Annotated in this window: 48 protein-coding genes and 1 other RNA gene (1 of these 49 only partly in view); 42 read left to right on the forward strand and 7 right to left on the reverse strand. The window is 39.0% G+C overall.

Annotated features, from left to right (window positions below; genetic code table 11):
• The 13 genes from IV87_RS04195 to IV87_RS04255 all read left to right on the forward strand — a co-directional run.
• Positions 1–327, forward strand: the 3' portion of a protein-coding gene (locus IV87_RS04195) for a MerR family transcriptional regulator (RefSeq protein WP_057805767.1). 69 nt of this gene lie to the left of the window's left edge; 327 of the gene's 396 nt are visible here — the last part of the coding sequence; its start codon lies beyond the left edge, outside the window; it ends in the stop codon at positions 325–327.
• 99 nt (positions 328–426) lie between these two features.
• The gene (locus tag IV87_RS11290) at positions 427–1071 is read left to right on the forward strand and encodes a low temperature requirement protein A (protein ID WP_057805768.1); all 645 of its coding nucleotides are present in this window, start codon (positions 427–429) and stop codon (positions 1069–1071) included.
• A complete protein-coding gene (locus tag IV87_RS11295; protein WP_057805769.1) occupies positions 1068–1568 on the forward strand; it encodes a hypothetical protein in 501 nt (166 codons plus the stop codon). Before IV87_RS11290 ends, IV87_RS11295 begins: the two co-directional genes overlap by 4 nt.
• A gap of 152 nt (positions 1569–1720) precedes the next feature.
• Entirely contained in the window at positions 1721–2533 is an 813-nt protein-coding gene (locus tag IV87_RS04210; RefSeq protein WP_057805770.1) for an oxidoreductase, read from the forward strand.
• A 14-nt stretch (positions 2534–2547) separates the two neighbouring features.
• A complete protein-coding gene (locus IV87_RS04215; protein ID WP_057805772.1) occupies positions 2548–3507 on the forward strand; it encodes a helix-turn-helix transcriptional regulator in 960 nt (319 codons plus the stop codon).
• Between the two features lie 99 nt (positions 3508–3606).
• On the forward strand, positions 3607–4422 hold the full coding sequence (locus tag IV87_RS04220) for an oxidoreductase (RefSeq protein ID WP_082623511.1): 816 nt from the start codon (positions 3607–3609) through the stop codon (positions 4420–4422).
• A gap of 224 nt (positions 4423–4646) precedes the next feature.
• Complete coding sequence (locus tag IV87_RS04225; protein ID WP_057805775.1) at positions 4647–5108, forward strand: MerR family transcriptional regulator; 462 nt, start codon at positions 4647–4649, stop codon at positions 5106–5108.
• A gap of 12 nt (positions 5109–5120) precedes the next feature.
• Positions 5121–5417: a YciI family protein gene (locus IV87_RS04230; protein WP_057805778.1), complete on the forward strand. Its 297-nt coding sequence runs from the start codon at positions 5121–5123 to the stop codon at positions 5415–5417.
• Positions 5418–5471: 54 nt separating this feature from the next.
• Positions 5472–6389 carry an aldo/keto reductase gene (locus IV87_RS04235; RefSeq protein WP_236698966.1) on the forward strand — a complete coding sequence of 306 codons (918 nt, stop codon included), beginning with the start codon at positions 5472–5474 and terminating at the stop codon, positions 6387–6389.
• A 12-nt stretch (positions 6390–6401) separates the two neighbouring features.
• Positions 6402–6788 (forward strand): DUF2255 family protein, encoded by a 387-nt coding sequence (locus tag IV87_RS04240; RefSeq protein WP_057805780.1) that lies wholly within the window; start codon positions 6402–6404, stop codon positions 6786–6788.
• A 59-nt stretch (positions 6789–6847) separates the two neighbouring features.
• The gene (locus tag IV87_RS04245; protein WP_057805782.1) at positions 6848–7864 is read left to right on the forward strand and encodes an alpha/beta hydrolase; all 1017 of its coding nucleotides are present in this window, start codon (positions 6848–6850) and stop codon (positions 7862–7864) included.
• Positions 7865–7882: 18 nt separating this feature from the next.
• Complete coding sequence (locus tag IV87_RS04250) at positions 7883–8524, forward strand: NAD(P)H-binding protein (RefSeq protein ID WP_057805784.1); 642 nt, start codon at positions 7883–7885, stop codon at positions 8522–8524.
• Between the two features lie 185 nt (positions 8525–8709).
• On the forward strand, positions 8710–9756 hold the full coding sequence (locus tag IV87_RS04255) for a zinc-binding dehydrogenase (protein WP_057805786.1): 1047 nt from the start codon (positions 8710–8712) through the stop codon (positions 9754–9756).
• A 231-nt stretch (positions 9757–9987) separates the two neighbouring features.
• Here IV87_RS04255 and IV87_RS04260 read toward each other — a convergent pair whose 3' ends face one another.
• The 4 genes from IV87_RS04260 to IV87_RS04275 all read right to left on the reverse strand — a co-directional run bounded on the left by IV87_RS04260 (position 9988) and on the right by IV87_RS04275 (position 14181).
• Complete coding sequence (locus tag IV87_RS04260; RefSeq protein ID WP_057805788.1) at positions 9988–10566, reverse strand: LOG family protein; 579 nt, start codon at positions 10564–10566, stop codon at positions 9988–9990.
• Positions 10567–10632: 66 nt separating this feature from the next.
• Positions 10633–11646 carry a class 1b ribonucleoside-diphosphate reductase subunit beta gene (gene nrdF, locus IV87_RS04265; protein ID WP_057805790.1) on the reverse strand — a complete coding sequence of 338 codons (1014 nt, stop codon included), beginning with the start codon at positions 11644–11646 and terminating at the stop codon, positions 10633–10635.
• A gap of 23 nt (positions 11647–11669) precedes the next feature.
• On the reverse strand, positions 11670–13835 hold the full coding sequence (gene nrdE / locus IV87_RS04270) for a class 1b ribonucleoside-diphosphate reductase subunit alpha (RefSeq protein ID WP_057805792.1): 2166 nt from the start codon (positions 13833–13835) through the stop codon (positions 11670–11672).
• Positions 13836–13950: 115 nt separating this feature from the next.
• Positions 13951–14181, reverse strand: a complete 231-nt coding sequence (locus tag IV87_RS04275) for a redoxin NrdH (RefSeq protein WP_046871054.1) — start codon at positions 14179–14181, stop codon at positions 13951–13953.
• 253 nt (positions 14182–14434) lie between these two features.
• Between IV87_RS04275 and IV87_RS04280 the strand changes: the two genes are divergently transcribed.
• The 17 genes from IV87_RS04280 to IV87_RS04355 all read left to right on the forward strand — a co-directional run bounded on the left by IV87_RS04280 (position 14435) and on the right by IV87_RS04355 (position 27203).
• Positions 14435–15043: a class I SAM-dependent methyltransferase gene (locus IV87_RS04280; protein WP_057805793.1), complete on the forward strand. Its 609-nt coding sequence runs from the start codon at positions 14435–14437 to the stop codon at positions 15041–15043.
• A complete protein-coding gene (gene tadA, locus IV87_RS04285) occupies positions 15044–15562 on the forward strand; it encodes a tRNA adenosine(34) deaminase TadA (protein WP_057805796.1) in 519 nt (172 codons plus the stop codon).
• A 28-nt stretch (positions 15563–15590) separates the two neighbouring features.
• Positions 15591–15677: signal recognition particle sRNA small type (gene ffs / locus IV87_RS10895), an RNA gene on the forward strand.
• Positions 15678–15757: 80 nt separating this feature from the next.
• Positions 15758–17554, forward strand: coding sequence for a DNA polymerase III subunit gamma/tau (dnaX, locus tag IV87_RS04290; RefSeq protein WP_057805797.1), 1797 nt, complete (start codon positions 15758–15760; stop codon positions 17552–17554).
• 20 nt (positions 17555–17574) lie between these two features.
• Positions 17575–17889: a YbaB/EbfC family nucleoid-associated protein gene (locus tag IV87_RS04295; protein ID WP_057805853.1), complete on the forward strand. Its 315-nt coding sequence runs from the start codon at positions 17575–17577 to the stop codon at positions 17887–17889.
• A 16-nt stretch (positions 17890–17905) separates the two neighbouring features.
• Positions 17906–18505 (forward strand): recombination mediator RecR, encoded by a 600-nt coding sequence (recR, locus tag IV87_RS04300; RefSeq protein WP_057805800.1) that lies wholly within the window; start codon positions 17906–17908, stop codon positions 18503–18505.
• Positions 18506–18534: 29 nt separating this feature from the next.
• Positions 18535–19176 carry a dTMP kinase gene (gene tmk / locus IV87_RS04305; protein ID WP_057805855.1) on the forward strand — a complete coding sequence of 214 codons (642 nt, stop codon included), beginning with the start codon at positions 18535–18537 and terminating at the stop codon, positions 19174–19176.
• 18 nt (positions 19177–19194) lie between these two features.
• A complete protein-coding gene (locus tag IV87_RS04310; RefSeq protein ID WP_057805803.1) occupies positions 19195–19524 on the forward strand; it encodes a cyclic-di-AMP receptor in 330 nt (109 codons plus the stop codon).
• A 24-nt stretch (positions 19525–19548) separates the two neighbouring features.
• Positions 19549–20553, forward strand: coding sequence for a DNA polymerase III subunit delta' (gene holB, locus IV87_RS04315; RefSeq protein WP_057805806.1), 1005 nt, complete (start codon positions 19549–19551; stop codon positions 20551–20553).
• A gap of 38 nt (positions 20554–20591) precedes the next feature.
• Positions 20592–20936, forward strand: a complete 345-nt coding sequence (locus IV87_RS04320) for a DNA replication initiation control protein YabA (RefSeq protein ID WP_057805808.1) — start codon at positions 20592–20594, stop codon at positions 20934–20936.
• A gap of 12 nt (positions 20937–20948) precedes the next feature.
• On the forward strand, positions 20949–21833 hold the full coding sequence (rsmI, locus tag IV87_RS04325; protein ID WP_057805810.1) for a 16S rRNA (cytidine(1402)-2'-O)-methyltransferase: 885 nt from the start codon (positions 20949–20951) through the stop codon (positions 21831–21833).
• Positions 21834–21865: 32 nt separating this feature from the next.
• Positions 21866–22624: an acyl-[acyl-carrier-protein] thioesterase gene (locus IV87_RS04330; RefSeq protein WP_057805811.1), complete on the forward strand. Its 759-nt coding sequence runs from the start codon at positions 21866–21868 to the stop codon at positions 22622–22624.
• A 60-nt stretch (positions 22625–22684) separates the two neighbouring features.
• Positions 22685–23680, forward strand: coding sequence for a UDP-glucose 4-epimerase GalE (gene galE, locus IV87_RS04335; RefSeq protein ID WP_057805813.1), 996 nt, complete (start codon positions 22685–22687; stop codon positions 23678–23680).
• Positions 23681–23857: 177 nt separating this feature from the next.
• A complete protein-coding gene (gene tsaB, locus IV87_RS04340; RefSeq protein ID WP_057805815.1) occupies positions 23858–24583 on the forward strand; it encodes a tRNA (adenosine(37)-N6)-threonylcarbamoyltransferase complex dimerization subunit type 1 TsaB in 726 nt (241 codons plus the stop codon).
• Complete coding sequence (rimI, locus tag IV87_RS04345) at positions 24567–25142, forward strand: ribosomal protein S18-alanine N-acetyltransferase (protein WP_057805817.1); 576 nt, start codon at positions 24567–24569, stop codon at positions 25140–25142. Before tsaB ends, rimI begins: the two co-directional genes overlap by 17 nt.
• 7 nt (positions 25143–25149) lie before the next feature.
• On the forward strand, positions 25150–26187 hold the full coding sequence (gene tsaD, locus IV87_RS04350; RefSeq protein WP_057805819.1) for a tRNA (adenosine(37)-N6)-threonylcarbamoyltransferase complex transferase subunit TsaD: 1038 nt from the start codon (positions 25150–25152) through the stop codon (positions 26185–26187).
• Positions 26188–26207: 20 nt separating this feature from the next.
• Entirely contained in the window at positions 26208–27203 is a 996-nt protein-coding gene (locus IV87_RS04355; RefSeq protein ID WP_057805821.1) for a serine hydrolase domain-containing protein, read from the forward strand.
• Between the two features lie 50 nt (positions 27204–27253).
• On the opposite strand, the gene IV87_RS04360 is transcribed toward IV87_RS04355, so the two are convergent.
• Entirely contained in the window at positions 27254–29191 is a 1938-nt protein-coding gene (locus tag IV87_RS04360; protein WP_057805824.1) for an ABC-F family ATP-binding cassette domain-containing protein, read from the reverse strand.
• Between the two features lie 112 nt (positions 29192–29303).
• Here IV87_RS04360 and IV87_RS04365 point away from each other — a divergent pair, with 112 nt between their 5' ends.
• Positions 29304–29927 carry a redox-sensing transcriptional repressor Rex gene (locus tag IV87_RS04365; RefSeq protein WP_057805828.1) on the forward strand — a complete coding sequence of 208 codons (624 nt, stop codon included), beginning with the start codon at positions 29304–29306 and terminating at the stop codon, positions 29925–29927.
• Between the two features lie 4 nt (positions 29928–29931).
• Here IV87_RS04365 and IV87_RS04370 read toward each other — a convergent pair whose 3' ends face one another.
• A complete protein-coding gene (locus IV87_RS04370) occupies positions 29932–30588 on the reverse strand; it encodes a CPBP family intramembrane glutamic endopeptidase (RefSeq protein WP_057805830.1) in 657 nt (218 codons plus the stop codon).
• Positions 30589–30771: 183 nt separating this feature from the next.
• On the opposite strand from IV87_RS04370, the gene groES reads away from it, so the two are divergent.
• The 4 genes from groES to IV87_RS04390 all read left to right on the forward strand — a co-directional run bounded on the left by groES (position 30772) and on the right by IV87_RS04390 (position 36215).
• Positions 30772–31056, forward strand: a complete 285-nt coding sequence (groES, locus tag IV87_RS04375) for a co-chaperone GroES (protein ID WP_057805831.1) — start codon at positions 30772–30774, stop codon at positions 31054–31056.
• Between the two features lie 31 nt (positions 31057–31087).
• The gene (groL, locus tag IV87_RS04380) at positions 31088–32719 is read left to right on the forward strand and encodes a chaperonin GroEL (protein ID WP_057805833.1); all 1632 of its coding nucleotides are present in this window, start codon (positions 31088–31090) and stop codon (positions 32717–32719) included.
• A gap of 296 nt (positions 32720–33015) precedes the next feature.
• The gene (locus IV87_RS04385) at positions 33016–34851 is read left to right on the forward strand and encodes an APC family permease (RefSeq protein ID WP_057805835.1); all 1836 of its coding nucleotides are present in this window, start codon (positions 33016–33018) and stop codon (positions 34849–34851) included.
• Positions 34852–35024: 173 nt separating this feature from the next.
• The gene (locus IV87_RS04390; protein ID WP_057805837.1) at positions 35025–36215 is read left to right on the forward strand and encodes a glycosyltransferase family 4 protein; all 1191 of its coding nucleotides are present in this window, start codon (positions 35025–35027) and stop codon (positions 36213–36215) included.
• 28 nt (positions 36216–36243) lie between these two features.
• On the opposite strand, the gene IV87_RS04395 is transcribed toward IV87_RS04390, so the two are convergent.
• Positions 36244–36882: a YigZ family protein gene (locus IV87_RS04395; protein ID WP_057805839.1), complete on the reverse strand. Its 639-nt coding sequence runs from the start codon at positions 36880–36882 to the stop codon at positions 36244–36246.
• 48 nt (positions 36883–36930) lie between these two features.
• On the opposite strand from IV87_RS04395, the gene IV87_RS04400 reads away from it, so the two are divergent.
• From IV87_RS04400 to IV87_RS04430, 7 genes are all read left to right on the forward strand, one after another.
• Entirely contained in the window at positions 36931–38280 is a 1350-nt protein-coding gene (locus tag IV87_RS04400) for an ATP-dependent helicase ComFA (protein WP_057805841.1), read from the forward strand.
• Positions 38246–38935, forward strand: a complete 690-nt coding sequence (locus IV87_RS04405) for a ComF family protein (protein ID WP_057805842.1) — start codon at positions 38246–38248, stop codon at positions 38933–38935. The genes IV87_RS04400 and IV87_RS04405 overlap by 35 nt, the downstream gene beginning before the upstream one ends.
• A gap of 138 nt (positions 38936–39073) precedes the next feature.
• On the forward strand, positions 39074–39640 hold the full coding sequence (hpf, locus tag IV87_RS04410; RefSeq protein WP_057805843.1) for a ribosome hibernation-promoting factor, HPF/YfiA family: 567 nt from the start codon (positions 39074–39076) through the stop codon (positions 39638–39640).
• Between the two features lie 232 nt (positions 39641–39872).
• A complete protein-coding gene (gene secA / locus IV87_RS04415) occupies positions 39873–42239 on the forward strand; it encodes a preprotein translocase subunit SecA (protein ID WP_057805845.1) in 2367 nt (788 codons plus the stop codon).
• A gap of 85 nt (positions 42240–42324) precedes the next feature.
• Positions 42325–43441, forward strand: a protein-coding gene (gene prfB, locus IV87_RS04420; protein ID WP_143053162.1) for a peptide chain release factor 2 whose coding sequence is annotated in 2 segments (ribosomal slippage) — positions 42325–42396 and positions 42398–43441 — 1116 coding nt in all. Because the reading frame shifts where the segments join, the coding sequence is not laid out codon by codon here.
• Between the two features lie 27 nt (positions 43442–43468).
• On the forward strand, positions 43469–44188 hold the full coding sequence (locus tag IV87_RS04425; protein WP_057805848.1) for a response regulator transcription factor: 720 nt from the start codon (positions 43469–43471) through the stop codon (positions 44186–44188).
• Positions 44157–45587, forward strand: coding sequence for a sensor histidine kinase (locus IV87_RS04430; protein WP_057805850.1), 1431 nt, complete (start codon positions 44157–44159; stop codon positions 45585–45587). The genes IV87_RS04425 and IV87_RS04430 overlap by 32 nt, the downstream gene beginning before the upstream one ends.
• Positions 45588–45878: the final 291 nt, after the last annotated feature.

Here is a 45878-nt window from a genome sequence, read left to right on the forward strand (position 1 = left end):
AAAGTGGGTATTTTACCGTTTGTCCGCCGTAATCGAGTGGGTAACCGCCAATTTGATGAGGTCGATGTGGATTGGCTGCGCCTAGTCTGTTGCTTGAAAAATACCGGAATGGCGCTGAAAGATATCAAAACCTACAGTGACTTAGCGCGCCAAGGTAGCGACACGGGAACGACTCGGCAAACAATGTTGCGCCAGCACAAGCAAGCTGTATTACAGCAGATCGCTGACTTACAAGCCAACTTAGAATTAATTGAGACTAAGATTGATTTTTATGCTGATCCGCAGAATAAGAAACTGATGGATCGTTTAAAGGAGTTAGAACAGTAGTATCAGGTGAAATGATTTTGCGATTATGCAGCAAATTAGTTTGACAAAATAACTCAAATCACATTAAATGAAAATCTATTGATAAGGAGTAACTTAATTATGAAAAATTCTTGGTGGGGTACCCCTCGAACGATTACCGATATCGTTCAGAATCGTAAAATATCTTGGTTGGAGCTTTTTTCGGATTTAGTTTATGTGGTCATTATCCACGGGTTTGTCGAAAATTTAAGTGCTCATTTTAGTCTGGATGGGTTTGTTTCATTTTGGATTCTGTTTCTCTTTATTTTTAACACTTGGACTAATATGGTACTTTTTTTTGATCTACATGGTGAAAACAATTTGCGCAATACTTTTTTTGCGTTATTACAGATCGTTGCGATCAGTTTTACCGCGACCTTTACGCCAGCTTATTTTGAGGGGCACTATACCGGTTTTATTATCGCTTATAGCTTTAATCAACTAATTTATATGTATTTATTCTTTTCGACAATGATTGCCGATCCCGCACATGGCATCACAACCAAACCGTTTTTGCTTGCTTACACTATTGGTGAATTTATTTTTGTTGGTAGTATTTTTGTGCCAAATCTTTTCTGGCAACGACTGTTAATTTTTATTGCTTTATTGATCTTCATCAGTACTGTAATGGGCGAGCGGCAAAATTTCACACTGAATTTAAGCAGCGTGGAATCCCATTTACGATTTCGCCAGCGATTATGGAGCGTTATGGTTTATTTACCATGATCGTACTCGGAGAATCGTTGGCCGGCTTGATCGAGCATGGTGAGCAGATCCACCATTTAGCTGACTACGGGTTGTTGTTGCTATTATTACTCAGCGTGATCGGTATGTGGTCCGTTTATTACACGTTTATGGAACAGCTACGAATCGAAGCTAAATCATATGGACCATTGTCTTTTTTTCGCGGGCTACATCGTTTTTTTATCGCTTGTTTGACCTTGCAATCGTTTTTTATTGCCCAATTATTTGAAGAACCAAACCGGATTTTCTACAGTGGCTATTTAATTGTGACGGTATTGTTGCTTAGCATCTTATTAGTGATGCTTCGGCTACGCTTGTTTAATCCACAGCCATTACCATGGCACAGTGCACGATTGCTGCTAATAGGTTCATTAGTGTTGTTATTTATGCTAGTATTGCCGCTAATGCTTGGTTTGGTAATAGCTGATCTAGTACTGTTTACGATTGGAATTACTGGTTGGCGCCGTAATGTGGTTTAGCCAAACGTAGCAGTGCACGTGAGAACAAACGTATCTCGTTTTTTGTTAGGTTTTGGCAGGAATTGTATATTATTTGGCATTCAGTGTCATGTAAAAAGATAGTTTTTTTCAGTATTATGATCATAACGAAAAAACGAAAGAAGGACATTATGATGAAAACTATTTTGATTACCGGTGCCAGCAGTGGGATTGGCTACCAAACCGCTCAAAAATTAGCTGAACAAGGCCACAAGGTTTATGGGGCAGCACGACGCGTTGAAAAAATGGCTCCGTTGGAAAAATTTGGTGTGACACCACTTAAACTAGATGTGACCAATCAGTTTTCGATCGATGCGGCAATTAAGCAAGTGATCGCTGAAAGTGGGCGAATCGATGTGCTGATCAATAATGCTGGTTATGGTTCTTATGGGGCAATCGAAGATGTTTCGATCGCAGAAGCAAAGCAGCAGTTTGAGGTTAATTTATTTGGTTTAGCTAGTTTGACCAAAGCAGTCTTACCATATATGCAAAAGCAAAAAAGTGGACGAATCATTAATACGTCGTCAATGGGTGGTCGCTTAGTTTCCTATTTAGGTGCTTGGTATCATGCCACTAAGTATGCGGTGGAAGCTTTTAGTGATGCCTTGCGGATGGAAGTTAAACCGTTTGGCATCGATGTTGTCCTAATCGAACCAGGTGGCATCAAAACTAATTGGGGCTTTATTGCCGCAGATCACTTGGAAAAATCAGCTAAAGACGGTGCTTATGCCGCAGTTGCAAAGAAAACGGCTGAAGGCATGCGCAAACAGTATTCTGGTCGCATGATGTCTGACCCGAAAGTGATTTCCAATGCCATGAGTAAAGCTGTTAATCGGCGTCGCCCCCGAACTCGTTATGTTGTTGGTATGGGTGCAAAACCGTTAATTTTCTTGCATGCAATTTTACCGGCCAGGGCATTTGATTATATGATGACCCACGCCAGTTAAGGGGATGTTTTAAAATGAAGATCGCGGTGGCGCAGCAATTCCAGAATTTCCTGACCACGATCGGGATTTCTTTGACGGATATTTTGCAAAAGGCGCAGATACCTAATCGGATTCAACATGAAGAATTGAAATTGACGACGTTAGAATATTATCGTTTGTTGCAAGGCATTGATGCGGTTATTAGTGATGACCAGCTATTATCATTTAGTGATATTGATAATATTAATATGTTCATGCCCCCTTTTTTTGCGGCATTATGCTCCCATGATGGGTTAACTGCGATCCAGCGATTGGCGAAGTATAAGCAATTGGTCGGTCCGTTACGGTTGGAGTTCACCAAAAGCCAACAGACGTTTAGTATCCATTTTGCCTATGTTTATCCTAATTTGGAATTGCCACGGTTTGCCTTGTTAAATGAGCAATTATTGCTGATCAGTTTGGTGCGTAAAGGCACTGGCCAGACAATCAAGCCACTGTTAATGACGGGACCGTATCCGCTTGGCGTAACGCTACAAGATTATGTGGGGACCGCGGCGCAGTTGACCACCGACAATCAAATCGTGTTTCAATTAACCGATTTAGCCCAGCCATTTTTGACTGGCAATAATACGATGCTGACTTATTTGGAACCGCAAATGCAGCAGCGCATTACTGCAGTGGGGCAGGCGGTGTCGTTTACCAGTGTGGTCCAAAGTCGGTTATATACTGCAATTCCGGCTGGTGCGTTTACTTTAGAGGACATCGCCAGTGGTTTAGGCGTTAGTGTGCGGACTTTGCAACGTAATCTAAGTGCGGAGAATACGACCTTCAACCAGCAGATCAAGTACATTCAAAAAACGTTGGCTTTAGGCTATTTAAAGGACCCTAAACTAACGGTTGCTGAAATTGCCTATTTAGTTGGTTACGCTGATCCTAGTTCATTTTCACGGGCGTTTAAAGGCTGGACCGGGCAAACGATTTCTCAGTATCGTTAAAGCTTTGGCACAAATCGTTAATAAATCGGCACGGTACGCTATGCCATTTTGCGGGTATACTCCATATAATGGCATTATACAAGAATGTGGAGGTGCGCAATGAAAGTTATTCTGATCACGGGTGCCAGTAGTGGCATCGGTTATACCGCGGCCAAATTATTGGCCCAACAAGGCAATCAAGTTTATGGTGCTGCTCGGCGCGCCGAAAAGTTAGCGGCAATCAAAGAATTCGGCGCCATACCAGTATCGCTGGACGTCACCGATGAAGCGTCAGTCCAAGCCGCAGTCAAGCAGGTGATCGACCAAGCTGGCCGTATCGATGTGTTGATCAATAATGCCGGTTATGGTTCCTATGGGCCGGTAGAAGCGGTCCCATTGAATGAAGCTAAATACCAATTTGACGTCAATGTTTTTGGTGTGGCCAGTGTGACCAAAGCGGTGTTACCAACGATGCGGCAACAGCATTCCGGCTTGATCATCAACATTTCTTCCGTTGGCGGCCGCGTCACTAGCCATTTTGGTGATTGGTATCATGCCAGTAAATACGCCGTCGAAGCGCTAAGCGATGCCTTACGTTTGGAATTAAAGGAATTCGGCATCAATGTATCGATCATTGAACCAGGTGGTATCAAGTCTGAATGGGGCGGCATCGCGGCGGACCATTTGGAAAAAGCTGGCCAGGGCACGGCTTACGCGGCGCAAACTAAAAAATCAGCGACTGCTTTGCGCAAGCAGTTTAGCAATCCCATGATGGTCGCAGATCCTAGCACGATCGCCAAGACCGTCGCCAAAGCAGTCAAAAGTTCGCGACCAAAACCGCGCTACTTACCGGGGATGGTGGCTAAATCAATGGTTTGCTTGCACACCATATTGCCGACACGGTGGTTCGATCGCATTATGTTAATGGCAAATTAATAAGAGAATCGAGCAATGCCGTAAAATGGTATTGCCCGATTTTTTGCGTTTTACTGAATTGATCAATGCATAATAGTTATAGCTAATCATAAAACATAAGTATTGGTTATTTATTGCTTTTGGTTTTAAACTGAGTTTATTGAAATTGAAAAATTGAACAAAGGGCTTGACTTGTAGTTCACTCAAACCAATATACTGATGGAGCAATGTAAGGAGGTCAGCAATTGAGTCGTTTAACGATCACACAAGTGAGTGAAAAATATGGCATTAATGCCAATACGCTGCGTTACTATGAGCGCATTGGTTTATTGCCGCCAGTACCACGACAAAAAAATGGTAATCGGTACTATGATGATGGTATTCAAGGCTGGATCGAAATGATCGTTTGTTTACGGCATTCTGGCGTGCCGGTCGAGGCGCTATATGATTACGCGGAAATGGTCCGTGCCGGCGATAGTACCCTAGCGGCACGGCAAGTGCTGTTGGAAGAGCAAGAACAGGAATTAGTGGCCCAACAGGCCAGCTTACAACGGTCGATCGATCGCTTGCGGCATAAAATTTCCTTGTATAAAAGTGGGACGATCAAAGCCAATAAAAGTTATTTTGAAGAATATCAGATCGCAGCCGAAATTGCGGCGGATAATAAGAAGAAACAAGAACTACAGGATAAGGATGAATCATTTTAGGAGGGATCAGGGATGTATTTAATCAATGTGACGATCAAAGAAGCCGCAGCGGAACCAGAATCAGCAGCCCATTTGGCGCAACACCAAGCATGGTTCCAGCGTTATTTTGACCAAGGCAATTTCTTGTTGCTCGGGCCATCGCAAACGTATCAACGGGCAGGTGTGATCGTGGCGCAAGCAGCGGATCGGGCTGAATTGGATCGTATTTTGGCTGAAGATGCTTACTATCCAGATTTGGCCAATTATGCGGTCAACGAATTTACCGCGCTGAAAATTGCGGCGAATATAACTGATTATCAAGCTAAATAAGGAGTGATCATGATGACAACAATGCAAACTGAATTAAAAATGCCTAAAATCGCCATGGGTGCATGGGCCTGGGGCGACGCCACTGACGGTAATGGTTATTTTGGCAATGATTATACGGAAGCCGATTTTAAGCCGGTTTTTGAAAAAGCCTTGCAGGAAGGGCTAAATTTATGGGATACCGCAGCGGTTTACGGCATGGGTGCTTCGGAAAAGATCTTAGGTGATCTCGCTCGCGGCACTGAGCGGCGTGAGCTACTATTAGCGACGAAATTTACCCCCCAGATCGCTGATGGCACCGCTGAAGCAGCAACCCACATGTTTACAGCTAGTATGGAACGGTTGGGCACTGATTATGCGGATATTTATTGGATCCATAACCCTGCTGATGTGCAGCGTTGGACGCCACAGTTAGTACCGTTAGCTAAAAGTGGTCAAGTCAAATATATTGGCGTTTCCAATCATAATTTAGCTGAGATCAAACAGGCGCAAAGCATTCTAGAAGCGGCGGGCTTAAAATTAGCCGCGGTCCAGAACCATTTAAGTTTGTTAAATCGTTCTTCGGAAAATGCGGGGATCATCGATTATTGCCGTGAAAATGACATCACGTTCTTCTCATACATGGTGTTAGAACAAGGCGCGCTTTCCGGTAAATATGATGCCGCACATCCATTTCCAGCTGGTAGTGCCCGTGCACAGTCGTATAATGGTCAATTAGCTGAATTAGGTGATTTGATCGCTGAAATGCGGACTGTAGCGACAGCACATGGCGCAACAGTCGCCCAAATTGCTACGGCTTGGGCAATTAGTAAAGGCACCGTACCGATCGTGGGTGTGACTAAAGTTAAGCACGTTGAAGATGCGGCTAATGCAGCTAACATCGAGTTAACGGCGGCTGAAGTGACGACGCTAGAAACATTAGCTGCCAAAACTGGTGTTGCAACGATTCGCGAATGGGAAAAAGATATGCAGTAGGGAGGTCATTTGATGACAGGATGGACAGCACAGCAATTAGCCGCTTTTAAAACGGCCGATGATTTTCACGTTTCACCATATTATACGGATGGTAAAACCTATGGCACACCGACTTGGATCTGGTCAGTGGTGGTCGCCGATCAACTCTATATTCGCGCTTGGAATGGGCAACGCTCACGGTGGTATCAGGCCGCGATCAGGCAACAAGCCGGCAAAATTTCACTAGCCGGTCAGGATTACCAAGTTCAATTTGCCGCAGCCGCTGATGATGCGGCCTTGAATCAGCAGATCGATGCTGCGTACCAAGCTAAATACCAGGGCAGTCCGTATTTGCCGCCGATGTTAGCTGCCGGGCCAGTCAGTGCGACGGTGCGAGTGACCCCAGTTCAAGACAAATAAGTTGCGTTAATGCGATAGTCAGTTTTATGTTTTAGTAAAACGCTTTTTAGGAGGCAATTATGAAAATTAGTGATTTTAAAGACGATACCCGTATTTTTGAGATCTATCCGGAAATCGAAGTTAAAAAAGCGACCTTTAAAAATCGTTTTGGCATCGATATTGTTGGTGATCTCTATTTGCCCGTCGGTTACGCGACTAAAAAATCAGCGGCGATCGTGGTCAGCGGTCCTTTTGGTGCGGTCAAGGAACAGTCATCAGGTCTTTATGCGCAAGAATTTGCGCGCTGGGGCTTTGTTGCGATCGCGTTTGATCCATCTTACACCGGTGAAAGTGGCGGGGCAGTCAGAAATGTTGCTTCACCGGAAATGTTCACCGAAGACTATAGTGCCGCCGTCGATTTCCTTGGTTTATTGCCGTATGTTGACCGCGAGCGCATCGGAGCCCAGGCAATTTGTGGCTTAAGCGGCATGGCGCTAACGGCAGCGGCGACCGACACGCGGATCAAAGCGGTGGCGACAGCTTCGATGTACGATATGTCGCGCAGTATTAGTCAAGGCTATCGCGATAGTTATACGGATGCGGAAAAACTAAAGATTCGTAATTATCTTGGCGAACGGCGCTGGCAAGATGCGGCGGCTGGGCAGTATGAAACTGGCCCCCACGAAATCTTATTTGATGAAAATGATGAACCGTTGACTGATTCCCATGGGTTACCAGATGAATTACCGGAAAATCCTAATCCGATCTTGAAGGTTTTCTATGACTATTATAAAACCAAACGTGGCTACCATCCGCGCTCGATCAATTCAACTTCAGCGTGGACGGCAACGACACCGCAATCGTTCTTTAGTTTTCCGCTGATGACGAATATTAAAGCAATTTCACCGCGGCCAGTGCTTTTGATCGCCGGCGAAAAAGCGCACTCATTGTATTGGTCCGAAGATGTCTATCAAGCAGCGGCGGAACCTAAAGAGTTGATCGTAGTGCCTGGTGCGAATCACGTAGACTTGTATGATCGCAAAGACATGATTCCTTTTGATCGACTACGAGAATTCTTCAGTCAGAATTTAGCTTAAATTATAGGAGGTAATCAAGTGACTAAAATTATGATCGTTGGTGCTTATGGCGCCATGGCCCAATTAGTGACCGAAAAATTGTTAAAAGAAACGGATAACGAATTGATTCTCTTTTTACGGCAGGCAGAACGCTTAGCCCAATATCAGGATAATCCCCGAGTCCAATTAGTTGATGGTGATGTGTTGGCCACGGATCAACTAGCCACCGCGATGGCACCAGCTGATTTGGTTTATTCCAACCTAGGTGGCGTTGATTTAGCGGAACAAATCGCAAGTGTGATCAAGGCAATGCAACAAACGGGTAAAACGCGGCTAGTTTATATCAGTTCGTTAGGCGCTCATCATGAAGTTCCTGGAAAATACGGCGAGTGGAACGAACAAGCGATCCACGATTATTTGCCTGGCTTCCGTGCCGCTGCCAAATTAGTGGCCGCTTCCGGTTTGACTTATACGGAAGTACGCCCAGCTTGGTTGACCAACAACGATGAAGTGGACTATGAAACTACACAGGTGGATGAACCCTTTAAGGGGACAGAAGTTTCCCGTAAAAGTGTCGCCGACTTTGTTTTCAACGTGTTGACACAGCCAGATACGCACCGTAACGAAAGTGTCGGCTTGAACAAACCTAATACTGACGGTGACAAACCAAGCTGGATGTAGATACGCACAGTAGAATTTATTTGTACTAAATTAATATAGTTGTGTTGATTTATATAATTATGAATAGATATATTATTGGCATTTTTTTGTGTTAGATTAGGTACTAGATGGATCTATCAATTTGAAAGGAAACGAACGCCGCATAATCAAATTCATGGTTATTCGACGTTCTGGGTATGGAAATTATGAAATCTGCAATTTTTGAAAAGGCTGGTTTGGTGACCGTTCAAGATATTGACAAACCAAGTCTACAAGCTGATGATGATGTGATTATCAAAGTTGTACGCGCCTGTGTTTGTGGCTCTGATCTGTGGGCTTATGCGCATGGTGATAATAAGCAACCCCATTCTACAAACGATGGTCATGAAGCCATCGGGATCGTTGAAGAAATCGGTTCGGCTATTACAACAGTAAAGCCCGGTGACTTTGTAATTGCACCATTTACTCATGGTTGTGGCGAATGCGATGCCTGTCGTGCCGGATTTGACGGAACTTGCGATCGTCATCAAGGTGCAACTAACTGGTCTAATGGTTTCCAATCAGAATATATTCGCTTCCAGTATGCCAACTGGGCGTTGGTCAAGGTTCCTGGACAGCCTGGCGACTACACAGAAGGAATGATCAAATCATTAACGACTTTAGCCGATGTGATGCCAACCGGGTATCATGCGGCGCGTTGTGCCGATGTTCAAAAAGGTGATAAAGTTGTTGTCGTTGGTGATGGTGCTGTTGGTCAGTGTGCCGTTATTGCCGCAAAACTGCGTGGTGCCTCACAGATTGTACTGATGAGTCGTCATGAAGATCGTCAGCAGATGGCATTGCAGTCGGGTGTGACAGCTGTTGTTGCTGAACGTGGTAAGCAAGGAATTGCTAAAGTTCGTGAGATTCTTGGTGGTGGCGCTGATGCTGCACTTGAATGTGTGGGTACAGAATCTGCCATTGACCAGGCACTGGGCGTACTTCACAATGGTGGACGAATTGGTTATGTCGGTGTGCCACACTATAATAACCACGCCTTAGGATCAACCTTTGCACAAAATATTTCGGTAGCTGGGGGCTCTGCTTCAGTGACGACTTATGATAAGCAACTATTGCTTAAGGCCGTTCTGGATGGCGAAATTAACCCTGGCCGTGTTTTCACCGAAACATACAGCTTAGATAACATCAACCAAGCTTACCAAGATATGCAAGAACGTAAAACAATTAAATCAATGGTTGTTGTATCTGACTAATCTTAAATTTGCTATTACACGACATTTCGCTTGGGTGTCGTGTTTTTGTTTCCTAGTCATCAACGGAATTTGACAAAGAACTAACAAAAGTTAAAATTTTTTTGCCACAGAAGTGTGAGAATGGTCAAGTTTATCCAATTCTAAATAAAGTTGTTTCAAAAAAATACCGATAAAGCCCTAAACTAGTAGGCAAATATCGGTATTTTTGTTGTGCTATAAAAGTATGAGTTGCTAATTAGTCCATTTAGTAGGCTGCGTATGACGAAATGATCCCATCTTTTCGAATAATTCTGGAATGTGCTTTGCAGTCACAAATAGATCTAAGTTTTCCTTGGGTGCAAAACCTGCCTCTGCAGCCTGGTTGAGTAATTGAATTAATGGCTCGTAAAAACCATCTACATTTAAGAGCGCGAGTGGATTCTGGTGCAGATTGATTTGGCTCCAAGATAACATGGTGAAAAATTCTTCGAAGGTGCCAAAGCCACCAGGCAAGGCGATAAAAGCATCTGAGGCATCCAACATATATTGCTTACGTTCTGAAATATCGGCAGTGGTGATAATCTTATCATTCGGAATTCGAGCTAATTTTTCATTTACAAGTACTTTGGGGATGACACCTAAAACATCGCCACCCTTGTTTAGCATCTCGTTACCTAAAACGCCCATCAAACCCAGACGTCCACCACCATACACTAATCGATAGTGATGAACAGCTAAATAGTCGGCAAGTTCAATGGTTATTTTTTTATAATTTTCGTCATAACCAGTATTTGATCCGCAGAATACACAAATTGATCGAATTGATTTCATGTTTTTATCTCCTAATAAAAAAAGAATGTCCATAAGTTAGGAAACTTAGAGACATTCTTTTAAAACTTATTTGTGGTCTTTAGGTTCACCAATATCGTAGTCTTTATCAGACATTGTTTCGAGTTGACCTAAACGGTAACCATTGCCAACTTGTGAAAAGAAGTCATGGTTTGCAGTTCCTGTTGAAATACCGTTCATCACGATTGGGTTAACATCAGCTTCAGTATCAGGGAAGAGTGGATTTTGTCCCAGGTTCATTAGAGCCTTGTTAGCATTGTAACGAGTGAAAGTTAACACTTGATCCGTCCAGCCAACTTGGTCATACAAAACGTGAACATATTTTTCTTCGTTATCATACAGTTCATAAAGGAAATTAAACATCCAGTCTTTAAGTTCTTGTTGTTTAGTTTCAGACAACTCTTTGAGTGCTAACTGGAATTTGTAACCAATATAAGTACCATGAACTGATTCGTCACGTAAAATTAACTTAATAATTTCAGCAACGTTGGTTAATTTGTTGTGACCCAAGTAGTAAAGGGGTGTAAAGAAACCAGAGTAGAATAAGAAAGTTTCAAGGAAGACACTAGAGATTTTCTTCTTTAGTGGATCGCCGTCATCATGATATAACGTGTAAATTTTCTTAGTTTTGTTCTGCAAAAATTCTTCACTATCACTCCATGAGAAAATCTCACTAATTTCGTCTGGTGTATTTAAAGTTTCAAAAATTGATGAATAACTTTTTGAATGAACAGATTCCATGAATTGAATGTTATTTAGAACGGCGGTTTCGTGTGGTGTACGCACGTCTTTTCGCAAGGCTGCCATTCCATCTTGAGATTGTAAGGTATCAAGTAAAGTCAAGCCTCCGAAGACGTGACCTACAACCCATTTATGATCTTCGTCTAACGTACGCCAATCGTCAAGATCATTTGAAATAGGAATTCGTGTGTCTAACCAAAATTGTTCTGTTAGTTTTTCCCAGGTTGCCTTATCAATTTCATCGGAAACCTGATTCCAATTGATGGCTTTATAGTTGCCATCAGCACTCCATTTAATTGGATCTAGCTTTGAATCTGCCATTATTTTAATTCCTTTCTGAATAGTTAAATTGAACAGCTTTCACATTGATTGACGCCGACTTCGCCATCGTTATCGGTGAAAGTTCTAATATAATAAATAGATTTGATTCCCTTATTATACGCATAATTTCGTAAAATATTCAAATCGCGAGTAGTCATTTTATTAGTTCGTCCATCTTTCCACTCGTAAATACCTTCAGGAATGGTTGAGCGCATGAAGAAAGTCATACTCATGCCTTGATCGACGTGCTGTTGAGCAGCAGCGTAAATATCAACGACTTTGCGCATATCAATATCATAGGCTGATTGATAGTATTTTAAAGTGCTGTTGTCAAGGTATGGAGCTGGGAAGTAAATCTTTCCAATTTTCTTTTCTTGACGCTCTTCAACCCGGTTAACAATGGGCTGCAAACTAGCTGTGGCGTCATTAATATAGGAAATGGAACCTGTAGGAGCAACTGCCATGCGATTCTGGTGATACAGGCCATCTTTCATGACTGCTGCCTTTAATGCTTGCCAATCTTTTTTGGTAGGAATTGAGATTGATTTAAATAATTCTTTAGACTTTTCAGTCTTTGGACCCCAATCCTTATCAATGTATTTGTCAAAGTAACTACCATCGGCATATTTACTCTTTTCAAAATTATGAAAAGTCGTTTGACGTTCTCGAGCAATTTCATTCGAAGCTTTTAAGGTCCAGTAGTTTAAAAGCATAAAGTAAACACTTGTAAAATCTAAGGAATCTGAATCACCATAGTACATATGATTCTTAGCAAGAAAACCGTGCAAACCCATAGCACCTAAACCAATGGTGTGGGCTAGTGAATTGCCATTTTGAATGGAAGGAACCACATTAATGTTGGAATGATCAGTTACAAAAGTTAACGCACGAACCATTGTTTCAACAGAATGGCCGAAATTAGGCGTATTCATCATATTTACGATGTTAGTTGAACCTAAGTTACAACTAATATCCGTACCCAATTTTGTATATGCTTGTTTATCATCAATTTCAGATGGTGTTTGAACTTGCATAATTTCAGAACACAAATTACTCATTACTATCTTTCCATAGATCGGATTGTCACGGTTAGCCGTGTCGACGTTAACGACATATGGGTAACCAGATTCTTGTTGTAATTTGGAAAGCTCATTTTCTAAATCACGAGCTTTAAGTTTTGTTTTGGTAATTTCGGGATTAGCCACCATGTTGTCATATTCCTTAGTAATATCAACATACGAGAATGGTTTGCCGTAGTACTTTTCAACTGAATAGGGGCTAAAGAGATACATATCCTGATCTTCACGAGCAAGCTCGTAAAATTTATCCGGTACGACCACGCCAAGCGATAACGTTTTGACACGAATCTTTTCATCGGCATTTTCCTTTTTTGCAGAAAGAAAGGCGATAATGTCCGGATGGAAAATGTTTAAGTAGACAACTCCAGCACCCTGACGTTGACCGAGTTGATTAGCATAGGAAAAACTATCTTCTAGAAGCTTCATAACAGGGACTACGCCACTAGCTGCGCCTTCAATACCTTTAATTGGGGCACCAGCTTCTCGTAGGTTACTTAAGTTGATTCCCACGCCACCACCAAGTTTGGATAACTGAAGTGCTGAATTAATGGTTCGACCGATGGCGTTCATGTCATCAGTTGCTTGAATTAAGAAACACGAAACTAATTCGCCACGATGTTTACGACCGGCATTTAGGAAACTGGGAGTAGCAGGTTGGTAACGTTGATGAATAATTTCATCGGCAATTGCCATGGCCAAATCTTCGTCACCCTCGGCAAAATAGGTGGCATTCATGGCAACACGATCGGTAAAGTCTTCCAAGTAGTAGCTATTGTCGTTAGTTTTCAATGCATACTGAGCGTAAAACTTATAAGCCGCCATAAATGATTTAAAGTGAAAATGTTGGTCTTTCAAATAGGTATATAGTTTTTCAAGAAACTGTGGTGAGTACTTTTTTATCGAATCTTCATCAATATAATCATTTTTAATGAGGTAATCGAATCGATCCTGCAAAGAGTCAAATTTTTTGGTGTTGGGTTCCACATTTTGTGCTAAGAAGGCAGCCAATGCATCATGATCTTTGTTGAGCGGAATTTGGTTGTTGACCGGAATATTAATTTCATTGTTTAAGTCATAATAGGTGACATCTTTTAAGTTCTTGAGACTCATATTTTCCACGCCTTTCTGCGATAACAATTAAAATAGGGATAAATAAAAAACGCCTAGCTGTCATAATGTGCAGCATGTGCGTTTTAATCAGCCTGATACAGTGATATATGAATTGCTAAATAGCAAGTTGTTTTAAAACGTCAGGTCGAAATCCGGCAATTGGTTCATTACCGTTTGATTCCACAACAGGGACTGCTTGGAATCCACGTGACTTCAAATAATCGATATAATCAGGATTTGTATTAATATTACGTTCTTTAAATGGAATGTTATGTTCGCTTAAGAAACGTTTTGTCATCTTACATTGCATACAGTTGTTTTTAGTATAAATTGTTACTTCACTCATGTAATCACCTTCAATTCTCTGTTTCTTTTATGTTTTAACTGATAGATTTAGTATACAGCATAAAATGTAAAATTCAATGAAAAACCACCATATTTAGTGCGTTTTTTTGGATAAACACTAAATGTGGTGGTCTAATAAGGTTTTGAAGGAAACTTTTTTTAATTCAGTATAAAATGAAAAATCTAACGCTAAGTTAGTTATGTTTTAAACCTAATAATCCTTTATAATGGAAACTATAAAGAAGGAGAAAAATATGACTGACTATTATTATACACAAAATCCCAAAGTTTTACATGAAAAAAAGCAATGGCAGTTTACGTTATTGAAACAAAATTTAACGTTTAATTCTGATAATGGTGTTTTCTCAAAAAATACGATTGATTTTGGAACCCGTACATTATTAGAAGCGTTAGATTTAAATGAGATAACTGGCAATGTGTTGGATGTCGGATGTGGTTATGGTCCAATGGGCTTAGCAATTGCTAAAGCATTGCCTGCTGTCCATGTGGATTTAGTGGATGTCAATTTACGTGCGTTGGCTTTATGTAAAGAAAACGCTGAACAAAATAATATTACCAACGTGGCAATTTGGGAATCCGATACGTATGACAAAGTGGAAAAAACAGATTATCAAACCATTGTTTCTAATCCACCAGTTAGAGCGGGAAAAGCGATCGTCACCAAAATTCTTTTCGATGCCAAAAAATATTTACAAATTGATGGCATGTTAATAATTGTTTTGCAAAAAAAACAAGGAGCGCCTTCTGCAAAAAAGACAATGAAACAAGTTTTTGGTAATGCCGAAATAATACACAAACAAAAAGGTTACTATATTATTAAAAGTGTGAAGGAGTCTCAATAAATGACTAACGAGTTGTCAGCTAATCAAGAGCTGTATTTCATGAGTCTAGCCTATGAAGAAGCAAAAAAAGCCAAGAAAATTGGGGAAGTACCGATTGGCGCAGTTGTGGTTTATCAAAATCAGGTAATTGGCCAGGGACATAATCTGCGTGAGAAAGATCAAGACGCGACTGCACACGCAGAACTTATTGCAATCAAGGCTGCTTGTCATACTTTAAATAGTTGGCGACTTTGGGACTGTCAGTTGTTTGTGACAATTGAACCTTGTATGATGTGCAGTGGTGCGATTATTAATTCACAGCTTCCCGAAGTTTATTTTGGGGCTCGAGATCCTAAAGCTGGCATGGTGCAAAGTTTATATCAACTCTTAAATGATCAACGATTAAATCATCAAGTTCAAGTTCATGAAGGACTTTTTCAAAAAGAAGCAAGCCGAATTATGCAAACTTTTTTCCGTGAAATCCGGCTTCACAGAAAAAACATTAAAAAAAGTAAACAAATTAGTAGAAATTTTGAGTAAGATCGAGTATCATTAATAGTGCCGAGAGGCCTTAAGGCAAGGGTGGACTTACGAATTGTGTCAGATCCGGAAGGAAGCAGCACTAAGTCTGATCTGTCTTGTGCCTTAAGTTATTAGGAAATTGATAAACTCTTAGTCGCCATGGCTAGGAGCTTTTTATTTAGGTTTATAAAAATGATTGAAGGGAATTCAAAGATGAGTTATCAAGCTTTATATCGTGTTTGGCGGCCACAACGCTTTGATGAGATTGTTGGACAACAAGTAATTACACAGACATTAAAAAACGCGCTCATTACTGGACAGACTAGCCATGCCTATTTGTTTACGGGTCCTAGAGGAACTGGAAAAACATCGGCAGCTAAAATTTTTGCCAAAGCGGTTAACTGTCATCATTTGAAGGATGGCGAACCTTGTAATGAATGCGCCACATGCAAAGCGATTACGCAAGGACGTTTAAATGATGTTATCGAGATTGATGCGGCTTCTAATAATGGTGTTGAAGAAATTCGTGATATCCGGGATAAGGCAAAATATGCACCTACCGAAGCAGATTATAAAGTTTATATCATCGATGAAGTCCACATGTTGTCAACGGGGGCATTTAATGCACTTCTAAAGACCTTGGAAGAACCCCCAGCAAATGTTGTCTTTATTCTGGCAACAACGGAACCACAAAAAATTCCGCTTACCATTATTTCAAGAACACAACGCTTTGATTTTCGTCGAATCTCAACAAAAGATAGTTACGAACGCATGGTTTACATCCTAAATCAAAAAAAGATTACTTTTGATGAAAAAGCATTAATGGTGATTGCCAAGGCTGCTGAGGGTGGGATGCGAGATGCACTCAGTATTTTGGATCAAACGTTGTCTTTTGGTGATAATGAAATCACTTTAAAAAATGCTTTACAGGTTACGGGTAGTGTCAATCACGATTTATTAAACACATATGTAGCTGAGGTGTCCAAGCAACAGGTGAGTTCAGCATTGGCAACCTTAGAAAAGGTTCTGGCTGAAGGAAAAGATGCCAATCGTTTTATTGAAGACTTGATTAATTTTTGTCGTAATTTATTACTGTATCAACAAGATCCAGCCTTAATTGTTGATCAAGAACTAGGCGATGTTGATGAGCAATTTAAAACGTTTGCAACGTCTATTTCAGCCGAACACATTTATCAGATGATTGATCATTTGAATAATACACAACAACAAATGCGTTTTACGACTCATCCAGATGTTTATATGGAAGTTTTGACAATCAAATTAGCTGAACCTACCCTAAAAAAAGCTGTTCAAGCTCCAGTCGAATCAGCTGTTAACCAAAAATCATCAGCAAGTATAACAGTAGATGACACTGAAATTACGCGTTTACAAACGCAAGTTAAAAAACTTACCCATCAAGTTCAAGAGTTGGAAAATCAGGGCAATGAACCTGTTTCAAAAACAGTAAAACATGTAAACCGAACGAGTGGTCCTAAAAAGAATGGCCGCCGTGTCAAACCAAATCTCTCAAAAATTTATCCAGTTTTAGAGAACGCAACCAAAAAAAATTTGGTACAATTAAAAGAGATATGGCCGGACCTAATGTCAATGTTAAGTGTGACGCAACGGGCGTTAATGCATGTTGCACAACCAGTTGCGGCTAGTGAAAAGGGCGCCGTAATTGCGTTTAATTATGCGTTTTTATATGAACAAGCTGCAGATGATGGTGAGCTTCGTCAGTTACTCAGCGAAGACATTGATAAACTGGTTGGTCATGATTTAAAAATTGCTTATGTTGATGCTGAACAATGGCCAGAAATACGGCAAAGTTATATTCAACAACATAAAGATGATTTACAGACAAATGAAAGTGCACCTACTAATACAAGTGATCTTGCACCTGAAAGTGAGCAGTCTACAAACGATGGTTCACAAGACCAACCAGATCCAGTGATTACTAAGGCGGAAGCATTATTTGGATCTGAAACAGTGGAAATAAAAAATGATTGATTAAGAAAGGCGGAATTAAAATGCGTGGCGGAATGGGAAATATGCAAAATATGATGCGTCAAATGCAAAAGATGCAAAAAAAGGTAAGCGAAGAACAAAATAACTTGGATGCAACAGAATTTACAGGAGTTGCCCCAGATGATATGGTAAAAGTAACTTTTACGGGTGATAAGACAATGAAAGATATTGCTATCAAACCGGAAGCTGTTGATCCAGATGATGTGGATATGCTCCAGGATTTGGTTGTGGCAGCTGTTAATGATGCCATGAAAAAAATTACAGACGAAACGAATAAAACAATGGGTAAATATACAAAAGGTTTACCTAGAATGTAAGAATGAGGGTTTATAAATGCAATATCCAGAGCCGATTGCAAAATTGATTGATAGTTATATGAAATTACCCGGAATTGGCGAAAAAAGTGCCACAAGATTGGCGTTTTTTACCATTAATATGGATCAAGATGATGTCACTGAATTTGCAAAAGCCTTAGTCTCTGCCAAACGAGATTTACATTTTTGTAGTATTTGTGGCAATATCACGGAAGATGACCCCTGTGAAATCTGTCGAGATAAAACACGTGATCAGTCAACAGTGCTAGTTGTTGAAGATCCAAAAGATGTCATGTCGATGGAAGAAATGAAGGAATATCATGGCTTGTATCACGTTTTGCAGGGAGTTCTTTCTCCAATGGAAGGTAAAGGACCAGAAGATTTGAATATTTCGAGTCTTTTGAAACGCTTACAGACCAATCAGGCAATTAAAGAAGTTATCGTTGCCACTAATGCAACGCCTGAGGGTGAAGCGACGGCAATGTATTTATCTCGGTTGATTAAACCAGCTGGGATTAAGGTGACACGCTTAGCTCATGGTTTATCAGTTGGTAGTGATATTGAGTATGCGGATCAAATGACTTTGTTTAAGGCTGTAGAGGGCCGAACCGAAATGTAAAAGACTAATTTAAGAAGCGGGATGGCATGTTGATAGGAAAGTTTATTTCATTTGAAGGACCAGATGGCGCAGGAAAAACAACGGCTTTAAATTCAGTTGTGGCGGATTTGACACCACAATTAAAGAATATGTTAGTTGTCACTCGTGAACCGGGTGGAAATCGAATTTCTGAGGCTATTCGCAATATTATTTTAGATCGAAAAAATACGGAGATGGATGATCGAACTGAAGCTTTATTATATGCTGCAGCTCGCCGTCAACATATTGTCGAAACAATTCAACCAGCACTAAATAGTGGAAAATTAGTTCTGTGTGATCGTTATGTTGACAGTTCAGTAGCCTATCAAGGAGCAGGACGACAAATCGGTGTTGATGAAGTCTATCAAATGAATTTATTTGCAACGGCAGGTTTGTTACCCGATCTAACGATTTACTTTGATATTCCTTCTGAAATTGGTTTGCAACGCATTATGACGCATCGAACTGATGAAATAAATCGGTTGGATGTTGAGCAATTGTCGTTTCATAAACGGGTGCGGGCTTCATATTTAAAAATTGCCGAACAGAATCCACAACGAATTAAAGTGATTGATGCCACCCAAAGCAAAGCAGACGTTGTTTCTAACGTTGAAAAAATTATTTATCAAGAGAATAAAGAGTTTTTTAAATAGGTAAGGAGAGTGACGATAATGAAATTAGTTATTGCAATTGTACAAGACAAAGATGCTAGTCAATTAAGTGATCAATTTATCGATGCCAATATCCGAGCAACCAAGCTTTCAACAACTGGTGGTTTTCTAAAATCAGGTAATACCACTTATATGATTGGAATTGATGATCAGAGAGTTGATGAGGTTTTAGCGATGATTAAAGAAGCATCGCATAGTCGTGAAGAATTTATGACACCACCTGTTAATTTGGACGCTAGTATGGAAGGCACAACTGCGTATCCGGTTAAAGTTCAAGTTGGTGGCGCAACAGTGTTTGTCATGCCAATTGAAAAATTTCAACAGTTCTAAGGACAGCAGCGAAGGAGCAGCAAAATGACGGAAGACGGAATTCAAACGGCAGTTTTAAATAAACAACCAGAGTTGCTTAAACATTTTGCCCAAATCATTGCTGACCACAAATTGGCACATGCCTATTTGTTTGCTGGAGAATCAGGAATTGGAAAAGACGAATTGGCAACTTGGATTGCAATGCGTCTTTTTTGTTTAAATGTAAAAGATAATGAACCCTGTGGACAGTGTCAGGAATGTCGACGAATCAGCACGGGCCAGCATCCAGACGTCGTCATTGTAAAACCTGACGGGCAAAGTATCAAAGTTGATCAAGTGCGTTTTCTTAAATCTGAATTTACAAAAAGTGCCGTTGAAGGTAATCAAAAGATCTTTATTATCTCCGATGCGGATAAAATGACGGCAGGTGCGGCCAATAGTTTGCTGAAATTTATTGAGGAACCTAGTCCTAACGTGACGGCATTTTTGTTAACAACTAATAAAAACCTGATGTTACCTACAATTATTTCGCGAACAGAAGTTGTGGAATTAAAACCGTTGGTACCGGAGCAGTTTAAAGCACAATTACAAGATCAACAAATTACACCTAGTTTGATTGCGATGGCAATGAACTTGACTAATAGTGTTGTTGAGGTTGAAAATTGGGTTAAAGATGATTGGTTAGCACAGGTACAAGCTGCGATAAGTAGGTGGTTTTTACTAAGCTTCAACAAAGATATGCGTGCGTTTGTGGAGGTTCAGGCAAATATCGTTAGTTTGGCAAAAACAAAAGAAACCCAACAGTTGATTCTTGATATTGTCATGTTGTACTGTCGAGAGGCTTTGTTATTAAAGGTCAATCCTCAGAATCTAAGGTTAAGTTTTCCAAATCAAGACAAACAGATTGAAAAACAACTCGTCAATAAAACAACTTCGGCACTAATGCAAGCTACGGAAAAAGCTTTAGCAGCAAAAAGTTTACTAAATCGCAATGTTAGTTTTCAAAATGTACTTGAATCCTTGACGATCAGATTGTGCCAAACTTATTAAAAGATTCCAGAATTAATCATTGTGAATGAGGTGAGATTGTGAACAAACGGGAGATATACGAGAGTTTCAATGGCATTCAAGATCAAACACAAAAAATGTTAGATCAAATTAAAGAACTTCAAAGTGGAATGACCGAAATTCTTGAAGAAAATGCGGAATTGGTTATTGAAAATGATCATTTACGCGAACAACTTGAAAAATATGAACGGCCATCAAAAAAAGAAGCTCAAAAAAGCACTAAGCATGGTCTCTCCAAATCACGAAAAAATCTGGAGAAATTATATGGACGAGGCTATCATGTCTGCAATGAATGGTTTGGCAAGCATCGTGAAAATGATGAACCGTGTGCTTTTTGCCTCGATGTTATTTATGGAGATCGTTAAAGGAGACTAATTTTGCAATCACAAAAAAGCTTTGCTAAAGATCAAACTAGTGGGATTCTTTATCTTGTGCCTACCCCCATTGGTAATTTAGGAGATATGACTTTTCGAAGTGTGGAAACACTAAAAAAGGTTGATGTTATTGCTTCTGAAGACACAAGAAATACACAGAAGTTATTGAATCATTTTGATATTGAAACCAAACAAATTAGTTTTCATGAATATAATACAAGACAACGGGTTCCAGAGTTAGTTAAACGATTACTTGATGGTGAAAATATTGCGCAAGTTAGTGATGCGGGGATGCCTTCAATTAGTGATCCAGGACATGACTTAGTGGTGGCCTGTATAAAACAACACATTTCTGTTGTGCCATTACCGGGAGCAAATGCGGGGTTAACTGCGTTGATTGCTTCTGGTCTTTCGCCACAACCGTTTTACTTTTTTGGTTTTTTGAATCGTAAACAAACAGAGCAAAAGCAACAACTAGAAAAGTTGGTAAATAAAGAGGAAACGCTGATCATTTATGAAGCGCCGCATCGTTTAAAGAAGACTTTGACGAATATGAATACAATCTTTGGTGAAGAACGGCAAGCAGTTCTTTGTCGCGAACTTACCAAAAAATTTGAAGAATTTTTACGGGGAAGTTTACAAGAGCTTTTGACGTGGGCAACAGAAAATGAAATTCGTGGTGAGTTTGTGATAATCGTCGAAGGAAATCAGCATGCTTCACAAGCCTCAACCGAAGCTTTACCAGCAATGTCGCTAGAGGATCAAATTACAAATTTAATTAGTGCTGGTGAAAAACCGAATGATGCCATTAAACAAGTTGCTAAATTACGGGGATTGAGAAAACAAGATGTTTATGCAACATATCATCATCTGCGTGATTCGGAGTAATGGCAAAAGAGATGAAAAGAGGAGAATGACGCGTGGCTGGAAAGAGATTTAGTGAAAATCATCGCTTGGTATATTATGATGGGGATCGAACTTATCATGCTTCGATTCCAATGTTAGTAAACTTAATGGTTTTGGCTTCAGAAGATCAAAGTGAAGAGCTAGGAGTAGGATCACCAGAAGTCTTGAAATATGGAGTGGGCTGGGTAGTTACACAATATTTAATGAAAATTAATCAATTACCAGAAATTGGTTCAACCATCAAATTAGGAACCGAAGCAACAGCTCACAATAAGTTCTTTTGTGAACGCCATTTCTCCGTTGAAAATGAGCAAGGAGATAACTTACTAAGTGTAAATAGTAATTTTGTATTGATGAATCACAAAACACGACGGATGGGAAAGCTGATTCCTGAACTAATTGATCCTTATGGCAGTGATGAGGTCAAGCGACTTACCCGTTTGCCACGTGTTCAAAAAATTACGGATAATCAAACAACAACTGCTAAGCAATATCCAGTTCGTTATTTTGATCTTGATACAAATGGTCATGTAAATAACTCTCATTATTTTGAATGGTTATTAGATGTTTTGCCAGCTGAATTTTTGCAAACGCATGTGCCGACTCGTTTGAACATTCAGTATCATAAAGAAATTCAATATGGACATATTGTGACCAGTGAAGTGGTTAAAGAAACGGATGCGGTCAATAAATTGGTTACCTTACATAGAATGACAGTTAATGGTGAAGTTTATTGTGAGGCTGAATGTAGTTGGAAATCAATAAGTGATTAATTCGTTGTGTAAGTGCTATGGTATAATCAAGGCAAAATGAGAATATGCAGGAGGCAAAATATGTCAGTTTTAGTTCTTGGCGGAGCAGGATACATTGGTTCGCATATGGTGAAAAGATTAGTTGAACAAAATGAAGATGTTGTCGTTATTGATAACTTAGTGACCGGACATCGACAAGCCGTTGATAAACAGGCTCGTTTTTATAAAGGAGACGTTCGAGATCGGGCGTTTTTAGACCAAGTTTTTCAAAAAGAATCAATTGATACAGTTATTCATTTTGCGGCTTTTTCAATTGTTCCTGAATCAATGAAGGATCCATTGAAGTATTTTGATAATAATACGGGTGGTGTGATTACATTATTGGAAGCAATGCATGCTAATCATGTTTCACGAATTGTTTTTTCTTCAACAGCTGCCACATACGGAAACCCAGAACATGCCACAATTAAGGAAACCGATATACAGGCTCCAATTAATCCATATGGTGAAAGCAAACTAATGATGGAAAAGATCATGCATTGGGCTGACATTGCATATGGAATTAAATTTGTTGCACTACGATACTTTAATGTTGCCGGTGCAGCAGATGATGGGAGTATTGGTGAGGATCATCATCCAGAAACACATTTAATCCCGATTGTTTTACAAGTTGCAGCTGGAAAACGTGCCGAACTGCAGATTTATGGGGACGATTATGCTACGGCTGATGGAACAAATGTCCGTGATTATGTGCATGTTACTGACTTAGCTGATGCACATATTTTAGCAATGAAATATTTACAGGCTGGTAATAACAGTAATGCCTTTAATTTGGGATCGTCAACTGGTTTCTCTGTCAAACAAATTCTGGAAGCAGCTCGTCAGGCAACTGGTAAAAAAATTCCTGCCAAAATTGCGGCTCGTCGACCTGGTGATCCTGATACGCTGGTAGCTAAAAGTGATAAGGCTAGAGAAGTATTAAAATGGCAGCCAAAGTATGATGATATTCATGAAATCATCAAGACAGCCTGGAATTGGACACAAAAACATCCTAATGGGTTTGAAGAAGAAAACTAGAACTGGAGAACTCGCGAATCGTTGATGATTTCGAGTTCTTTTTTATGAATGGTCATTCAACTTAAAAATTGTGATAAGATATTTAGGGAAGAATACGAAAAAGGGCTAGTTTTTGAACAATAAAGATTGCTCTAAACTTAAAATGTACGAGATATTAATGATGAAAAGGAATGGCTTATGAAAGTATTGGCATTAGACACTTCAAATCGACCGTTAAGTGCAGCGGTCCTCAATGATAACCAGTTGTTAGCCATGACAACAACAAATATTCGTAAAAATCATAGTATTCAATTGCTTCCGATTGTGGAAGACCTTTTGAAACAAACAGGGTTATCACCAAATGATTTGGATCGAATAGTTGTGGCACAGGGCCCTGGCTCATATACGGGACTGCGGATTGCGACAACCACAGCAAAGACTTTGGCTTATACTTTAGATATTGATTTAGTGGGAATTTCCAGTTTGAAAGCTTTGGCAGCCAATGTAAATGATACAGGACGCATTATTGTACCTTTGTTTGATGCTCGCAGAGATAATGTTTTTACGGGAATTTATCAACGAACTACCACGGGTTGGGATACATTGATGGAAGATCGCCATATTTCTGTTAAACATTTGGTTGCAAACTTAGTGGAAATGAAAGCGCCAGTTTGGTTTGTGGGACAAGATGTGGCTATTTATGCTGAAACTTTAAAATTACAGTTAGCTGATAATTTTCATCAAGTGTCACATGCAGAAAATTTGCCTAATGCTTTTGTTTTGGGACAACTTGGATTGCAAGCAACACCCGTTGAACATCCATTCAACTTTGTACCTAAGTATTTGCGCCTGACAGAAGCCGAAGTTGAATGGAAGAAAAAACATCCACACGAGGATACGAAGCCGTATGTTGAAAGAAATTAAAGAATTTATCAAAAATCGCTTTTTTAATCGAACTAAACAATTGCGCGAGCAAGCTTTTGAAATTCACGATCATGTGATTCGAATTGAAGATGATACTTATTTCATTGCTAAAGCGATGATTCCAGATATCCCCGATATTTTGAATGTAGAACGTTCTGTTTATGAAGGGCAAACACCTTGGGATCGCGCAGCTTTTGCAAATGAATTACGGCGTAAATTTGATCGCCTTTATTTAGTCATTCGTTACCATGACCGAATGCTGGGTTTTATCGGGGCCTCCTTTGATGATCGAACGGCGACTGCACATATTACCAATGTAGCAGTGGTGGAAGATAAACAAAATCGAGGAATTGGTTCCTATTTACTTAAAGTAATGATTGATAAGGCTGAATACATTGGCTATAAAAAGATTACGCTAGAAGTGAGAAAAAGTAATATCAGTGCTCAGGCTTTATATTTGAAGCTTGGATTTGAAAAAACTGGCATAAAGGCACATTATTACTTTGGTGATCACGAAGATGCCATCGATATGACATTAAATCTGACACAAAAGGATTAGGAGAATTATGCGCAAAAAAAATTTAATTTTAGCGTTTGAATCAAGTTGTGATGAAACCAGCGTCGCAGTTATCGAAAACGGCGAGAAGATTTTATCTAACGTGATTGCAACACAAATTAATAGTCATAAACGTTTTGGTGGAGTTGTTCCAGAAGTGGCTAGTCGTCACCATATTGAACAGGTTACAATTTGTATTGATGAAGCTTTGGAAGAAGCTAATGTGAAACCATCTGATTTGACCGCGGTGGCGGTTACTTATGGGCCAGGATTAGTTGGTGCTTTGTTAGTTGGTGTTGCGGCGGCAAAAGCCTTTGCCTATGCTAATAATTTACCTTTAGTACCTGTAAACCATATGGCCGGTCATATTTACGCGGCTCGTTTTGTTAAACCAATTGTCTTTCCAGCAATGGCTTTGTTGGTATCAGGCGGTCACACGGAGTTAGTTTACATGCCATATGAAAATGAATTTCAAATTATTGGTGAAACACGCGATGATGCAGCTGGAGAGGCGTATGATAAGATTGGTCGTGTGCTGGGGATGACTTATCCAGCTGGTAAAGACATTGATGAATTAGCTCATAAAGGAAAGGATAGTTTTCATTTTCCGCGGGCAATGATGCATGAAGATAACTTTGATTTCAGTTTCAGTGGTTTGAAGAGTGCTTTTATCAATACAGTTCACCATGCGGACCAGATTAATGAAACGCTTGACCGTGCTGATCTAGCGGCTAGTTTTCAACAAAGTGTGGTTGATGTAATTGTTGAAAAAACATTGTGGGCTTGCGAACAGTTTTCAATTAAACAACTAATTTTGGCCGGTGGAGTGGCAGCTAACCATGGTTTAAGGGATACTTTGTCAGCAAAGCTGAACGAAAAATATCCAGATTTAGATTTTGTTAAGGCGCCGTTAGAATTATGTGGCGACAACGCTGCAATGATTGGTGCAGCTGGTTACGTTGCTATGAAACATCATGTATTTGCAGATGCAAGTTTAAATGCAGAACCAAGTTTGGAATTTGACTGGGTACCAGATGCTGTCAAATAAAACGAAGTGGAGACAAGGGCATGACAGATAAAAAATTTACTAAATTGAAAAATGAAATCGATATGATTATTGCTCGTGGTGATATCTATGGCGCTTCTTTTAGTTTTATTAATGAAAATCAAATTGATAGCTTTTACCATGGATTTCAAGGTAAGGATGCGTTTGCAGAACGATTAGATCCTTCAATGATTTATGATTTATCTTCCTTGACTAAGGTGGTCGCAACCACAACCAGAGTGTTTCAATTGTTAGCGGTTCATGAATTAGGATTAAAGGATTCGGTTACCGCCTATTTACCTGGCTTTTCTCATCCTGAAGTGACAATTGAAAATCTCTTATTGCATAACAGTGGGTTACCCGCGGATGTTGAAAATGAACATAATCTAACTGGTGTGGAACTTATCAAGAAACTGTATGAGGATCCTTTGGTCTACAAACCTGGCGAAAAAACCGTTTATTCTGATCTGGGCTTTATTTTATTGGGATTAATCATTCGTACTTTGAATGGTTCAATCGATAAGAGTGTTCAGGATCACATTTGGTATCCACTTGCGATGACGAATACAGGATATAATTTGAACCGACCGAAGTCTCGGTTTGTTCCAACTGAAGTTGATGCTCAGCGTGGTCAAATTCAAGGACAGGTGCATGATTACAAGGCTCTTTTACTGAATGGTGAAAGCGGGCACTCCGGTCTTTTCTCTACGTTAAGTGATTTAACCGTGTTTACCGAAATGATGATTAATCGGGGAAAATATCAGAAAAAAGAAGTTTTGGATCCTAATTTATTTGATTTGATGGCAAGCTACGATGAAAATGGCCGGACACTAGGTTGGCGTCGTATTAACCATAAAGAACAGTATGTTCAAACTGGATATACAGGCACAATCTTAGCATTTGATCCAGAAAATAAACGTGGATTTGTCTTTTTGACCAACCAAAATTACCCAACCCGAGAAGATAGTCGATGGAATGAAGATCGAGATCGGTTATTGGATTTATTCTTTGGTGAATAATTAAAGACCAAGTTTTGCAGCTGCAAAAGCTGTCAAAAACTTGGCCTTTTTTAGTTTAATTTTTCAAGTTGTTCGCTAAGCTGAGTCCATTTATTTTCAACTTCCGTGATTTGTGCTTGTGTTGCGTTTAAGGTGTTTTGCAGTTCTTCAAGCTTCAAATGGTCATTGAAGAATTGCGGATCCGCCATTTGAGTTTGAATTTTATTCTCAGTTGCAGCCAACTCGTCTAATTTATTTTCCTGTTTTTCCACTTCTCGTTGTAGTTTACGTTGAGCTTTTTGATCCTCTTTAGAAGCGAGATAATCTTGTTTTTTAGAATTATTGTCAGTGACCGCGGTTTCCTGGTTTGCAGCCGTTGATGAGGCCACTTTCTGATCTTCTTTTTTCATTAGGTAATAGTCGTAATCGCCTAAGAATAGCTGACTGCCTTGAGGTGAAATTTCAAGAATCTCAGTGGCCACACGGTTAATGAAATAACGATCATGTGAGACAAATAGGACAGTGCCATCGAACTCATTAAGCGCATTTTCAAGTACTTCACGACTATCAATATCTAAATGATTAGTAGGTTCATCCAAAATTAAAAAATTGTCAGCCTGCATCGTGAGTTTGGTTAGGAGCAGCCTTGCTCGTTCACCACCACTTAAGTTTTTAACGGGTTTTAAAACATTATCTCCAGAAAATAAAAAACTGCCAAGTAAAGAACGAATATCTTTTTCTGATACTAATGGGTGTTGATCCCATAATTCATTTAAAACGGTTTTTTTATCATCCAAATTGTGTTGTTCCTGGTCGTAGTAGCCAATTTCAACACCAGCTCCAAGTTTCACAGTGCCAGCAAGCAATGGAATTTGTCCAAGGATACTCTTTAATAAAGTTGATTTTCCAATTCCGTTTGGTCCCACAATACCTAGAACATGGTGTTTGTTTAACTCAATATTTATTGGTGATGATAAAACGTGTTGATCATAACCGATAGCAGCGTTTTGCACAGTTAACACAACGTTACCGCTAGAATATTTGGCAGCAAAATGAAAGTGCACTTCGGCGTTATTATCGGTAGGACGCTCTAAAACGGTCATTTTTTCTAATTGTTTTCGTCTGCTTTGTGCTCTTTTGGTAGTAGAAGCACGAACCAAGTTTTTGTTAACGAAATCTTCTAGTTTATCGATTTTAGTTTGCTGCTTTTCATAAGCTTTCCACTCACTCTTTAAACGTGCTGCTTTTTGATCTACATAGTCAGAATAATTTCCTGTATAAGTTGTCAACGTTTTTCGATCTAAATCAAGGGTACGCGTGACCACATGATCCAAAAAATAACGATCATGGGATACAATAAGTAGGGCACCGCTGTATGACTTAATGTATTTTTCCAGCCAGGCCAATGTATTCATATCAAGATGATTGGTTGGTTCATCCAAAACTAGCAGATCGTGTTGCTCTAACAATAATTTGGCCAACGCTAATTTAGTCTTTTGACCGCCTGACAGGGTATTTACGGATCGTTGATAAACTGATTCTTCAAAGCCAAAGCCATGTAAAACTCCTCGAATTTCAGCCTGATAGCCGAAACCATTTTGTGTTTTAAACGTTTGTTGTTTTTGATCATATACATTAGACAGTTTTTCAAATTTTTCAGAATTAGCAATAATAGTTGGATCACCAAGTTGTTTTTCTAATTCATGAATCTCTTTTTCGAGTTGAATTACTTTTTTGAAAACTGTCAGCATTTCATCCCAGATTAAGTTATCAGTATTTAAGCCTTGATTTTGTGCAAGGTACCCGATTGATAGCTCTTTTTTGGTTGTGATTTCACCACTATCTGGTTGTGTGTCGCCAATTAACATTTTGAGCAGGGTTGTTTTGCCGGCACCGTTTCTGCCAACTAGTCCGATTCTATCCTGTTCTTGAATATCAAAAGTTACATGAGAAAACAAGGGGTCGCCGCTAAACTCACGGCTAACATCTTGAGCCTGTAATAAGATCACAATCATTCATCCTTTCATGTTGCTATTTTATTATATCTTAAATTTTGTTTCTTGTTGTAAGTGGTAAAATAGAGTTTGTTAATTATTCACAAACTTCATTGGAGGTTTAAGGATGGAAACTAAAATTCCAGAAGCGACCGCAAAACGGTTACCACTTTATTATCGCTATTTAAATAACTTATTGTATGCAAATAAATTACGTGTTTCTTCAGCAGAATTAGCTGAATCTATTCAAGTTGATGCGGCGACGATTAGACGCGATTTTTCCTATTTTGGTCCGCTAGGTAAACGGGGCTACGGTTATGATGTTCACAAGCTCATTGATTTTTTTAAGAAAATTTTGGATCAAGACACATTGACTAATGTGGCGTTAATTGGCGTTGGAAATTTAGGGCATGCGTTGTTAAATTTTAATTTTCATAAAAATAGCAATGTACGCATTAGCGCAGCGTTTGATATTGATCCCCAGTTGATCGGGTCGGTTCAAAGTAATGTGCCAGTATACGGAATGGACCAATTGCAAGAACAGCTTAAAGATCAACGGATTGAAATTGCCATTATTACGATTCCCGCAACTATTGCACAAAAAGTTGTCGATAAATTAATGCAAGCTGGTATTAAAGGAATTATGAATTTCACGACGGTTCGAATTTCTGTTCCAGATGGCATTCGAATTCAAAATATTGATTTAACTAATGAACTTCAGACTTTAATTTACGCAATTAATCATGATTAATGGTTTAAAGAGTCAATAGGGGTAAAACAACTAAAGAGTTCATTAATATATGTGCAATCATGGAAGTTTGAATTTTGCCGGTATGATGATAAAGCCAACAAAACCATAAGCCAATAGCACCGTATAAAACTAAGTGACCGTCTGCATGTGCAAACGCAAATAAAGTGCTAGCCAACAGGGAGGTAAGAAGCTGGGCAATATTGGGGCCGAGAAAACCAAATAATGTCGCAAGATTGCCAAACAGTACTTTGCGGAAAACAATCTCTTCCATAATGGGTGCCCCGACTATAAGAATTAGGGCATACAGTGGATAGTGTTTGACAATGGCTAACAAATTATTCGTATTTTGAGAAGCAGCGTTTTCCCCAGCCTGAATGGTTAAGCGAAGAATAATCGTTTGTAAAATTATGACAATAATAAAACCGAGAATGCCCCACAGAACAATCTGCCAAGCATGGCTCGATTTTTTTTCAGGATAGTTTTTAGGCATATCATGGAAGGCCAAGAAACTTAGAATAATGGCACCGACCAAATAATCAATAATTTGAACATTAAAAATTACTGCATGTGTTAATTTAAAGGAACTATTTAAAAAACTTGGCAAGAGATAAACGATTAAATACGTAATTAATATATAGATGGATTTCTTTTCAAGTTTCATACTGAACACCTCACAAGTATTCCCTTAGTATAGCATGTTTGCGCGGTTCGAAAAGTCTTTTGTCAAAAAAGGTCAGTAAAATACTTGCATTCTAGTTCAAGAATGATATAGTAAATATTGTTGTTAGCACTTAGCAACTAAGAGTGCTAAATATTCATAAATATATAACTGGAGGGATTCATTTTGTTAAAACCATTAGGAGATCGCGTGATACTAGAAGCACAGGAAGAAGAAGAACAAACTGTTGGTGGCATTGTCCTTGCAAGTAATGCTAAGGAAAAGTCACAAAGCGGCAAAGTTGTTGCTGTGGGTGAAGGACGCGTACTAGATAACGGTGAAAAGGTTGCACCTTCTGTTAAGGCCGGCGATACAGTAATTTTTGATAAGTATGCCGGTACTGAAGTTTCGTATGAAGACAAGAAGTACTTGGTACTTCATGAAAAAGATATTGTAGCAGTTATTGACTAAACAAACTAAAAAATTTTGAGGTGAAATATTTATGGCAAAAGAAATTAAATTTTCTGAAGATGCACGAACAAAAATGTTAAAGGGTGTTGATAAATTAGCTGATACAGTTAAATCAACCATTGGACCAAAGGGTCGTAACGTTGTTTTGGAACAGTCTTACGGTTCACCAACAATTACAAATGATGGTGTCACAATTGCCAAAGCAATCGATCTTGAAGATCATTTTGAAAACATGGGTGCTAAGTTAGTATCCGAAGTTGCTTCTAAGACAAATGACATTGCCGGCGATGGTACAACAACGGCAACTGTTTTGACACAAGCAATTGTTAATGAAGGTATGAAGAACGTAACTGCTGGTGCAAATCCTGTTGGGATTCGTCGCGGAATTGAACGTGCAACTAAGGCAGCTGTTGAAGGTCTTCACAAGATGTCTCATGATGTTAAGACTAAGGATGATATTGCTCAGGTTGCTTCAATTTCAGCTGCTAATGAAGAAGTTGGTAAGTTGATTGCTGACGCCATGGAAAAAGTGGGTAACGATGGTGTAATTACAGTTGAAGAGTCACGTGGTGTTGATACAACACTTGACGTGGTTGAAGGAATGCAATTCGATCGTGGCTACATGTCACAATACATGGTTACTGATAACGATAAGATGGAGGCAGATCTAGATAATCCGTACATCTTAATTACTGACAAAAAGATTAGCAACATCCAAGATATTCTGCCATTATTGCAATCTGTTGTTGAACAAAGTCGTTCACTTTTAATTATTGCTGATGACATTACAGGTGAAGCTTTACCAACTTTGGTATTGAACAAAATGCGTGGAACATTTAATGTTGTAGCTGTTAAGGCACCTGGCTTTGGTGATCGTCGTAAGGCACAACTTGAAGATATCGGTATTTTAACAGGTGGAACAGTTATTACTGATGATTTAGGGTTGAACTTGAAAGATACGACTATTGATCAGTTAGGTCAAGCTAACAAAGTTACAGTTACAAAAGATGATACAACTATCGTTGAAGGTGCTGGTAACAAAGACCAAATCGCAGAACGAGTTGCAACAATCAAACAACAAATTTCAGAAACTACTTCTGATTTTGATAAAGAAAAGTTGCAAGAACGTTTGGCTAAATTAGCTGGCGGTGTGGCTGTTGTCCGTGTCGGTGCAGCTACTGAAACAGAATTAAAAGAGAAGAAGTACCGAATTGAAGATGCATTGAATGCCACAAGAGCCGCTGTTGAAGAAGGCTTTGTTCCTGGTGGTGGTACTGCTTTAGTTAATGCAATTTCATCACTTGATGGTATCAAGGCTGATGGCGATGAGTTAACTGGTGTTAATATTGTTAAACGTGCTTTAGAAGAACCAGTTCGTCAAATTGCAGAAAATGCTGGTGCCGAGGGTTCTGTCGTTGTTGAGAACTTGAAGAAACAAAAACCAGGTATTGGCTACAATGCTGCTACTGGTAACTGGGATGACATGGTTAAGGCTGGAATTGTTGATCCAACTAAGGTGACACGTTCAGCTTTGCAAAACGCTGCCAGTGTTTCAGCTTTGTTATTAACAACAGAAGCTGTTGTTGCTGATAAGCCCGAACCAAAGGATGATGCTGCAGCTGGTGCACAACCACAACCAGGTGGTATGGGCGGCATGATGTAAGCTATAAATGGTTTAAAGTCTCAAAGTCAGAAAAATCTGATTTTGAGGCTTTTTTTGTTGTAAATTAATGATAAAAAGCCGATTAATATGAAAATGAATATTAAAGTTGCACTTCGTTCTGAGATGTGTTTGAATGGACTGCGTGGTAATCAGTTTGCATTTAAGTTCGCGAATTTCATGAAAAAATGAAAACTGGATATAGAATAACAGATTCATTTGTAGTAAACTTATTTTTGATTTGCACTGCCCGAGTTTTTACTCGGGTTAATTTTATTTTTGTAGAGGAGCATTATAAAATGTGGCGTTATCTAAAACGGCTCTTGATTGGAAAACCGTTAAAAACCTTAGATGAAGGTGGACAATCATTAACTAAGTTTAGAGCTTTGGCTTTGTTGTCTTCAGATGCTTTGTCATCCATTGCTTACGGAACTGAACAGATTCTCTCTGTTTTACTGGTTCTTTCGGCAGCGGCAACTTGGTATGCAATCCCGGTAGCGGGAATTGTTTTAGTTCTTTTGTTTGCGATTACCATCTCGTATCGACAAATTATTAATGCGTATCCATCTGGTGGTGGTGCGTACGTTGTTGCTAGTACTAATTGGGGACAGTCAGCTGGATTGGTTGCCGGTGGCTCTTTACTAGTAGATTACATGTTGACCGTGGCCGTTAGTGTCACTTCAGGAACTGAAGCAATTACTTCAGCTATCCCTAGTCTTCATGCTTATGCAGTTCCAATTGCAATTTTAATTGTTATTGGTATTATGGCCCTCAACTTACGGGGCTTAAGAGATTCGGCCTCTTTTTTAACTTTTCCAGTTTATTTCTTTATTGTAATGATCACCATTATGATTGGGATTGGTTTCTTTAATATCATTACTGGTCGTGTTGTGGCACATGCTGCAGCCAGTGTGGGTTCTGCTGTACCCGGGATGACTATTGTGCTTTTCTTAAAGGCATTGTCATCTGGTTCTTCATCTTTAACAGGTGTTGAAGCAATTAGTAATGCTGTTCCTAATTTTAAACGTCCACGTCGTAAAAATGCTGCTAATACTTTGGCAATCATGGCATTAATTTTGGCTGTTTTCTTTGCCGGAATTACATTCTTAAGTTATGCTGGTGGAATTTTACCGAATGCAAATCAAACCGTTCTTTCTCAAATTGGAGAATCCGTGTTTGGTCACGGTCTGTTTTTCTATTTATTGCAATTATCGACCGCTTTAATTTTGGCTGTTGCAGCTAACACAGGTTTTTCGGCATTTCCAATGTTAGCTTATAATTTGGCTAAGGATAAATATATGCCACATGCTTATATGGATCGTGGAGATCGTTTGGGTTATTCTAACGGTATCATTTCTTTAGCCGTTGGTGCGATTGTGTTAATTATCATTTTCCACGGTCAAACAAGTCTCTTAATCCCGCTTTATGCAGTGGGGGTGTTTGTGCCGTTTACACTATCACAATCGGGGATGATCGTTCACTGGTTCCGTGAACGGACAGGACACTGGTTATTAAAATCGTCTGCAAACTTATTGGGAGCAGTTTTATCGCTTGGATTAGTTGTTTGTTTGTTCTTCTTACATTTTGGCAATGTTTGGCCTTACTTAATTGTGATGCCTGCACTTTTACGATTGTTCTATAAGATTCATCAACATTACGTTAAAGTCGCAAAACAACTGCGTATTGCAGCCAAAGGTAAAGTTCAACTGCACGATTATGATGGTTCAACGGTGATTGTGTTGGTTAGCAATGTCACACGTGTGACCGCCGGAGCAATCAATTATGCGCGTTCAATTGGCGATTATGTAATTGCGATGCATGTTTCGTTTGATGCGGATCCTAAAAAAGAACATAAGACAGCGGTTGAGTTTAAAGCGGAGTATCCTGACGTTCGATTTGTAGATATTCATTCTTCGTATCGATCAATCGCTAATCCAACTTTACGTTTTTGCGATGTGATTGCACGACGAGCATCAGAACGTAACTATACGACCACTGTGCTTGTACCGCAGTTTGTTCCGCGAAGGCCTTGGCAAAATATTTTGCATAATCAAACTGGATTGCGATTACGTGCAGCGCTTAATTCACGCGAAAATATTATTGTTTCAACCTATCATTATCATTTAAATGAATAGTTTTCTAAAATTTAGTTAATTTAATAAGGAATAATCAAACTGGCGGTGATAAAAATATAATTAAACCGTCAGTTTTTTGTTTTGATTTAAGGTGTAAGTGGTATCATAAAATGACTTGTGTTACTTATGTCGGCTTTGTATAATAGTTATAATGTCTAGAAAAGAGGTCTAACATGCGATTTGAAATTATTGTAAGCTTATTTGCGACAGCAATTATCTCTGCCGTACTAACGCCGTTTGTTAGACGACTCGCATTTAAAGTTGGCGCAGTGGATGAGCCTTCTGCACGGCGAGTAAATAAAATTCCAATGCCCACAATGGGTGGCTTGGCAATTTTTCTTGCTTTTAATTTTGCCACTTTCTTTCTATTGAGAGCGCAAATTCCTACAAGGCAATTGTGGGGAATCTTTGGTGGTGAATGCATCATTGTCCTAACAGGGATAATTGATGATATTTTTGTCCTAAAACCTTATCAAAAAATGATCGGTATTTCACTTGCAGCAATTGAAGTTTTCGTCTTTGCCAATGTACGAATGACCACGTTAACGATTCCATTTCTAGGAACGGTTGGATTGGGTTGGCTTAGCTTTCCAATCACGTATTTATGGATAGCGGCGATTACCAACGCGATCAATTTAATTGATGGTTTGGATGGGCTGGCTACGGGTGTTTCCATTATTGCCTTATTTACAACGGGAATTACGGGACTCTTCTTCTTGCCGACGCCTAACATTTACACGGTTATTATGATTTTTACACTGGTAGCAGCTGAAATTGGGTTCTTACCCTACAACTTTTTTCCAGCTCGTATTTATTTAGGCGATACCGGTGCATTGTTTATTGGATTCATGATTTCGGTATTTTCGTTATCAGGATTGAAGAATGCCACGTTTATATCTGTTATCATTCCAGTTATGATTTTAGGTGTACCCATTACCGATACGGTTTTTGCCATGTTGAGACGAATTTTAAACAAACAGTCGATTTCTCAAGCAGATAAACGCCATTTACATCACCGCTTAATGCAGATGGGATTAACGCATCGACAAACTGTTTTTGTGATTTATGGTATTTCACTGATCTTTTCTTTTATTGCACTGTTATATCCGATCTCACCAATTTGGGGATCAGTTTTGTTAACAATTGGTATTTTAATTGGGTTGGAATTATTTGTGGAAGCAATTGGGTTGGTCGGTCAAGACCGCAGACCGCTTTTGAATTGGATTCAAAAAATTGTTACTTCAAATACATCTAAAGAAACCAGCGATCAATTGGAAAATGAACGCGAAGAAAGACAACGAGCTGCAAAGATTAAAGCAGAACAAAAAAAACAAAATGATACCGATTCTAAAAATAAACATTAAAAACTACTCACTGGGTAGTTTTTAATGTTTATTTTTTTACTGGTACTTCGTTAAATTGTTTACCAGTCGTTTGAAAAGTAACGTGACCGTTTAAAAGATTTGTGATGTTTTGTTTAAATTGTTCAATATGTTCAGTTATCACCGGAATTGTTATCGTGATTTTTTCCGCATATTGGGTATTTTGAACGATAAGATCGTGTGTGCTTAACCAGTGGGTGACTGGGTCGTATTGTGAATAGTCGATCGTTAGAACTAAGGTGGTCTGTTCAATGCGTTCGACGAGACCAATTTCGTCTAATACTTGTGACGTAGAATTACTGTATGCGCGGATTAGCCCACCGGCACCAAGCTTGATTCCGCCAAAATAGCGGGTAACTACCACTAAAACGTTATGAACATCCTTTTTTTGAAGTACCTCCAGAATTGGAACTCCGGCAGTTCCTGAGGGCTCACCATCATCGCTTGCTCTTTGAATATGATTATCATTACCAATCATGTATGCAAAACAATGGTGATTGGCTTTACGATGATTAAGCTTAATTTGATCAATAAAATTAAGTGCATCCGTTTCGTTTTGAATGCGGAAAGCAGTCGCAATAAAACGTGATTTTTTGATTTCAAGTTCGTGAGTACCGTTTTTAGAAATTGTAGTAAAATTACTGGTCATGGAAAATTTACCTTTCTTTTTTGCGTACTTAATTACTGGGTGATAAAAATGGACAAATCCGAATTTTATGGGCGGCTAGTTTTGAAAACACGAAACTGGAAAGACGAAGGGATCAAAACTATCAAAATGCCAACCATGGCTGTCAATGAGAGTCGTGTACATTGCCTACGTTGTAATACCTGGTTTGTAAAATCACTAGTTCAATTACCCAGACAAGAGTTCTACTGTCCTGCATGTATTCAATTGGGAAGAGTCACAACTTTAGAAAACTTTTTCACGCTTAAAGAACCTAACCAATTTAAACAACTTGCGCATTATTTAACTTGGGAAGGTAAGCTTACAGAAAGCCAACTACGGTGTTCAAAAGAAGTGATTCACTCCTTCAATCATGGTAGAGACCATCTTTTATGGGCTGTGACGGGTGCTGGAAAAACAGAAATGCTATTTCCTGGAATTAATGAAGCTTTACAAGCGGGAAAACGAGTCTGTTTAGCTTCGCCGCGTGTGGATGTCTGTTTAGAACTTTTTCCACGGCTACAAGCAGCATTTAAGCAGGTTGACATTGCGTTGCTTCATGGCCGTCAAACTGAGCCTTACCGTTATACACAATTAACTATTGCCACAACCCATCAACTATTAAGATTTTACCATGCTTTTGACGTTTTGATTATTGATGAGGTGGATGCTTTTCCATATGCTCAAAACAAAAAATTATTATATGCCACTACACAAGCCAAGAAAGAGACTGGTTCGTGTTTATTTTTGACAGCTACTCCAGGAGAAGAACTGTTAAAAAAGGTACGCCAAAAACAACTTGCCGTCAGTTATTTACCTCGACGGTTTCATGGCTTTCCATTGCCAGAAATTCAGGTTAAATTAGTTTTAAATTGGTATTCTAAAATGTATGCCCAAAAGTTGATTAGACCTTTGAAAAAATTTATTAAAAATTGTCAAGAAGTCAATCGTCAGTTTTTAATTTTTGTTCCTCACATTAAGCACTTGCCGTTTGTGTTAAAAGCAGTTGCAAAAATATTTCCTAGTTTAAAAATAACCACCGTCTTTTCAGCAGATGAACAACGACTAGAAAAGGTGCAGGCAATGCGAAATCATGAGATTGATGGGCTGATTACGACGACAATTTTAGAACGAGGTGTTACTTTCCCTGGAATCGACGTTTGTGTATTAGGGGCGGACGATGACACCTTTTCGTCTGCAGCGCTGGTTCAAATTGCAGGACGAGTGGGGCGTAGTCCAAAACGACCAACTGGAAATGTCTTATTTATCTGTGCGGGATTATCTCGTTCGGTTAAGAGAGCGATTCAACAAATCAAATTCGTTAATCGAAAAGCGAAGGAGGAAGAACATGCAATGTCTTCTGTGTCACCGTCAGATACGTGAAGCGTGGCCGTTGGGATCCTTAATACTTCCACAAAGAAAACGAATAAGTACCACGTGTGCAGAATGCTTAGGTACTTTTCATAAAATTAGATTAAAAACAAGTTGTGTGGGTTGCGGGCGTCATCAGGGTTCAAAGAATTTATGTCAAGATTGTCAAAAATGGCAAGCTAAAGTTAATTATCATTTTGTTAATCATGCCCTGTATCAGTATGATGCCACAATGAAGCAGTATATGCACGACTACAAATTTCAAGGACACTATCAATTACGTCACGTGTTTGCGAGAGTCTTTTCTCAATTTATTGCAGCACAGAGTAAAGCAGATTATTTGGTTGCGTTGCCGATTGATGATCAAACTTGGCAAACACGTGGATTCAATCAGGTAACAGGATTACTTGAAGATTTACAAACAATTGAAATTTTGAATATGAAACGTAATGCAGATGAAAAGCGACAGTCGCAAAAGAAACGGCATGAACGCTTGAAAACTAGTAATCATTTTCAAATTGATGTAGAATGTCCAGAACAGATCAAAGATAAGCAGATTTTATTACTCGATGACGTCTATACAACAGGAAGAACACTTCGGCATGCTGCAGAAACACTGTATGCAGCCGGCTGTAGGACTGTTGAAAGTATCACGTTATGTCGTTAATAATTTTTTCTCGTTTTTCATTTGTTTAAAATAGCGTTTTCATTTATAATGGAATTAAGCAAGATATTAGAAGAGTGGTCCTTTCGATATCGTGTTTGGGCGAGCACAGATGCTTGCTACTGAAGGGAGAGAAGATTTATGCTTGATTTTAATGTACGTGGCGAAAATATTGAAGTGACAGAAGCAATCAGAAATTATGTGGAAAAACGCATTAGTAAACTAGAGAAGTATTTTGACTCTAGTATGAACGCTAAGGCCCATGTAAACCTAAAGGTTCATCCAGATAAAACAGCTAAGGTTGAGGTTACAATTCCACTTCCATATTTGGTACTAAGAGCTGAAGAAACATCACCTGATCTGTATGCAAGTGTTGATTTGGTAACTGATAAGTTGGAACGCCAAATCCGCAAATATAAAACAAAAATTAATCGTAAATCTCGTGAAAAAGGCTTTAAAGGCGTTGAGATTCCTAACGCTGACGTTGATGTGGACGATGGTGAAGATGCTGATTCATCAGAGTCAAAATTTGACATTGTCAGAACAAAACGGGTTTCATTAAAACCAATGGATAGTGAAGAAGCTGTTTTGCAAATGGATATGTTGGGCCATGACTTCTTCGTTTATCAAGATGCAGAAACGGATGATGTAAACATTGTATATCGCCGTAATGATGGTCGATATGGTTTGATTGAATCCAATGATTAATTAAATAAAATAAGTTTAAAACTGGAAATCAGGAGCTTAAATTTAGGTAAACCCTAAAAATAGCTGTTGGCTTTCCAGTTTTTTTGTATAGTTTGGTATCGAGTTCTGACTCTTTTTGTTTAAAAATAGGTGTAGTAATGTTAAAATGTTATATGGTCTACAAGTTTTTGGAATAACAAATATGTAATTTAAAAAAATTAACAGAGTTTAGATTTAAGAGGGGAATTGTTGAATGGCTAATGTATTAAGAAAATGGGTTGAAAGTGACAAGCGTGATCAAAGACGTTTGGATCGATTGGCTAATAAAGTTGAAGCATACAAAGATGAATACAGTCAATTGTCAGATGCAGATTTACAAGCTAAAACGCCTGAGTTTAAGGCTCGGCTAGAAAAAGGCGAAACGCTAGACGATATTTTACCAGAAGCATTTGCTGTTGCTCGTGAAGGTGCAAAACGAGTCTTAGGTCTTTTCCCATTCCATGTTCAAATTATGGGTGGCATTGTGCTACACGAAGGTAATATTGCCGAAATGAAAACTGGTGAAGGTAAAACTTTAACAGCTACTATGCCAGTTTATTTAAATGCTTTGGGTGGCAAAGGTGTACACGTTGTAACTGTTAATGAGTACTTGTCTGGCCGTGACGCTACTGAAATGGGTGAGTTGTATAACTGGCTTGGCTTAAGTGTTGGTTTAAATATTGCTGAAAAATCACCAGAAGAAAAACGGGCAGCTTATGCGGCTGATATTACGTATTCCACTAATAGTGAAATTGGTTTCGATTATTTGCGTGATAATATGGTTGTTTACAAAGAAGACATGGTTCAACGACCACTTAACTTTGCAATCATTGATGAAGTTGATTCAATTTTAATTGATGAGGCCAGAACACCATTAATTATTTCTGGACAATCTGAAAATGGTACTCACATGTATCGGCGAGCAGATCGATTTGCCAAGACTTTGACTGCGGAGAAAGATTATAAGATTGATTGGGAGTCAAAATCAATTTCTTTAACTGATACTGGAATTGAAAAAGCTGAGAAGTATTTCAATTTGAAAAATCTTTATGATGTAGATAACGCTTCGTTGACTCATCATCTAGATCAAGCGCTCCGTGCAAATTACATTATGTTAAAAGACAAGGACTACGTTGTGCAAGATGGCGAGGCCTTAATTGTTGATCAGTTTACTGGTCGTGTTATGGAAGGTCGTCGTTTTTCTGATGGGCTGCATCAAGCGATTGAAGCCAAAGAAAATGTTGAAATTCAAGAAGAAACAAAAACAATGGCCAACATTACGTACCAAAACTTATTCCGTATGTATCACAAGCTATCAGGAATGACAGGTACTGCTAAAACAGAACAAGAAGAGTTCCGTGAAATTTATAATATGGAAGTTATCTCAATCCCAACTAACCGTCCGATGATTCGTGATGATCGTGCTGACTTGCTTTATCCAACGTTAGATAGCAAATTTAATGCGGTTGTTAATGAAATCAAACAGTTACACGCTAAGGGCCAACCGATGTTAATTGGTACCGTGGCGGTTGAAACTTCTGAACATTTATCACATTTACTGGACACAGAGAAAATTCCGCATGTTGTTTTAAATGCCAAAAACCATGCCAAAGAAGCCGAAATCATTATGAATGCCGGACAAAAGGGCGCTGTTACAATTGCGACTAATATGGCTGGTCGAGGAACTGATATTAAATTGGGACCTGGAGTTAAAGAACTAGGTGGATTGGCTGTCATTGGGACTGAACGTCATGAGTCACGACGAATTGATAATCAGCTTCGTGGCCGTTCTGGGCGACAAGGTGATCCTGGTATGTCACAATTTTATCTATCACTGGAAGACGATTTGATGATTCGTTTTGGTTCTGAGCGAATCAAGAATTTGTTACAACGGCTTAAGGTTTCTGATGATGATGCGGTTATTCAAAGTCGAATGATCACCAAACAGGTTGAGTCTGCGCAAAAACGTGTTGAAGGTAATAACTATGATTCACGTAAAAATGTTTTACAGTATGATGACGTTATGCGGGCGCAACGTGAAGTGATTTATAGTGAACGTCAACGTGTGATTATGGCAAAGACTTCTTTGAAGAATGTCATGGTTCCAATGATCGAACGCACAGTGAACCAGGTGGTTGATGTGCATACGCAAGGAACTGATAAGAAGAAGTGGGATCTCGAAACTATATTAGATTTTGCTAAATCTAATATGGTTAATGAAGATAGTATTTCGCTTAGTGATTTAACTGAAAAAACACCTGAAGAAATTAAAGGCTATTTGCTGAAACGAGCAAAAGAAATTTATGCTCAAAAAGAAAAACAATTATATGATCCAGCACAAATGTTGGAATTTGAAAAAGTTGTTATTTTACGTGTTGTTGATGCACATTGGACTGAGCATATTGATGCAATGGACCAACTCCGTCAATCAATTGGCTTGCGTGGATATGGACAATTAAATCCATTAGTTGAATATCAATCTGATGGTTATCGCATGTTTGAAGAAATGGTTTCAGATATTGAATATGATGCAACGCGTCTATTCTTGAAGTCAGAAATTCGTCAAAATATTCAACGATAATTCAGGTTAGAAAGAGAGGATTGGCATCAAAACGTTATGTTTTGACCAATCTTTTTTTCAAGTAAAAAATTAAGGAGCTAAAAAAATGGAATTAAGTGAAGCAAAGAAACAAATTAATCAAATGAACCAAGAAGTCGCAGACTTTAGGGGGTCGCTTTGACTTTGATAAACTAAGTGAAAGCATCTCGATCAACGAAGCCAAAATGGGTGAATCAGATTTCTGGAATGATCAAAAAAAGGCTCAAAAATTGATTGATGAAACTAATTTATTAAAGCAAAAATACGATCAATTTCATGCGTTACAAACACAAGTGGAAAATTTAGAGGTCACTGAAGAACTGTTAGAAGCTGAAGACGATGCAGATATGCAAACCGAATTTGAACAAGATTTTGCAAGTACGCAAAAAGCTTTAAGAGATTATCGTTTGGGACTTTTACTGAATGAAAAATATGATGCAAATAATGCAATTATTGAAATTCATCCAGGAGCTGGTGGTACTGAATCACAGGACTGGGGGGCTATGTTGCTTCGGATGTATACAAGATGGGCTGAACAGCATAATTTTACCGTCACGATTGAAGATTATCAGGCGGGAGATGTAGCGGGTATTAATAGTGTCAGTGTGGTTATTGCTGGCCATAATGTTTATGGCTATTTGCGATCCGAAAAAGGTGTCCATCGATTAGTTCGTATCTCACCTTTTGATGCTGCCGGTCGTCGTCATACCTCGTTTGCTTCTGTTGATGTGATGCCCGAACTCGACGATTCAGTTGAAGTCAAAATTAACCCAGACGATCTGCGCGTGGACGTTTATCGTTCAAGTGGTGCTGGTGGACAGCATGTTAATAAGACTTCTTCGGCTGTAAGAATTACGCATTTACCAACTGGAATTGTGGTTGCTAGTCAGGCTCAACGATCACAATTACAAAATCGGCAAACTGCGATGTCAATGCTACGAGCTAAATTATATGAACGTGAAGAACAAAAAAAAGCTGAACAACGTGCTAAAATTGAAGGGAAACAGCTAGAAATTGGCTGGGGTTCTCAGATTCGTTCTTATGTGTTTCATCCTTATTCAATGGTCAAAGATCATCGAACAAATTACGAAACTGCCAATGTTTCTGGCGTTATGGATGGAGACTTAGATGGTTTTATTGATGCATATCTTCAGTGGAAACTACAACAGGCTAATCCCAAATAAATACCTTGTGTGATCGGAGGCAAAGCCATGAATAAGAAAATTTTAGTTGTTGACGATGAGCCCTCAATTGTGACGTTGCTCACTTACAATCTGAATGAAGCGGGGTTTCAGGTTGCAAGTGTAGGAACGGGCAACCAAGCTCTAACATGGTTAAAAACTAATGACGCTGATTTGATTGTCATGGATCTTATGTTACCAGGAATCGATGGCTTAGAAACCATTCGACAAATTCGTGGTATGCAAAAGGATACTCCGGTTATTATATTAACTGCAAAAAATAATGAATTGGATAAAATAGTTGGTTTTGAAATTGGTGCTGATGATTATTTAACCAAACCATTTAGTCCACGAGAGTTGATTGCAAGAATCAAGGCAGTTTTACGGCGGACAGAGAATGGCCATCAACCTGTTTTAGGAACTGAAACATCTTCTCAAATACGTCATGTAGATGATCTTTCATTAGATTTGGATCGCTATGAAGTACGAAAAAACCAACAAAAAGTTTCGTTAACCCCCAATGAATACAAATTATTAGTCTATTTATGGGATCATGCGGATCATGTTTTAAGTCGTGAAAGAATATTAAATGCGGTTTGGGGTTATGATTATGCTGGTCAAACACGAATGGTTGATATTCATATTAGTCATTTGCGTGATAAAATTGAGAATAATCCCAAAGATGCAAAATTAATTTTAACGGTGAGAGGCTTTGGATATGAATTCAATACGAAAAAAAATGCTGAATAGAACCTTGCGCTTTTTCTTGACCACTTTTATTGGTAATTTGTTAATGGCTTTCTTAGTTTTAAAGGCTGTTCAGAAGGGCCAACATAGTTTTAGTGCTAGAGAAATCAACTATGTTTTGTTATTTGCCATTACGATTTTTGTAACGGCCATCGAAGTCGTTGTTTATTGGAGCAACCTTCGCCAATCGCAATTGCGTCAAGCAGCATTAAACGAAAAACTGCAAGAAGTTTTAAAAGGTGAAAAAGCAAGTCAAATCGTCTTACCTAAAGATGATCCATTTTACGAATTGACCATGACGGTTAACCAAATTGAATCGCATGATCGTCATCAGATTCATAATTTAACTAATCAGGGTAACGAATTAAAAGCCATTGTAAATAATTTACCGGTGGGAGTCTTAGTAATTAATCGCCATCGGGAAGTACAGTTAGCCAATCCGGCAACGGTAGATTTGCTTCAATTGCAAATTAAAACAGATCCGCATCCTTATACAATGGATATTAATCAAAATGATCTACAGGCTTTAATTGAACGTACTTTTGAAACGAAGCGAAGCCATCATCGGACGATTCATTTAAAGCGTGAACCGAGTGAAAAGGTGGTTGAAGCAACGGTTGTTTATAATAAACAGGTTCATCATCATTTTGAAGTTATTGTATTACTGTATGATATTACGGAGGCATGGACAGTTGAACAAATGCAATTAAACTTTGTCAGCAATGCTAGTCATGAACTTCGGACACCAATTACCGCTATTTCCGGATTTGCCGAAACCTTAATGAATGGTGCCAAAAATGATCCTGATAAACTTGATGAATTTTTGCGAATTATTCAAAAAGAAAGTCGCAAGTTGGTTCGTTTGGCAGATGATATTTTGTCCATTTCACGGACCCAGTCAGGCGGAGAACAATCCTTAAAAATTGCCGATTGTAATTTGGCTGCTTTAGGGCAGGAAGAGATTAAGCTATTACATCGAGGAATTCAGCTGCATCAAGTTGAAGTTTCCAATCAAATTCCAGAGAACGTGAAAGTTCAAACAGATGCCCAACAGTTAGGTCAAATCATTAAGAATCTGGTTGCAAATGGGATTCGCTATAATCGCCCACACGGCCATGTGAAGTTGTCCTATGAAGAGGTAACAAATCGATGGAAATTAATCGTTGAAGACGATGGTATTGGTATTGCCCCGGAAGAACAACATAAGGTCTTTGAACGCTTTTATCGGGTTAACGCAAATAAACCGGGTGAACTAGTTAGTGGAACTGGTTTAGGCTTACCAATTGTTGCCGAGAGTGTCAAAAATCTTGGTGGCGAAATTCGCCTGAAATCAGAACCAGGAAAAGGTTCTCAATTTATTTTAACTTTTCCTAAAGAGTGGAAGCCAAGTCCTGAATATTAAATGCAATAAATTAGAAACTAAAGGCTGAAAGTCCAAAACACATTTCGTTGATAAAAGTGTTCTTGGTAACAAAATTAGATTAAAATGCCGTCCTACAGCTCACATGGTCTGGAACGGGGTGGGCACGATTTGAAGTCAAGAAGTACACTTGTCTTCAAACTCGGCCTTATTCTAAGTAATAAATTACTAAGAATAATTTCACCCCTGAGACCAATCACCTCCGGACTAAGAATGTTTGATGTTAAATAATGAACAGTAAAACTGATATCAAAATTATTGTATCAGTGCATT

Source organism: Pediococcus ethanolidurans, assembly GCF_001437405.1.
Taxonomy (GTDB): domain Bacteria; phylum Bacillota; class Bacilli; order Lactobacillales; family Lactobacillaceae; genus Pediococcus; species Pediococcus ethanolidurans.

Excerpts from the sequence above, each read along its gene's own strand:
- IV87_RS04275 (WP_046871054.1), bottom strand. The coding sequence starts at position 14,181 with ATGAGTGAAGTAACAATTTATACTAAAAACAACTGTATGCAATGTAAG.
- IV87_RS04240 (WP_057805780.1), top strand. The coding sequence starts at position 6,402 with ATGACAGGATGGACAGCACAGCAATTAGCCGCTTTTAAAACGGCCGAT.
- holB (WP_057805806.1), top strand. The coding sequence starts at position 19,549 with ATGACGGAAGACGGAATTCAAACGGCAGTTTTAAATAAACAACCAGAG.
- IV87_RS04215 (WP_057805772.1), top strand. The coding sequence starts at position 2,548 with ATGAAGATCGCGGTGGCGCAGCAATTCCAGAATTTCCTGACCACGATC.
- IV87_RS04405 (WP_057805842.1), top strand. The coding sequence starts at position 38,246 with ATGCAATGTCTTCTGTGTCACCGTCAGATACGTGAAGCGTGGCCGTTG.
- IV87_RS04220 (WP_082623511.1), top strand. The coding sequence starts at position 3,607 with ATGAAAGTTATTCTGATCACGGGTGCCAGTAGTGGCATCGGTTATACC.
- IV87_RS04295 (WP_057805853.1), top strand. The coding sequence starts at position 17,575 with ATGCGTGGCGGAATGGGAAATATGCAAAATATGATGCGTCAAATGCAA.
- IV87_RS04355 (WP_057805821.1), top strand. The coding sequence starts at position 26,208 with ATGACAGATAAAAAATTTACTAAATTGAAAAATGAAATCGATATGATT.
- nrdE (WP_057805792.1), bottom strand. The coding sequence starts at position 13,835 with ATGAGTCTCAAGAACTTAAAAGATGTCACCTATTATGACTTAAACAAT.
- groL (WP_057805833.1), top strand. The coding sequence starts at position 31,088 with ATGGCAAAAGAAATTAAATTTTCTGAAGATGCACGAACAAAAATGTTA.
- IV87_RS04230 (WP_057805778.1), top strand. The coding sequence starts at position 5,121 with ATGTATTTAATCAATGTGACGATCAAAGAAGCCGCAGCGGAACCAGAA.
- nrdF (WP_057805790.1), bottom strand. The coding sequence starts at position 11,646 with ATGGCAGATTCAAAGCTAGATCCAATTAAATGGAGTGCTGATGGCAAC.
- rimI (WP_057805817.1), top strand. The coding sequence starts at position 24,567 with ATGTTGAAAGAAATTAAAGAATTTATCAAAAATCGCTTTTTTAATCGA.
- IV87_RS04260 (WP_057805788.1), bottom strand. The coding sequence starts at position 10,566 with ATGAAATCAATTCGATCAATTTGTGTATTCTGCGGATCAAATACTGGT.
- IV87_RS04210 (WP_057805770.1), top strand. The coding sequence starts at position 1,721 with ATGAAAACTATTTTGATTACCGGTGCCAGCAGTGGGATTGGCTACCAA.
- IV87_RS04395 (WP_057805839.1), bottom strand. The coding sequence starts at position 36,882 with ATGACCAGTAATTTTACTACAATTTCTAAAAACGGTACTCACGAACTT.
- tsaB (WP_057805815.1), top strand. The coding sequence starts at position 23,858 with ATGAAAGTATTGGCATTAGACACTTCAAATCGACCGTTAAGTGCAGCG.
- dnaX (WP_057805797.1), top strand. The coding sequence starts at position 15,758 with ATGAGTTATCAAGCTTTATATCGTGTTTGGCGGCCACAACGCTTTGAT.
- IV87_RS04245 (WP_057805782.1), top strand. The coding sequence starts at position 6,848 with ATGAAAATTAGTGATTTTAAAGACGATACCCGTATTTTTGAGATCTAT.
- tsaD (WP_057805819.1), top strand. The coding sequence starts at position 25,150 with ATGCGCAAAAAAAATTTAATTTTAGCGTTTGAATCAAGTTGTGATGAA.
- IV87_RS11290 (WP_057805768.1), top strand. The coding sequence starts at position 427 with ATGAAAAATTCTTGGTGGGGTACCCCTCGAACGATTACCGATATCGTT.
- IV87_RS04310 (WP_057805803.1), top strand. The coding sequence starts at position 19,195 with ATGAAATTAGTTATTGCAATTGTACAAGACAAAGATGCTAGTCAATTA.
- galE (WP_057805813.1), top strand. The coding sequence starts at position 22,685 with ATGTCAGTTTTAGTTCTTGGCGGAGCAGGATACATTGGTTCGCATATG.
- IV87_RS04280 (WP_057805793.1), top strand. The coding sequence starts at position 14,435 with ATGACTGACTATTATTATACACAAAATCCCAAAGTTTTACATGAAAAA.
- IV87_RS04425 (WP_057805848.1), top strand. The coding sequence starts at position 43,469 with ATGAATAAGAAAATTTTAGTTGTTGACGATGAGCCCTCAATTGTGACG.
- IV87_RS04390 (WP_057805837.1), top strand. The coding sequence starts at position 35,025 with ATGCGATTTGAAATTATTGTAAGCTTATTTGCGACAGCAATTATCTCT.
- tadA (WP_057805796.1), top strand. The coding sequence starts at position 15,044 with ATGACTAACGAGTTGTCAGCTAATCAAGAGCTGTATTTCATGAGTCTA.
- recR (WP_057805800.1), top strand. The coding sequence starts at position 17,906 with ATGCAATATCCAGAGCCGATTGCAAAATTGATTGATAGTTATATGAAA.
- hpf (WP_057805843.1), top strand. The coding sequence starts at position 39,074 with ATGCTTGATTTTAATGTACGTGGCGAAAATATTGAAGTGACAGAAGCA.
- IV87_RS04430 (WP_057805850.1), top strand. The coding sequence starts at position 44,157 with ATGAATTCAATACGAAAAAAAATGCTGAATAGAACCTTGCGCTTTTTC.
- IV87_RS04235 (WP_236698966.1), top strand. The coding sequence starts at position 5,472 with ATGGGTGCATGGGCCTGGGGCGACGCCACTGACGGTAATGGTTATTTT.
- IV87_RS04385 (WP_057805835.1), top strand. The coding sequence starts at position 33,016 with ATGTGGCGTTATCTAAAACGGCTCTTGATTGGAAAACCGTTAAAAACC.
- IV87_RS04365 (WP_057805828.1), top strand. The coding sequence starts at position 29,304 with ATGGAAACTAAAATTCCAGAAGCGACCGCAAAACGGTTACCACTTTAT.
- IV87_RS04255 (WP_057805786.1), top strand. The coding sequence starts at position 8,710 with ATGAAATCTGCAATTTTTGAAAAGGCTGGTTTGGTGACCGTTCAAGAT.
- IV87_RS11295 (WP_057805769.1), top strand. The coding sequence starts at position 1,068 with ATGATCGTACTCGGAGAATCGTTGGCCGGCTTGATCGAGCATGGTGAG.
- IV87_RS04400 (WP_057805841.1), top strand. The coding sequence starts at position 36,931 with ATGGACAAATCCGAATTTTATGGGCGGCTAGTTTTGAAAACACGAAAC.
- IV87_RS04370 (WP_057805830.1), bottom strand. The coding sequence starts at position 30,588 with ATGAAACTTGAAAAGAAATCCATCTATATATTAATTACGTATTTAATC.
- secA (WP_057805845.1), top strand. The coding sequence starts at position 39,873 with ATGGCTAATGTATTAAGAAAATGGGTTGAAAGTGACAAGCGTGATCAA.